Genomic DNA, 55662 nt, shown 5'->3' with positions numbered 1-55662 from the left:
GCGACACGGCCGGACTCGCCGGTGCCCGCTGGATCACCGCCGACACGGCGTACCGTCGCACCGCGCTGGTGGCCACCGGGGGATTCGACGAACGCTTCGGGCAGGCCTTCCGGGAGGACGCCGACCTCGCGCTGCGCATGCTCGACGCCGGCTGGACGCTCACCGGCGGCCGGCGCACCACCACCCATCCCGTGCGGGAGGCCGGGCGCTGGATCTCCGTCCGGCTCCAGGCCGGCAACGCCGACGACGTGCTGATGACCCGGCTGCACGGCCGGCACTGGTGGCGCCGGGCGGAGACCCCACGCGGGCGCCTGCCCCTGCATCTGGCGGTGACCGGAGCGGGGGTGACGGCCCTCGGCTGCGCCCTGCTCGGCCGGCACCGGGCCGCCACGGCCTGCGCCGCCCTGTGGCTGGCCGGCACCACCGAGTTCGCCCTCGCCCGCATCACGCCCGGGCCGGGCACCCGCGACGAGGTGCTCACCATGACGGTCACCAGCGCCCTCGTCCCACCCGCCGCGACCTGGCACTGGCTGCGCGGATGGCTCGTGCACCGCAGGGCCCGGCCGCACACCTCGTTCCAGAGCGCCGGGCCTGCGCCCGCGCCCCGCCCGGCGGTCAGGGAACCGCTGCGGTCATGACACCGAGGCTCGGCCCCACGCACACGACGCCTCCCGGCCCACGCACACGAAGCCCCCGGCCCCATGCACACGACAGCGGGGCCCGTCGCCCGGAAGGGTGACGGGCCCCGCACAGCGCGGTGACCGGCCTACTCGAACTTGCCCCGGCCGCTCAGCGCGTCACGCAGCCGGTCCACCATCCCGGTGCCCGGGGCCAGGAGCTTGTTCGCCGGAGGCTTGTCGGGGGCCGCCGGGTGCGGCCGGGTCGGAGCGGTCTTCTTCGCCTTGCGCACCTTGTCGCCCAGCTCGCTGAGCGTGTCCATCGGACAGGCCTGCCGCAGCCGCGGGAAGAGGTTGCCCTCCTCGTCGGCGATGTGCGAGCGGATCTCGCTCATCAGCATGCCCATCAGCCGGTCGAAGTCGGCGTCGCCCGCGTCACAGCTCTCCAGATCCTTCATGATCTGCTCGGCCGTGGCGTGGTCCTTGAGCTCCTGGTTGGTCGGCGAGGGCGTCCCCACCGGCCACGTGCTCGCGTACCGCCGGGTAGAGGTAGGCCTCCTCGGCCACCGAGTGCCGTACGAGCTCCATCGTGACCTGGTCGGCGTACACCTTGCGGTCCTGGTGACCGGACGGCAGGGCCTCGATCCTGCCGAACATCTCCTCGACCTCGCGGTGATCGGTCACCAGCTCGTCGATGACGTTTCCTCCGTGTCCCATGTCCTTCACCTCCAGCGCTCGGGTCCCCCCGGCCCCCCGGGGTTAACGTGCACTCCCGCCGGTGCCGCGCCCGCGGTTCAGGCGGGGAGCTTGGCCCGGATGCGCCCGGCCGCGGCGGCCGGCCGTGCGGTGGCACGGACGGAGCGGCGCACCAGACCGGCGTCGCGGCGCACCCCGCGGGCGGCGTGCGTGCCACGCCAGACCACCGAGGGGCGGGCGCCGGTGTCGTCGGCCGCGATCAGCAGCCCGCCGAGCATGGACATGTTCTTGAAGAAGTGGATGCGCTGCTGTGCCCGCTCCTCGGGGTCCTCCGCCTCCCAGAACCGGTGCCCCGCCAGCGTCGTGGGCACCAGCGTGGCGGCGATGGCCAGCGCGGCCGGGCGCGGCACGCGCCCCGTGGCCAGCATCAGCCCCGCGACGACCTGTACGGCGCCGCTGAGCCGTACGACCTGCTCGGTGCGGTCCGGCAGTGCCGGGATGCGCTCGGTGACGGGTTGGACGACAGGCTCGGCGGCGTCGGCGACCTGTTTCGGGTCGCGGACGGAGTTCATGCCGCCCGCGAGGAACATCGAGGCCAGCATGGGGCGGCCGAGCACACGCAACAGACTCATGGCCCTCTCCAGGGAGTCGGTGGGTACAGCGATCGACGGGTTCCCCAGCCGGAGCCGAACCAGTCACCCCGGCCGGCGCCGCGCCCACGCCTCGTCGCGCAGCTCCCCGGACAGCAGGACGTCACGAGACGGCCGCCTGGGAAGGGTGGGCTGGGCGGTCGAGCAGAGCTCCGTCTTCCACCCGCAGGCCGCCGAGTGGCTACGCACCCACCGTCACTCCTCCGGAGCCACCGGAGCCGGAGCAGGCGATGCTGCCCGGAGAGGCGTTCTTCGCTCCGGTCGAGCACGTGTCCGTCGAGCGGGCCGCGGAACACATCTGCGCGGAGCCGTGCGGGGTCGCGGCGTGCGCTGAGCAGATGTGCTGTTTCGTCGGCAACTACCACAAACGTGAACACTCATGAGCTAGATGTTGAACAAGTGACACAAATAAACTCCTGGGTAAGTTGGCATGATTTGTCCCTATCAGGTGCACTAGAGAGGAAAGCATCCGCTTCAGTCAAGGAGATGGTGCAATGACTGCCACCGAAAAGGTCACCAGGGAACTGACGGGCATCCAGAGTGCCGACATCGAGGCCGCACTCGACCCGGCAGAAGCCGACGGCATCTACCGCGACAGCCGCGAGTGCGCCGCACTTGCCCTGTTCAAGGGCGGCTACGGTCTGCTTCTGTCGCCGCCCACCCCGCGCCCCAAGAAGGGCTAGTGAACCGACAGGAGTGATTCATGGAGCAGTCAGGCACTTCGTCCCTCTTGAAGGGCGCGGTGCAGGACCTCGCTTCCGGTGTGGTCTCCGCTCTTCGGAGCGGGGACCACGCTCGTGCGGCCGCCCTGGAGCGGGCCGACGGGGAAGCGGAGGGCCTCGCGCCGGCGGCCGTACGTGTGCTGGGAGCCGACGCGTTGCTGCCGAGCACCCTTTTGCACACCCCACCTCTGCCCGACGAACTCGCCGTATTCAGGAAGGCGGTGGAGGCCTACCCGCCCGGGGACGACGCCGCCCCCACCGTCCTGTGGAGCCACTGGGCCATGCGGCACACGCTGCGGCGGCACGATCCGGGGTACGTCGGCGGCCCGCGGCAGGAACCCGACGCCGCCTGGCTCGAGGGCGCTACCTGGCAAGTCCTGACACACCAGCTCGCGGTGCTGGCTGCCCTCGCCGTCCCGGGCGAGGACTGCGCGGTGGCCCGCGCGGCCCGGCACCGTCCGGTCGACGTCGCCCGGGGCTTCGTGCGCGCGGTGCGCCGCAGGGACTGGCGGCAGGCGGCCGGCGCCGGACGCTGGCTGACCCTGCTGGAGGGCGTACCGCAGACGCTGGGACTCGAGAACGGCCTGGACTTCGTGGAATTGATGGGCGGTCAGGACCCGCTCGTGGCTCTGCAGGTGAGTGCGGCACGGCTGACGCGGGCGGGAGCGTTCGCGTGAGGGACGCACGGGGGACACGGCAGGTGGCCGAGGACGCGCTGGCGTGGGTGTCGGCGCACCGCGCGCAGTTCGCGCTGGGCGAGGACGCGCTGGCCGCCGACGGACAGGTGAACCGCAGCTGGAAGCCGCTCGGAGAGCTGGCCCAGGTGTGCGCGACCGTGACCCGGCACACCGCGCCCCCGGATCCGCTCCACGCATGCGCGGCCGACCTGATGACCTTTGCGTGGCAGGAGACCGGCAGGGGCGAGCTGTTCATGCGCCTGCAGCGACTGGAGCCCTTCGCCACGTACCCCCTGGAGGTGTACGCCGCCATGGCCGCGGCGGGCCTGCGGCACCCCGGGTACGAGGCGGCCACCGCCATGGTGGCCCGCACTCGCAGCTGGCAGCTCACCGAGCAGGAGCCCACCCGGCGGCTCGGCGTCCTGAACGCGGAGGTGCGCAGCGGCGTCCGGGAACCCGAGGCGATGCCGCAGGCGCTGCAACGCACCTGGCTGGCCGGGCTGCCCGAGCCCTGGACCTTCGAGCAGTCGTCCGGCTACTCCCTCACCCACGTGGTCTTCCACCTCACCGACTGGGGACGCGCCGGGACCGAAAACGTGCCGCCGGACCTGGCCGACTACCTGGCCGACTGGCTGCCGCCCTGGCTCGACACCTGTCTGGACGCCGGGATGTGGGACCTCGGCTGCGAGCTGCTCGCCGTCGCGGCGAGTCTGCCCGTACTGCCCGAACCCACCGTCCTCCAGGAGGCCTGGACGCGCGTCGCAGGGGTACAGCACCCCTCCGGCGCGATTCCGGAGTCGGGGACCGGAGCCCATCACGACAGCGGCCCGGACTTCCTCTCCCACTACCACCCCACCCTCATGGCCGCCTTCGCGGCGACCCTGACCACCCGGCGTCTGGGCGACGAAGCCCGTGCAGTCACGCACCACCGGCCCGGCGGACAAGGAGTGCTGGGATGACGGACACCCGCCTGATCCACAAGGTCGGAGCCGACGCCCTGGAATGGCTGTGGGCCCACCGCGACGGATTCCAGCTGGAACCCGATGTCGACCCGGAGATCGGCTTCCTGGAGCGCTTCAAGCCCATCGGCGAACTGGCCATGATCTGCAAGGTGCTGTTCCGCGAGGGGGTCGCGGGGTCGCGCCAGGCGCAGTTGGCCAAACAACTCCTCGACCACGCCTGGCGCGAGACGCTGGACGGCGGCCGCATGCTCGTCCGGGGGCAGCTCACGGAGCCGATCTCCCCCATCCCCTTCGAGGTGTACCTGCCGTTCAAGGAACTCGGTTACAGCCAGCCGGAGGTGGAGCGGGCAGCCGTCCTGAACCACCGGCTGGACAGCTGGGCGGCATTCGAGGCGACCCCCACCCGGCGGCTCGGCCTGTCCGCGTTCCAGCGCCGATTCGGCCTCCCGCCGCGGCCGCCGGAGCCGGAACCGAGGGACACGACCTGGCTGGCGCGCACCCCCGAGCCCTGGACGGTGGAAGGGCACATCGCCTACGACGTCACGCACAACGTGTTCCACCTGACCGACTGGGGGGAGAGGCCGGACGGTCTGCCGCCCGCTACCGCCGACTACCTCGCGACCTGGCTGCCGGTCTGGATCGACGACTGGCTGGACCTGGAACGCTGGGACCTGCTCGGCGAACTGCTGGTGGTCGACGCCTGCCTGCCCCACCCCACCCTGGACGAACGGGCCTGGGAGGGCTTCGCCGCAGCACAGCAGCCCGACGGCGCGATGCCGGCCCTGCGGACGATGCCCGAGGGACCCCCCGACGAGGTGTTCGACATCGTCTACCACCCCACTCTGGTCGCCGCCTACGCCTCCGTGCTGGCCACATCCCGCTCCTTGTCCCTGCTGGCACAGGCCTCATGACGCCCCGTCGGCACACGCCTTGGCCGGGTGAACCGCTCGACGACGCCGAGACTCCGGCCCCGCGTGCCATGCCGGCGGACGAGTCGGCCGTACCCCGGGCGCCGACGGACGAGGGCCCGATGGCCTCGTGCGACACACCGGTCAGCCGGACACCTGCCCCCCATGACATCCCGTCGGACGAATCCCGTGAATCCCGGCACTTCCTCGCCACACTCACGGCCGCGGGGCCTGTCCCGCGCGTCCCGTCGCCGGAGGCGTCCCCGGACGACGGCCCGCTCCTCGAGCGGCTCGCTGACGCCGTCACCGCATCCGACGCCCCGGACGTGGTGTTCGCCCTCTCCCGGCACGGCCGCCGCGGCATCGTGAGCGGCGGCACCGCCCTGCCCCCGCCGCTTCCCCGCGAAAACCAGCGCTACGAGATCGGCTCGGCGACGAAGACGTTCACTGGTCTGCTGCTGGCGCGGCTCATCCGCAGCGGCCGGCTGTCCGGCGGTGAACCGGCCGCCGCCTTCCTGGCCGGGGGGAGGCCGTCAGGTGCGAACCCGGTGACGCTCGCCCACCTGATCACCCACACCTCCGGACTGCCCGCCCTGCCGGCCGGGTTCGTCCTCCGGGGCCTGCCCGCCTGGACCACCAACCCGTACGCCCGCTTCCCGGACGACCGGGTCGTCGACGCCTTCCTGCGTCACCGGCCGCGCCACCGCCCCGGTACCCGGTGGCGCTACTCCAACTACGGCGTCGCCGTACTCGGACACGCACTCGCCGCCGCCACCGGCACCCTCTGGGAGGACCTGCTCGCCGACCAGGTGCTGCACCCCCTCGGCCTGGACGGCACGACCCTGCACGCGGACGGCTCCGGTGTCGACGCCCTCGGGCACGGAAGGGACGGTGTGTCACTCGTGCCCGCCTTCGACGCCGGAGGCTTCCAGGCGGCGGGTGCCGTACGGGCCACGCCGCACGACCTGCTCACCTTCCTCGAGGCCCATCTGGACCCGACCGGCGTGTCACCGCCCCTGGCCCCCGCCCTGCGCGCGGTGCGCCGCCCCGTGCTGCGCAGGGGCCTGACGCACCGGCACGTGCACACCGTCGCCTGGTTTTGTCACCCCACCGACGGCGGACCGATGTACTTCCACAGCGGCGCGACGCTGGGCCAGCAGGCGTTCCTCGGCTTCCGCCCCGACACCGGCACGGCATTGGCCGCCGTCTGCACCCGCCGCTTCCGCGCCCACGACCCGTTCGTCGCCACCGCGTACGCGCTGCTGGCCGAGGCGTAGCCGGGCCCGTCCGGCGCCGACGGTACACGCCGTTCAGGCGCCGGACAGCCCTGACCGTTCGTCACACCCGCTGCCACAGGGCAGGGGTGGCGGTGGGCGACCAGGGGCCCTGGGCCTGATGGGTCTGCAGGCACTGGTAGCGCACACCCGCGTGCGTGACCGTGACCCCGGCCTCGTAGACGCGGCCCGGGGTCCATGTCTGCGCCGCGTTGCCCTGGGGCGCCGGGGACTGGGCGACGGCGGTCTTGAGCGTGAGACCGAAATCGCTGAGCAGCGCGTTGATCGGCTGGTAGAACGTGGTGCCGCCGGTCTTGCAGTCGCCGGAGCCGCCGGACGTCACGCCCTGAGCCTGGACGCCTGAGACGTACGGCCCGCCGGAGTCGCCCGGCTCGGCGCACACCGTCGTCCGGGTCAGTCCGTCCACCCTGCCCTCGGCGTAGCTGACGCTCGTGTCGTGCTGCTCCACCTTGCCGCAGTGCCACCCCGTGGTGGAGCCCGAGCGGCAGATCGCCGCCCCGACGAGCGCTTGGACCGAGCCGGTGATCGCCACCGGCTGTCCGCCCTCGCCCTTCACGTTGGGTGTGGCCTTCCACGGGTCGACGACGGCCACCCACGACATGTCCTTGCCGGGGAAGGTGGAGGCCTGGAACGTGCCCTGCGCCGCCTGGTTGTACCCGGTCGTCCTGGCGCCCGGCTTGCCGCAGTGGCCCGCAGAGGCGAAGCCCTCCTGCTCGCCCTTGGTGACGGAGAAGCCGATGGAGCAGCGGGCGGTGCCGTCGATGTAGTAGGCGTCGCCGCCGGTGAGATCCTCCAGCAGGCGCGGCCGGTTCGCCGTGACCTTCACGCTCACGCTCTTGGCGCCGAGACCGGCGGCCTTGACGAACGCGGCCGCGGCGGCCTTGTCCACGGTCTCCACCACCACCCGGTTCGCCGGGATGTCGACATACCACAGGGGCGCGTCGCTGGTGCTGACCCGGGCGGACGCCACGTCCAGTTTCCGCTTGACGGCCCGCAGGTCGCGCAGCGTCGTCTTCACGACGGTCGCCTTCGCGCCCTGGGCCTTGATGGCGGGCACGTCCGCGGCGTCGGTGGTCGCCACCATGAGTTCCTGCGACGTGGTGCCGCGCAGCCAGGCTCCCGCGAAGCGGACGCCCAGGGCGTTGCGCAGCCGACCCGCCCGTGTGCCCGCCTCCGCCTCGTTGACCAGCCGCCGGGACGCCTGGGCCGGGGTCAGCCCGAGGTCGCGCTCCAGGGCGCGCAGCACCGGAGCCGACGGCCGGTCGGCGCCGAGTGTCTGGGCGGCCGAGGGCAAAGGGCCGGCCGCGGGCGTCGGCTCGGCCGCCCAGGCGGCGGGGATCCCGGTGGCGACCAGCGCGCCGAGCGCGGTCAGCGCCACCCGGCGACCGGCCACGGCATGTCTGTGGACCATGCGATGCGTCTCCTTAGATCACAGCGTTCGATACGGATGTCGATACGGTGCAGCGACACAGGTTGAGCTGTGGGTACCGATCATGGTGAGCTCGAACAGGCCTTGCCGGAACGGCTCGGTGTGATGTCCCGGACCGTCCCGTTTCGCGCTTTGGTGCGGGGAACGGCGCCATGTGCAGTACGCGCGCCGACGCCTCACGCGGACTTCAGGCCGGGCGAACCCACCTCCGTGACGAAGGAGGCAGTCGTCGAGATGCCGCCGCCGGGCGTCGTGATGGCCGGGACCGTCCGGAAGTCGACCTGGGCGTTCTCGCGGTCCATCTCGACCCGGACGTAGCCGCGCCGGCCGTCGAAGTGCCTCATGTGGGGGTTGGCCTTCATGTACGTGTCCCATTCGCCCGGCTTCGCGGTGCCGTTCCCGCCACTGGCGATGGAGGTGCAGGTGAGCTCCGTGCCGACCGTCTTGGAGGCCGGGTCGTCGAAGTTCTCCTTGATGTCGAAGGCGTATCCGACGTGGACGTCCCCCGTGAGGACCATCCAGTTGTCGATCCCCGCGGCCTTCGCGCCCGCCATGACGCGGTCGCGGGAGGCGCGGTAGCCGTCCCACGCGTCCATGGAGACCCGCGCCGGTTCGGTCAGGTCGAACTTGCGCTGGGAGAAGCACACCTGCTGGGGCAGCACGTGCCACAGCGCGGTCGACTTCTGCCAGCCGTCCAGCAGCCAGCGCTCCTGATCGGCACCGGTGAGGGTACGGGCCGGATCGTCCGACTCGGGGCCCGGCGCGTGCGGCCGGTCGCCGAAGGCCTGGTCGGAGCGGTACTGGCGGGTGTCGAGGATGTCGAACTGGGCGAGCGAGCCCCAGGCCAGCCGCCGGTACAGCCGGGCGTCGGGCCCGTTCGGCAACTGCTCGGCGCGCAGTGGCTGGTTCTCCCAGTACGCCCGGTAGGCAGCGGCCCGCCGCACCAGGAACTCCTCCGGGGCGCTGCCCTTCTCGTCGTAGGCGCCCGCGTAGTTGTTCTCCGTCTCGTGGTCGTCCCAGGTGACGACGAACGGATGCCGGGCGTGCGCGGCCTGCAGGTCCGGGTCGCTCTTGTAGAGCGCGTAGCGCAGCCGGTAGTCCGCGAGCGTGGTCGCCTCGCGGTTGAACACGTCGGGCAGCTTGCGGTCGGTGTAGCGGCGGGCCCCGCCTGCGGAGTCCACGGCGTACTCGTACAGGTAGTCGCCGAGAAAGAGGACCACGTCGACGTCTTCCTGCGCCAGATGCCGGTGGGCGGTGTAGTAGCCGTCCTGGTAGGCCTGGCAGGCGACGGCGGCCAGTCGCAGGCGGTCCGTGTCACTGCCCTGGGCCGGTGCGGTGCGGGTGCGGCCAAGGGGACTGATCCAGGAGCCCACCCGGAACCGGTAGTAGTACTCGCTGTCCGACCTCAGGCCCTTGACGTCGACGTGGACGCTGTGGGCGTACTCGGGATGTGCCGTGGCGGTGCCCTGCTGCTCGACGACGACGAACCACTCGTCCAGGGCCACTTCCCAGGAGACGGCGACCCGCTCCTGGCCGAGGCCGCCGTCCTCCGCGAACGGCTGGGGCGCGAGCCGGGTCCACAGCAGCACCGAGTCGGACAGCGGGTCCCCGGAGGCGACGCCGAGGGTGAAAGGGTTGTCGGTGATCCGGGCCGCGGGGCGTTCACGGGTGGCGGTGGCGCCGCGCGCCGGCCGGTTGGTGCTGAAGGCGAGCATGGCGGCGGCCGCGGTGACGGTCAGGAAGCGACGGCGGGCGACATGCGGCGCCGCGCTGCGCAGTACGGCGTCCTGCGGGGAGAAGGCATGTTCGGAGGGTGGTCTTTGACGGCCCGTCAGCGCCATCTGATGTCCTCTCGTACGGGGCACGTGCGCCCCGGGCGGACGCGTGGGGACATCGCCGATGTGCGGAGCGCGGAGTTCGCATGCTAAGCAGACAAAATGTCTGAAACAGGCGCGACGTGCGAGGGGTTCACACCACAGGCGGTACACGGCCGGTTCGGGCGCGTGGTGGCGGGCAACGCAAACCGCCGCCGGCGTTCGCCGGCGGCGGAGGGGAAGAGGCGTGCTCAGTGGGCGTGTTGTTGTGCGGCGGCGCCGCTCGCGGCGGGCTCCCGGACCGGCAGGTGGTACACGTGGAAGGCCCGTCCGATGACCGGCTGGGCCACGTTGCGCACCCGCACGCCGCCGCTCGTCATGCCGTGCTCCGTGCCGGCGTGCGCGTGCCCGTGCACCGCGAGGTCGGCCCCGGCCGTGTCGATCGCCTCGGCCAGCAGATAGCTCCCCAGGAACGGGTAGATCTCCAGCGGCTCGCCCGCCAGGGTGTCGGCGACGGGGGAGTAGTGCGTCAGGGCGATCCGTGCGTCACAGCCCTCCTCGCCCAGCTGCTCCAGGGCGGCCCGCAGGCCGTCGGCGCACCGGCGCGAGTGACGGACGAACTCCTTCATCACCGGCTCGCCGAACTCCCCGGCGCAGCGGCCCACGAAGCCGCCGCCGAACCCCTTCGTCCCGGCGACGCCGATCCGCGCACCGCCGCTCTCGACGACCGTCGCCTGCCCTTCCAGGACGTGCGCCCCGGCGTCCCGGAGGATGGCCGTGACCTCGTCCGGCCGGTCGTCGTGATGGTCGTGGTTGCCGAGGACGGCGACGACGGGGACGGCGAGATCCTCGATCTCCCGGGCCACCACCCGCATCTCCTCGGGCGTGCCGTGCCGGGTGAGGTCCCCGGCCAGCAGCAGGAGGTCGGCGCACTCGGGCAGGGTCTCGAAGGCGGGGCGCAGCACGCCCTGGCTGTCGGGCCCCATGTGGATGTCTCCGACGGCTGCGATGCGGATCATGAGAGCTCCTCCGCGTGGTCGGGGGAGGACGCCTCGGTGACCACGAGGTCGCTGTGCACCGGAAACCCGGCGAGCTCCTCGTGGACCGTGCGCAGGATCTCGTCGCGGCAGGGCGCCGAGGGCACGGTGCCGGTGAGCAGCACCGTCCGGCCGCGGGCCTCGACGCGTACGCCCAGTTCACCGAGTTCACCGGAGGCGAGGCGGTCCTGGAGGTGGGCGATGCGGTAGTCCAGGTTCTCGGCCGGCGGTCCGCCGCCCGCGTCCTGTGAACCGTGGGTGCTCATGGGTGCTCCTTCAGATGACGTTCAGGCGCTCCAGGAGGAAGAAGAAGGCCGCCGGCATGGGCTCGTCCCCGCACTCGCGCCGCACCCGCTCCCAGTCGACCTTCTCCCGCAGGGCGCGGGCGATGGGCAGGGCCGCCCCGAAGTCGCAGTGGTGCTCGGAGAACGCGGCGGTCAGACTCCACAGCAGATCGGTCGGGGCCAGCACGGGCATGCGCACCGAGTCGACCGACAGCTCCTCCGCCCGCTCCAGCATGTCCGCGCCGACCGGCCGGTGCGCCAGCTCGAAGATGATGTCGACCGGCTGACCGAAACACGTGGCCTTGATCAGCCAGTCCTCCGGCGGTGTGTAGACCGTCAGCCCGGCTTCATGGAGCGTGGCGGCCACCGCCTCCGCGTCCTCGGGGCGGATCGCGAAATCGACGTCGTGCTGCAGGTTCTTCTCACCGCCGTGGGCGTACGCGGCCACACCGCCGGCCAGCGCGAACAGATGACCCTTGCGCTTGAGCAGGGCGCCGACCTGCTTGGCGGCCTCCAGAAGCGCCTGGTTGCGGTCCTGGGGCAGTTCCTGCAGCGGCTGGTCCGCCTGCGGGTCCTGTGGTGGCGCGGGCTCGTCCCCGTCCGGTGCCGTCCGGAGGTCGGGGACCCCCGGTCGCCGGACGAGCGTCGCGTCATCACCGTTCTGCGTCATGACCACTCCTTCGCCGAACCGGACGCTCCGCTCCCGTGCGGTGTCCGGACCCGAGACGGCCTGTTTGCCTGCATTGGGTACCCGGCGCGCCCGGCCCGACACGGACGGCTTCCGAAGAGCGCCGGGCCCGGTCCCAGGCCGGTGCTCGCCCGCCGCCGGACGCGGCGTCGGGCCCCTCCTCCCCGGGTGGCGGCTCCCGAACGCCCTCGCAAGGCTGCTACGGGCCGGACCGCCCGGCCGCGACGGCTCGCAGGGGTCCACCACGTGCTGCATGGGCGGCCCCACGACGGCGAGACCGCCTTCTGACACCCCGGCCGAACAAGACAAGCGCATACTCGACCAAAGGCGGAATATGGGGCAAAAGGCTGGGAAACCGGATGACGCCGCTGGACAACGCGCTTGTGGAGGTCGACATGAACCAGGAGACATCACGTTCGTCCGATCTTCCGCAGCCGCTGCGAGCGATGGCCTCGGGCCTGCGGCACCTGCCGGGTGCGGAGCAGGTGGGCAAGGTGGCCACGGACGCGCTGGACAGGATCGGCGCGGTCTCGCCGCGAGGCCGCCGGATGGCCGTCTACGCCGGCGCAGGGGTGCTCGGCGTGGCCGGAGTCGTGGAGTGGCCGGTGGCGGTGACCGGCGCGGCCGTGGCATGGCTGACCCGGCCGCGGCCCGGACAGCAGCACGACGGCGCGTCACCGAACGGCGGCACACACTCCGCCGGGGCCGGGGACCACCGCCCCGCCCGGACCCGCCGCGACGACGAGGACACCTCCGTGCACGGCCCGGGCGGCAGGCTCACCCCCTCCCACCACCATGAGGAGTCGGAACAACACGTCCACGAACAGCCCGCCAAGGTCGGCGACACCGCCACCGCCTCCGCGCTGAAGCAGGTCGCCGAGGCCACCGCGCACCACGGCGAGGAGCAGCCCCACGGGCACGCGCACGACAGCCGTCCCACGGGCTGAGTCGGGACGGCAGCAGATGCTCGCACTCTTCGACGTCACCCCGCTCGCCGGCGCCGTGGCCGGGGCGGCGGCGGGCGCCGCCCGCAGCGCCGCCCGGTCGGTGACGTCCGCCTACGACACCACGCGCCGCGTCCGCAACGTCGCGCGCAACGCCCTGACCGGCGGACAGCACTGGAAGGCCGGGCAGCGCCTCCACCTCGCTCTGCGGCACCCCGGGGGCGAGGCCGGGGCCCTCGCCCGCCAGGTCGCCGAGGAACTGGTCGAGCACCCGGACGTGCTCACGGCGTACTGGGACGGCGGACTGTCCCGCCTGGTTATCACCGTGGCCGAGGACGCCGCCACCGACCGCGTCACCGAGCGGGCCACCGAGCTCGCCACCCGTTTCGGCCTGGTCGAGGGCGCCGACCCCAACGTCCGGGACACCAGCCACCCCGGGGACCCCACCGAGGTGCGCGTCACCGCGGCGGCGATCCTGATGGACGCCGCGGGAACGGCCGGTGCCCTGGCCGGCCGGTCCCTGCGGCTGCCGCCCACCTCGCGGATCATCACCGCCACCGTCACGCTGCTGCGCGAGAACCCCCGCTTCCGGGCCCTGCTCCGGCAGCGGTTCGGCGCGTCCGGTATGGAACTCGTCCTCGCCGCGGCCAACGCCGCCGCCCACGGCATCGGCCAGACCCCGCTCGCCCTCGTGCTCGACGGCATCCTGCGCGGCAACCAGCTCACCGAAGCCGTGGCCAGGGCAGCGGCCTTCGAGACGCTGCACGACGACGTCTGCCACCACCGGCGCACCAGCCTGCCCTGCCCCGTGAACACCCGGCCGCCGCTCAAGGTGACCCCCGCCGCGGAGTACGCCTCCCACGCCAGCACCGGCAGCCTCGCCGGCGCCGCCGCCACCCTCCTCGTCACGCACAACGCGAGGGACGCGGCCGAAGCGGTCCTCGCCGGATCCCCGAAGGCGGCCCGCTACGGCCCCGCCGCCTTCGGCGCGACCCTCGGCACCTACCTCGCCCACGCCGGGATCCTCCTGCGCAATGGGGAGCGCCTGCGGCAACTGGAGATCGCCGACGCCCTGGTCCTGCACGCCGACGCCCTGCGCAGCCTGCGGCCCGGCGACACCGACGACGGCTTGCCCGACGACCCGGTCCACCCCTTCGCCGAGGCCGTGCTGGACGCCGCCCGCAGGGCCGGACTGCACGTCGTCATCGCGGGCGGCTCCGACCTGAAGGACATCACCCGCCTCGCCGACGAGGTCGCCCCGAGCGCCAAGCCGTTCGGAGACGTCGTACGGGCACTCCAGGACGAGGGACGCGTCGTCGTGACCGTCGCCCGCCTGAACGAGTCCGGCGACGGGCACGTCGCGGCCGGGCTGCCCGCCGGTGACGTGGCCATCGCCCTCGCCGACGGGCGGGCGGCCGTCTCCTGGGGCGTCGACGTGCTGGCACCGGGCGGCCTCGCCGACGTGTGGCGGCTGCTCACGGCCATCCCCGCGGCCCGGCGCGTCGGACGCCGCTCCCAGACCCTGGCCCGCGCCGGCGCGGCCCTGTCCGGGCTCCTCGTCGCCCGCGGCGGGCAGCCCCCGGGACGTCACCTCCTGTGGCCCCTCACCCGGCACGCGCCCGTCAACATCGCCGCCGCCAACGCCCTGATCACCGGCTGGCTCGAAGCCGTCCGGGTGGCCCGGGCGACCCCGCCGCCACCCCGGCTGCACATTCCCTGGCACGCCCTGGAACCCCACGAGGCACGCGACCGGCTCGGGCGCGCCGACCGCGACGGCGAGCCCCGCGGACTCGCCCTGCTCGCCGACCACTCCAAGCAGCAGGCCGCCCGCCTGACCCGGCACCCGGCCCTCGCCCCCGCCCGCTGGACGTGGCAGGCGGCCGGTGCCGTACGCCGCGAACTCGACGACCCGCTCACGCCCGTCCTCGCCACCGGCGCCGTCGCCTCCGCCCTGCTCGGTTCGGTCGTCGACGCCCTGCTCGTCGTCGGCGCCATGGACCTCAACGCGGTGACCGGCGGACTCCAGCGGCTGCGCGCCGAACAGGCCCTGGCCCGGCTCGCCGCCCGGCAGCAGCCCAAGGCCCGCAAGCAGAACGGCGGCACCCGCACGGTCACCGTCGACGCCGCCCGGCTGCGCCCCGGGGACGAGATCAGCCTCGGCGCCGGCGACGTCGTCCCCGCCGACGCCCGGCTGCTGGACGTCGACGGCCTGGAGGTCGACGAGTCGGCACTCACCGGCGAGTCCCTGCCGGTGACCAAGTCCGTCGACGCCACCCCCGGCCTGCCGGTGGCCCAGCGCACCTGCATGGTCTTCGAGGGCACCACCGTCGTGGCCGGACGGGCCACCGCCCTCGTCGTCGACACCGGCGACCAGACCGAGGCGGGCCGGGCCGTCACCCTCGCCGCCCGCACCCCGCCCCCCGCCGGCGTCCAGGCCCGGCTCCAGGAACTCACCCGCAAGGCCCTGCCGGTCACCTTCACCGGCGGCGCGGCCGTGACCGGGCTGTCCCTGCTGCGCGGCAGCCCCGTCCGGCGCGCCGTCAGCGGTGGTGTCGCGGTCGCCGTCGCCGCCGTCCCCGAGGGGCTGCCGCTCGTCGCCACCGTCGCGCAGATGGCGGCGGCCCGCCGGCTGTCCCGCCGCGGCGTCCTGGTCCGCACCCCGCGCACCCTGGAGGCGCTCGGCCGGGTCGACACCGTCTGCTTCGACAAGACCGGCACCCTCACCGAGAACAAGCTGCGCCTGGTCCGCGTCGCCACCGCAGACGGCACCGTCCTCGCCACGGACGACGAGCAGGCCGACCCGATCGTGCGGCTGGCCGCGCGCGCCTGCCCGCAGGAGGAGACGGGGCAGGGCCGCAGGGTCGCGCACGCCACCGACGAGGCCGTCCTCGACGTCGCCCCGCCCGACCAGGGCTGGGCCCCCACCGGCGAACTGCCCTTCGAGACCCGCCGCGGCTACGCCGCCGCGATCGGCCGGGACGGCGACCCCGACATGGGTGAACTCCTCGTCGTCAAGGGCGCCCCCGAGACGATCCTGCCCGCCTGCCGCGACCTTCCCGGCCACGCCTGGGACACCGCCCACGAGCTGGCCGGGCAGGGGCTGCGCCTCCTCGCCGTCGCCCGCCGCGCCTGCCGGGGCGACGACGCCGAGGCCGAACTCGACCTGCCGCTCGCGGACCTGGAGTTCTGCGGCTTCGTCGCCCTCGCCGACGTCCCGCGCGACACCTCGCACGCCCTGCTCGCGGAACTGCGCCGCTCCGGCATCCTGCCCGTCATGCTCACCGGCGACCACCCGGAGACCGCCCGCGCCATCGCCCTGCAACTGGGCTGGCCGGAGGAGACCGAGGCGGTGACCGGCGACGAGCTCGTCGCCATGGAACGCCGCGAACGCGTCCGGGTCCTGCGCGGAGCGGGCGTCATCGCCCGGGTCGCCCCCGAGCAGAAACTGCACGTCGTCGAGGCCCTGCAACAGGCCGGGCGGGTCGTGGCGATGGCCGGCGACGGTGCCAACGACGCCGCCGCCATCCGCGCCGCCGACGTCGGGGTCGGCGTCGAGTCCCGCGGCTCCGCCGCCGCCCGCAACGCCGCCGACCTGGTGCTCACCACCGGTGACCTGTCCGTCCTGGTGGACGCGGTCGCCGAGGGCCGTGCCCTGTGGCGCAGCGTCGCCGACGCGGTGAGCATCCTCATCGGCGGCAACGCAGGCGAGGTCGGCTTCAGTGTCCTCGGCACCCTGCTCGCCGGCGCCTCACCTCTGTCGACCCGTCAGCTGCTGCTGGTCAACCTGCTCACCGACATGTTCCCGGCCATGGCCGTGGCCGTCACACCGAGCAGCGACCCCTCGACCGCCGAGCACGCCGCGACCGGCCCGATGGGCCTCGATGTCCTGGGCGCGCCCCTGCTGCGTTCCATCCGCCGCCGCGGCATCACCACCTGCTTCGGCGCGGTCGCGGCGTACCTCATCGGGCGTCTCACCCCCGGCACCGAACGCCGGTCCACCACCATGGCCCTGTGCGGCGTGGTCGGCGCCCAGCTCGTCCAGACCCTTTCCGGACGTCGCCACAGCACCCTGGTGTGGGTCACGGCCCTCGGCTCCGCCGCGGTCCTCGCCGCCCTCGTCCAGACCCCCGGCGTCAGCCACTTCTTCGGCTGCACCCCGCTCGGCCCCGTCGCCTGGGCCGGCGTCGCCCTGGCCATCGCCCTGTCGGCCCTGGCCCCCCGCCTGGAGCGCCTAGGTGCCGTGCACGCCCTCTACGACGCCGCGGCGCAACTCGCCCTGCGCCTCAACGACCTGAGCTCGCAGGCCCGGCAGCTCTTCCGCAGCGGTATCGCCGCCCCCGTGGCGTAGCGGGCGGGCACAGCGGGAGGCCGCCACCCCATGCCGGGGTGGCGGCCTCCTCACACCTGGTCAGACCGTGCCGCGCCAGGCGCCCGTCTCCGCTCCGCGGGCCTCCATGAACTCCTTGAACCGTGCCAGATCACCGGAGACCTGCCGCTTCACGAACCCGAGCTTGTCGCCGACGGTCTCGGCCACTCCGCTGGGGTCGAAGTCCATCTGCAGCATGACCTTGGTCGTGTCGTCCTGGATGCGATGGAACGTCACCACACCGGCCTGCCGCGCCTCGCCGCCCACGGTGGTCCAGGCGACGCGCTCGTCCGGGACCTGCTCGGTGATCTCCGCGTCGAACTCCCGCGCCTGGCCGCCGATCTTCGTCACCCAGTGCGTGAGGGTGTCGGTGCGCTGCTCGATGCGCTCGACACCGTCCATGAACTGGGGGAAGGACTCGAACTGCGTCCACTGGTTGTACGCGGTGTGCACCGGCACGCGGACCTCGATGGATTCCTCTACCTGCGACAAGGCGAACCTCCGTCTCTTGTGTGTGAGCGACGGACGGGTACCGGATCTCGCGCCGCTCACTCATCGTCATCGCAACTTGTCTCACCAGGTGTCTTTTCCGCTGTTGCTGGTACCCGGCCCCGAACTACGGAACGGGAGGTGATCGCCATGACGGACACGCACCACACGGCCCCCGCCGCGCCCCGCTCGGGGAGCGCGCCGGCGGCCGGGGACGAGCCGGTGGGCGAGCTGGTGCAGCGGGCCACCGAGCAACTGACCGACCTGGTGCGCGGTGAGATGCGTCTCGCCCAGGCGGAGATGACCGAGAAGGGCAAGCGCTTCGGCAAAGGCGGCGGCCTGTTCGGCGGAGCCGGCGTACTCGGCTTCGTCACCCTCCAGGCCCTGGTCGCCACGGTGATCGCCGCCCTGGCCGTACCGCTGCCGGTGTGGGCGGCGGCGCTGATCGTCACGGGCGTACTGGCCCTCGCCACGGGCCTCACGGCGCTGGCCGGCCGCAAGCAGGTGCGCAGCGCCACCCCGCCCGCCCCGCAGCAAACCATCGACAGCGTGAAGGCCGACGTGGCCGAGATCAAGGAGAGTGCACAGCGATGACCCAGCCCCCGCACGACGAGCCGACCGCCCGCAGCCAGCAGGAGCTGCGCGAGCAGGTCGAGCACACCCGCCACGAACTCGGCGACACCGTCCAGGCACTGGCGGACCGGGCCGACGTCAAGACCCGCGCCCGTGAGAAGGCCGTCGCGGTCAGGGAGCAGGCCGGGGCCAAGGCCCAGGAATGGAGCGGGCAGGCCAGGGCCAAGGCAGCGCAGGTCGCCCACACCGTGGAGGAGAAGCTGCCCGAGCCGGTGAAGCAGAAGGGCGCCGTCGCCGCTCAGGGCGCGAAGGAGAAGGCCGCACAGGCCGAGCAGGTCTGGCAGGACAAGGCCCCGCAGCAGGTGCGCGACCACCGGGCCGCGCTGCTGGCGGGCGCGGGCGTCGTTCTCGTGGCCTGCCTGCTGATCCGCCGTCGCGGCAACCGCTGAGTGGTCTGCCTGCCGACCAGCCGTCGCGGCAACGGCTGAGCGACAGCGGCACCCGGGCCCCGTCACCGCACGCGGTGACGGGGCCCGGGCTTGCGTGACGGGTGTCCGGACGGCAAGGTCGGGTGCCGTGGCCACCTTGCTGATCGTCCATCACACGCCCTCGCCGAACTGCCAGGCGATGTTCGAAGCCGTCGTCTCCGGGGCGACGGACCCCGACATCGAGGACGTCCGGGTCGTCCGCGTGCCCGCGCTGTCCGCCACCGCCTCCGACGTCCTCGCCGCCGACGGCTTCCTTCTCGGCACACCCGCGAACCTCGGCTACATGTCCGGCGCCCTCAAGCACTTCTTCGACCAGGTCTACTACCCGTGCCTGGACGCGACCCGCGGCCGCCCCTTCGGCTACTGGGTGCACGGCGGCAACGACGTCACCGGCGCGGTGCGCGGGATCGAGTCGGTCACCACGGGCCTCGGCTGGCGCCGCACCGCAGAGGCCGTCACCGTGACCGGCGAGCCGGACAAGGGCGACCTCGAACGGTGCTGGGAACTGGGCGCGACCGTTGCCGCCGGACTCATGGGCTGACCCGGCCGACCGGGTCAGGTCTCTTCCAGTCGGCGCCGGTCCTGCTCGTCCCACGCCCGGGTGTCACGCGGCTGGGTGTACGGCTCGGCCTCCGGCGGATGCCCACCGGCGATGGCCCGCTGCCGCACCGTCTCCGCGTCGAACTCCAGACCCAGCAGGATCGCCAGATTGGTGATCCACAGCCAGATGAGGAAGACGATGACACCGGCCATGGTGCCGTAGGTCTTGTTGTACGAGGCGAAGTTGGCCACGTAGACCGCGAAACCGGCGGAGGCGACCATCCAGATCAGCAGGGCCAGGAAACTGCCCGGAGTGATCCAGCGGAACCCCTTCACCTTGGCGTTCGGCGCCGCCCAGTACAGGATCGCGATCATGCTCACGACCAACAGGACCAGGACGGGCCACTTGGCGATCGACCACACCGTCAACGCGGTGTCGCCGATGCCCAGCGCGTCTCCGGCCTGCTGCGCCAGCCCGCCCGAGAACACCACGATCAGCGCGCTGATGACGGCCATCACCAGCAGCACGACCGTGATACCCACCCTCATCGGCAGCAGCTTCCACACCGGCCGGCCCTCGGGCATGTCGTAGACGGCGTTGGCGGAGCGGATGAACGCCCCCACATAGCCGGACGCCGACCACACGGCCAGCACCAGACCGACGATCGCCATCAGCGAGCCGATGCCGGCGTTGCCCTGCAGCTGGTCGACGGCCCGGGTGATGATGTCGCCCGCCGAGCCGGGCACGAGCTCGCGGACGTTCTCGGTGACCTTGTCCGTGGTCGACCGGCCGGTGAGGCCCAGCATCGACACCAGCACGAGAAGCGCCGGGAACATCGCGAGCACGCCGTAGTACGTCAGCGCGGCCGCCCGGTCGGTCAGTTCGTCGTCCTTGAACTCCCGCAGGCTGCCCTTCAGTATTGCGCCCCACGACTTCCGGGGCATCTCGGCCGGCGAGTCCGGCGCCGCACGCTCCACCTCGGGGTCCGGTCCGGGCTCCTCGGAAGCGGGGGCGGGGGCGTCATGGCGGTCCGCCTCGGGAGACTCCCGGCGGTCCGCCTCGGGCCCGGAGCCCGGGCTCTGCGGAGGCGGGGCCTCGGCCTCGTCGTGCTCTTTACGTCCCGGAATATGCAGCTTCACCATGTGAGCCGGGTAACCCCAGGCCGGGCCCTTAAGCCGCGCTCGTTCGAGCCGGAGTCCTCTGCTGCTCCGAAAGTGGTTGAGGGAGCGCTCCCACGCCCTGCACGATGCAGTCATGACCACATCGCCCGCCATCCGTCCGTACCGCCCCGAAGACCGTCCCGCCCTCGACGACATCTGCATCCGCACCGCGCACCACGGCGAGGACAGCCGCCCCCACTACGCCGACCCGGGCATCTTCCCGGTGACCTTCGCCGCGCCGTACGTGAATCTGGAGCCGGACCTGGCCTTCGTAGTGGACGACGGGCAGGGGCGGGCGGTCGGCTACATCCTCGGCGCGGCCGACACCCCGCGCTTCGCCGAGGCCTTCCGTGTGACATGGCTGCCGCTGGTCGCCGACCGCTACCCGGAGCCTCCCCGGCCGCCGCGCACCCCGGACGAGGCGATCGCGGGCCTGCTGCACCACCCCGAACGGATGGTGCTTCCCGAACTGGCCGGTCACCCCGCGCATCTGCACATCGACCTGCTGCCCGACTGGCAGGGCCGCGGTCACGGACGCCGCCTGATGCGGACGCTCCTGGGGGCCCTCCAGGGCAGGGGAGTGCCGGCCGTCCACCTCTCCATGGCCACCGCCAACACCCGGGCCAGGGCCTTCTACGACCGCATGGGCTTCGCGGAGATCCACGTCCCCGAGCCGGGCGGGGCCACCTATCTCGGACGCACCACGAAGGAACTCGACCGGCTCTGACCGATACGGAAGTGGCGCGATTCGAACATTGCCGACCCGTGTCATCGAATGCAGTCTGGACGGTGGGAGCGCTCCCACATCGAAACATGATCGAAAGCGCGACTCTGAAGCGCGTCACACCCCCACACCCGAAAGCGAGAGATCATGAAGTGTCATGGTCATGGCGCACATCCCCCCATGCTCAGGTCCCGTCTGACACTCGCCCTGAGCGTCCTGGTCGCCGCACTGCTCAGCCTGATCCCCTGGAGCGGCACCGCCGTCGCCCACGGCTCGGTCGTCGACCCGGCTTCCCGCAACTACGGCTGCTGGCTGCGCTGGGGGAGTGACTTCCAGAACCCCGAGATGGCGCGGCTCGACCCCATGTGCTGGCAGGCTTGGCAGGACAACCCCAACGCCATGTGGAACTGGAACGGCCTGTACCGCAACGGCTCCGGCGGGAACTTCCCCGCAGCCGTTCCCGACGGCCGGCTGTGCAGCGGCGGCCGGACCGAGGGCGGCCGGTACAACTCCCTCGACGCGGTCGGCGCCTGGAAGACCACGGACGTCACCGGCGACTTCACGGTGAAGCTCCACGACCAGGCCAGTCACGGCGCCGACTACTTCCTGGTCTACGTCACGCGGCAGGGCTTCGACCCCACCACCCGGCCGCTGACCTGGAACGACCTCCAGCTCGTCAAGCGCACCGGCAGGTACGCGCCCAGCCAGAACTACGAGATCCCCGTGAGCACTTCGGGACTCAGTGGCCGGCACGTCGTCTACACGATCTGGCAGGCCTCGCACATGGACCAGACCTACTTCCTGTGCAGTGACGTGAACTTCCGCTGACCTGCGCCTCCCCGCCGGACGGCACCGTCCGGCGGGGCTCGGGCCGGTGCGTCCTTCATGAGAGTTCTCCGAAAGTTTTCGAGCTTAGTGAACGCACCGGTGCTCCCGTACGTATGGGGCGAGGGGATTTTCATGCCCGGCACGCCACAAGCGCAGGAGAGCACCCTTGGGACGCAACACGCGAAGACGCCCTACCGGCCCACGACGCGCGACCTTCGCCGCATTCGCACTGATCCTGGGCGGAGGCGGCCTGATGGCCGCGAACGTCTACGCCTCCGCCACGGACGGAGGTTCGGGCGGCGACTCCGCCGAGACACGGTCCGGCACGGGGGTTCGGACCGCGGGCGCGACGATCGACTGCCCGGACGTCGGCAGCAAGCTGACCTCGGTCCCCGAACAGGCGCGAGGGGAGGTCGACAAGGAACTCGCCCTCCTCGACGAGCAGATAGCCAAGGCCTATCAGCGGCTGAGCGAATCGGCCCAGCAGGTGCAGCAGGACCCCGGCTTCGCCGACAACGCGGTCGTGAACCCGTTGAAGGAGAAGCGGGCCGCGACCCTCGAGCGCATCGCGATCGCCATCGAGCGCGTCGGGGACCGCCCCGAAGGACTCGATGCCCTCGCCGCCTGCACCGTCGAGGACGGCAACGAGGCCCCCGCGCAGGGCGAAGGCCAGGACGGCGGTGACGGCCAGCCCGCCGAGGAGCAGGGCCAGGCCGGTCAGGAGCAGGGGAACGGCCAGGGGCAGGGTGCCAACGGCGGGCAGGCGGGCAACGGCCCCGTCGCCGCCGACTTCGCGGACATCAAGAGCGTCCAGCCCAACGTGAACGACAAGGCCGGTGCGTCCGGCGGTTCCTTCGCCACGAGTTGCGGTGTGAACGAGAACGGCCTGTTCAACTCCGACAACATCATCGCCGCCCCGGGCGTCACCAACGGCGCCCACCACTTCCACGACTACGTCGGCAACCAGTCCAACAACGCCTTCGCCAGCGACCAGGACCTCGCGAAGGCCGAGACCAGCTGCGACGACCAGGGCGACAAGTCGTCCTACTACTGGCCCGTCGTGCGCCTGCAGAACGGTGCCCAGGAGCAGGACGCCCAGAAGCCGGGCGGCGGCATCGAGGGCAACGCCGGCGAGATCGTCACGCCGAAGCAGGTCACGCTGACGTTCGTCGGCAACCCGCGCGAGAAGGTCACGGCCATGCCGCGGCTGCTGCGCATCATCACCGGCGACGCCAAGTCGTTCGTGAACGGCCCGGCCAACGCCAACGCCTCGTGGAGCTGCACCGGTTTCGAGGACCGGCAGCTGAAGGACAAGTACCCGCTGTGCCCGCAGGGCAGCGACGTCGTACGGACCTTCAAGTTCCAGAGCTGCTGGGACGGCCGCAACATCGACAGCGCCAACCACCGCACCCACGTGGCGTTCGCGGACGCCGCCGGGAACTGCCCGTCCGGCTTCCGCCCCATCCCGCAGCTGGTCCAGCGCATCGTCTACGACATCGATGCGCCGAGCCTGCAGGACGGCGGCCGTACGACACCGCTCTTCGCGGTCGACTCCTTCCCGGAGCAGTTGCACAAGCCGGTCACGGACCACGGCGACTTCATCAACATCTTCGACGAGGATCTGATGGGGGAGATGGTCGACTGCATCAACGACGGCCGTAAGTGCGGAGCCGGAGCGGACGGCGGACAGAACCCGGCACCGGGCGAGGAGCCCCAGGAGGAGCCGACCAAGACGCCGGAGGCCCCGCAGGAGGAGCCGACCAAGACGCCCGAGGCTCCTCAGGAGGAGCCGACGAAGGCGCCGGAGGCCCCGCAGGAGGAGCCGACCAAGACGCCTGACGCCCCGCAGAACGGGAACGGCGGCGGCAAGCCCGGTGACCAGGGCGACGACGGCGACGACGGCAAGGGTGGGGCCGCGAAGCCCCCGGCGGACGAACCGGACCCCGAGCCGGAGCCCGGCGACGCGTCCACGGCTCCCGGTGGCGCCCAGCCTGAGGTGAAGGCGACGGCCTCCGCCGACGGCAACGCCGCCGAGCAGGGCGGCGGTTCGAAGAACGGCGACGACGAGGACACCGATGGCCTCGGCGGCTCCCAGGCCGTCGGCCAGGCGACGAGTGCCGCCCCGGCCCCGTCGGTCCCGTCCCGGACGGAGCCGCAGGCGGTCGGCGGAGGCGGCCTGGCCGACACCGGCGCCCAGCTCTGGCCGGCCGCGGCGGGTGCCGTCCTGGTCATCGCGGGCTTCGTCGTCCTCCGCCGGGTGAGGCGCAGCCACATGTGAGGCGGCTGGACATCACGCCCCGGCGTGAGGCGGTGACGGCGGCGGGATCCCACCGGATCCCGCCGCCGTTCCGCGTGTCCGGCCAGGGGCGCACACCGGCACCCTTCGACCGCCGCCGAACCGGCCACCCCCTAGCGTGGGCCCCATGAACCTCACCTGGAACGGCACACGCGGCGGAGGGGCGGCGTGACGCCGTGGGAAATGGCCGCCGTGCTCGCCGCCGGCACGGGCGCCGGGGCCGTCAACGCCGTCGTCGGCTCGGGGACGCTGATCACCTTTCCGGTCCTGCTCGCCACCGGCATGCCCCCGGTCACGGCCACGGTGTCCAACGGCCTGGGCCTGGTCCCCGGTTCCATCACCGCGGCCATCGGCTACCGCGAGGAACTGCGAGGCCAGCGGCGGCGCGTCCTGCTGCTCGGCATCGGCGCCGTGCTGGGCGGCCTCGCGGGCGCCGTCCTGCTGCTGACCCTGCCCGCGTCGGCGTTCGAACGGATCGTGCCGGTCCTGGTGGGCCTCGCCCTCGTCCTGGTCGCGTGCCAGCCCTGGATCGCGAAGAGGGTGCGCCGCCGTCGCGAGACGGGGAGCAGCCCCGTGCGCCGCGACGGCGGACCCCTGCTGTTCACCGGGCTGACGCTGGCCAGCGTCTACGGCGGCTACTTCTCCGCCGCGCAGGGCATCATCTACGTCTCCCTGATGGGCATGCTGCTCGATGAGACGCTGCAGCGGCTCAACGCCGTGAAGAACGTGCTGGCCGCCGTCGTCAACACCGTCGCAGCCGTGCTGTTCCTGTTCTTCGCCCACTTCGACTGGACGGCCGTCCTGCTCATCGCCGCCGGATCAGCGCTCGGCGGCCTCATCGGAGCCAGAACGGGACGCCGTTTCAGCCCGGCCGTGCTGCGGACCCTGATCGTGTCGGTCGGCACGGTCGCCCTTGTCCACCTGGTGCTGCGCTGACCCCTGGGCCCGTCAGGAAGCGGGGTGCGCCTCGGCCTTCGACCCCTCGGCGTCGATGTGCGGCACCACCCGGTCCAGCCACCGCGGCATCCACCAGGCGTGCCGCCCGAGCAGCGTCATCACGGCCGGCACCATGAGCAGCCGTACGACGGTCGCGTCGATGAGCACGCTGACGGCCAGCCCCAGCCCGAGCATCTTGACCACGATGTTGTCGCTGAGGAGGAACGCCGCGAACACGCTCACCATGATCAGCGCGGCGCAGGTGATGACGCGGGCTGTGATCTCCAGGGCGTGCGCGACCGACCCCTTGGCGTCCCCGGTGCGGAGCCAGGCCTCGTGGACACGCGACAGCAGGAAGATCTCGTAGTCCATGCTGAGGCCGAAGACGATGGCGAACATCATCATCGGCACGTAGCTCTCGATGGGCACCTTGCCGTGGACCCCGAGAGCGGGACCGCCCCAGCCCCACTGGAAGACCGCGACGACCACGCCGTACGACGCGGCGATCGACAGCACGTTCAGGACGGCCGCCTTGACGGCGACGAGCAGGCCCCGGAACACAGCCAGGATGATCAGGAACGCCAGACCCACCACGACGGCGATGATCACGGGCAGCTGGGAGGCGACGATGTCACGGAAGTCGACCTGGGTGGCCGTCGTGCCGGTGACGTACCCCTTGGCGTCCGTGCCCTGGACGGCGTCCGGCAGCGTGTCGTCGACGAGACGGTTGGTCAGGTCCGTGGTCGTGGCGTTCTGCGGGGACTTGGTCGAGTAGACCGTGCCGAGCAGGATGTCGCCGTCCTGCGTGGGCGTCAGGGGAGTGACGACGGCGGCGCCCTGGACCTTGTCGAGCGACTGCTGGGCCTTCGAGGCCAGTGCGGAGCGCTGCGACTGAGGCACGTTCGTCTGGTCGATGACGACCGTGAGCGGGCCGTTCGAGCCGGGCCCGAAGGCATCGGCCATCAGGTCGAAGGCCCGTCGGTCGGTGAAGGAGGTCGGGTCGGCGCCGTCGCCGATGTGCCCGAGCTGGATGGAGAACAACGGGATCGCGAGGACCACGACCACGGCGACACCCGCCGACAGGAACGACAGCGGTCTGCGCTCCACCCGCTGCGCGTACCGGTGCCAGGTGCCCTGCGGCGTGTCCCCCGCCCCGGCTTCGGTCTCGGCGATGGGCGTGCGCACGTGGAAGCGGTCGATGTGCCGGCCGATGAGGCCGAGCAGGGCCGGCACCAGGGTGAGCGCGCCGACGACGGCCGAGACGACGGTGACGGCGGCGGCGACACCGAGCAGGGAGATGAAGGAGACCCCGGACGCGGACAGGCCCGCCAGCGCGATGATCACCGTGCAGCCCGAGACGAGAACGGCATGGCCGCTGGTGCTCGCGGCCTGACCCGCGGCCCGCACCGGGTCCATGCCGTCGATGAGGTTCTGCCGGTGCCGGGTGAGCATGAACAGGGCGTAGTCGATGCCGACACCGAGGCCGATCATCGTGGCCAGGGTCGGTGAGACCGTCGCGAAGGTGAAGGCCGCCGCCAGCAGCCCGAGGATGGCGAGCCCGCCGACGACGCTGATCAGCGCGCTCAGCAGCGGGACGACGGCGGCGATCACGCTCCCGAACCCGACCAGCAGCACGATGACCGCCACGCCGAAACCGATCAGCTCGCTCACCCGGTCGTCGGCGGACGGCCGGGCGAGCTCGCCGAGCGGCCCGCCGTACTCGACCTCCGCCCCGGCCGACCGCAACGGCTGCACCGCGGTGTCGACGCCGTTGAGATAGTCGTCGCCGAGTGTCGAGGGCTGCACGTTGAAACGGACGGTGATGTAGGCCGTCTTCTTGTCGTCCGACAGCGGCCCCACGTTCTGCTGACCGCTCGGCGTGCTCGGGGCGGTCAGCGGGTTCTGGGCCGACAGCACGTGCGGGAGCTTCTCCAGGTCGGCGACCGTGGTCGACATCTGGGAGCTCAGCGCGGTCAGGGGTTGCTGGTCGTCGCGCATCACGATCTGGCTGCTGTAGCCGCCGGCCTGGGGATCGTGCGCCTTCAGCACGTCCAGGCCCTTCTGGGCCTGCGCCTGGGGCAGGCTGAAGTTGTCGGAGTACTCCCCTCCGAATTCACGGCTGACGACCTGCAGCGCCACCAGTGCCACCAGCCAGGCGATGATGACGACGACGAAGTGGCGTGCGCACCATTCGCCCAGCCGCCGAAGCACACCTCCGCGCGCGGCCTTCTGGTCCCCTTCACCGGTGCGGCTGTGCGGCATGGACGTCGTCTCCTGTGTCGGCCTGGAGGTCAGTGCCGTCCATTAGATGCGCGCGGGATCACTCCGGCATTCCAGGCACGCGGACGCCACGGGACTCGGGGCGCCCGTTCCCCCGAAAGGCCCGCGCCCGTGAACGGCGCTCGCGTCCCGCGCGCCTGAGCACCCCCGACCCGAGCGCCACACCGAGCCCGACCAGCGCGCTGCCCGCCGCCTGCGCGAGTCCGTAGGAGCCCGTGCCCACGAGCGGTGCGGTGCAGGCCGCCGCGACCGGGATGAGGCCGGAGAACAGGGTGGCGCGTTCCGCGCCGATCCGCTGCATGCCCATGTACCAGCACACGAAGCCGACCACGGTGACCACCACCGCCTGCCACAGCAGCGCGGACGTCTCGACGGTGTCCGGACGCCGCAGCCACGCACCCCCGTCGAACAGCAGCCCGATCGCAGCCGACTCCAGCGCGGCGACCGCACACACGACGGCGGACAGCAGCCGGGGCCCGAGCGGCCGCAGCACGGGGACCGCGAGCACGGCGAAGCCGACCTCCCCGGCCAGGGCGCAGACCGAGAAGGCGATGCCCGCGCCGTCCGTGCGCCCCCAGCCCTGGACCGTGAGGGCGCCGACGGCCACGAGCAACGCCCCGTACAGCACGGTCCGTTGCGGCCCGCGCCCGTCGAGGAGGGGGACCAGCACGGCGACGACCACCGGCGCACAGCCCACGAGCACGCCGGGCACCGCCGGTTCCGCCGTGCGCTCGGCGGCGAGGACGGCCAGGTTGAAGCCGACCATGCCGACCGCCGCGAGCAGGGCGAGGCGGACCCCCTGACGCAGTGTCAGGGCCCGCAACCGGTCGGCGGCGCCTTTCCCGGCCGCGGGGAGCAGTAACAGACAGGCCAGTCCGTAGCGCAGGAACTGGCCGCCGGCGTACGGGTAGTCGCCCAGGACGCTGTTGGCGGTGAAGGACCCTCCGACGAGGACGCAGGCGAGCGCGGCGAGCAGGGCTCCGCGCGTGGTGGTGGCGTTCATGAGGGCGACGGTAGGCAGCCGGGCGGCCCGGGAAGGAGTCCACTTCCCTGCCTGCTCGGTGGACCACTTCCCGGGCCGGGGCGTCAGCCGATGTGGTAGCTGTCGCCGTAGACCTTCCAGTCCAGTGGCGGGTTCAGATCGAGGTTGCGCCGGTTCAGGAAGACGCGCTGGGCGGTGTCGACCCGGCTCGTGTCGCTGTGCGCCTCCTCCTGCTTCATGGCCCACACCCGCGCGTCCAGGAACGCGTGGAGGTAGGTCACCTCGTCACCGCCCTGCGCCGGCGGCTTCGCCGTCCGCAGGGCCCGCTTGCGGATGTTGCGGAAGCTCGTGGGGTCGCCGCCGTCGCCGTGCATGACGATGGCGTCGTAATAGGCGAACTGGCCCAGTACGCGCAGCCCGTCCGCCTTGCCCTGCCGGACCGCCGGGTCGAAGTACACCCGGTCGCGTTCGTCGTCCTGGGCCCGGCGGAACTCGGCGTCCCGCGCCGCCCGGCGCCAGTCGCCGGGGAAGCCGGGGTCGAGCCCGTCGTGCGAGTCGGAACCGTCGACCTCGCGCAGGGCCGGCAGGTACTTCTGGAGGACGTTGCCGGGCTTGCGGGCGGCGTAGAGCTCGACGAGGTCCAGCATGTCGCCGGTGCCGGAGCAGAACCCGATGATGCCCGCGGTGTAGCCGCGGCCGTCGCCGATGTCCTCGATGTACTGGTACTGCGCCTTCCAGTCGAGCGAGGAGTTCTCCGCGCTCGACACGAGCTGCATGGCGATCTCCTTCTTCGCCGGGTCGTCGAGCCCGATCGCACGTGCGGACGCCGTGGCGTGCGACGGCTGGAGCAGCGGGGTGGCCACGAGGGCCGCGCCGAACAGCGCCAGCACGGTGCGGCGGGTGGCCGGGGCCGAGGGGTGTCTCACGGTGCCTCCAAGCGGAGTGGGGGGTTGGAAGAGCGGGCCGTGCAGAACTGATAGGAAGGTTTCCTATCACTGTGAAGGCGCAGGGGAAACAACCGAGTTGAAAGTTCGTAGGGTCGAACAAGCCGGTTCACCCACCGAAACCTCCGTGATCCCCGGCGGGTGATCGCCTAGGGTCGGCGCAGCCGGCGGCAGCCGTCCGTCGGGGGACCGCCGTGCCGTGGAGGCGCACCGTGCGCTATCGCGAACGGGGACGCAGCGGATTGTCCGTGTCGGAGATCGGCTACGGCGCCTGGGGTATCGGCGAGTCCGCCTGGTTCGGCGCCGGCGAGGACGAGTCCGTCCGCGCCCTGCGCCGGGCCCTGGACCTCGGCGTGAACCTTGTCGACACCACCCGCGGCTACGGGGAGAGTGAACGCATCGTCGGCCGGGTGGTGCGGGAATTGGCCGGTGACGAGGTCCTCGTGGCCACCAAGGTCCCGCCGCTGAACCGGCTGTGGCCCGCCCCGGACGGGGTGGCCCCCCCGATCGGGCGTTCCCCGGTGAGCACATCCGCGACAGCCTGGAGACCAGCCTGCGCGCGAGCGGCGACCACTTCGACGTGGTGCAGTTCCATGTGTGGAGCGACGAACGGGCCGGCCGCGGTGAGTGGCTGGAGACGGTCCAGGACCTGAAGCGCGAGGGCAAGATCCGCCTCTTCGGCGTGTCGGTCAACGACCACGAGCCCGACAATGCCGTTCGGCTGGTGCGCAGCGGCACGGTCGACACCATCCAGGTCATCTACACCATCTTCGACCAGGCCCCGGCCGGGACCCTGCTCCCCGCCTGCGCGGAACACGGCGTCGGCGTCATCGCGCGCGTCGCCCTCGACGAGGGCGGACTGACCGGACGGATCACGGCCGGCTCGGCCTTCCCCGAGGGCGACTTCCGCAACCGTTGCTTCCGCGACGACCGCCCCGCCCAGGTCGAGCGGCGTGTCGCGGCGATCTGCGCCGACCTCGGCATCGGCGCGGACGACATGGCCGAGACGGCGCTGCGCTTCGTCCTGAGCCACCCCGCCGTCTCGACCGTCATCCCCGGGATGCGCAGCGTCCGCAACGTCGAGCGCAACACCGCCCTGAGCGACGGCCGGCCGCTCACGGACGAGCAGCTCGCCACCCTCGCCGGGCACCGGTGGCAGCGCAACTTCTACGGCTGAGCGACGCGGCGGGAACCAAGCGCCCCTCTCACACGTCAACTCTTTGCCCACCAGGGGCCGAAGGGCCGGACCGACCAGCCGGAGAGGGGAATCGCCGTGGACGAGGCGACATCGCAGCAGGGGAACGAGGCGGAGGGCGCCGCCCGCCGGGCCCGCTTCGGGACACTGCCGGAGCCGGTGCGTGTGGAGGACATGGTCGAGGAGCGGGCGGCGAGCGTGCCCGACCCGGCGCGCACCGCCTACAACCAGGACGAATGGCTCGTGCGCTACTGCCTGTGAGGCGCCCCGCCGGAGGTCTTCCGCTGCGTGCCCAGGTCGCGCAGCCACCGCACGACGTCGTCGGCGTCCTGGGCGCGGGCGATGTCGAGCGGTGTCATGCCGTCGTAGCCGCACCAGTGGGGGTCGGCGCCCCGGTGGTGCAGGTACTGCGCGGTGGGCAGGTGCCCGCCGTGGCAGGCGCCCCAGAAGGCGCTGGTGATCTCGTCCGGTGACGGCGGCTCGTCCGCCTCGACGAAGCCCCGGACCCGGTCGAGCAGGCCGAGTGTGGCGGCGTCCTGGAAGGTGACGCGGGCGCCGTGCTCGATGAGCCGGTGCGCCGCGCGCCACTGGCCGAATCCCCGGGCGTCGGCGAGCGGGCTGCCGCCGCCGATCACCGCCCCAGGCGCCTCGATGTCGGCCCCGGCCGCTATGAGCGCGTCGAGCACGGGCACGTCGTTGCTGCTGGCGGCCCAGTGCAGCGGCGTCTCCGCGTGCGCACCCTCGAAGCGGGCCCGGGGGTCGGCCCCGGCGGCGACGAGGGCCGCGACGACCTCCGGACCCCTGGGGAAGTGACCGGGCCAGTCGGCCGCGATGTGCAGCAGAGTGCGCGTGCCCTTGCAGTCCTCGCCCTGCTCGGTGACGCGCGCGGTGGCCAGACCGGGGTGGTCGGCGAGCAGCCGCCTCAGCCCGGGCAGATCCCCGGTCCGGATCGCCTCCGTGACGGTGATGGCCAGCGGGTCCTGCGATGTCAGCGTCAGCAAGGCGGCCTCCCGGTGCCCTCCAGGGCTCCCGATTCTGCCAGCCGGTGCCCGCGTGCACGGCCGTCCGCACGAAACGGCCGCACCGCCACCCCCGGGCGGTCCTGTGATCACACCCCGAGACTGCACATTCAGCCGCAAACCGGGCACACGTACGGAGGACATGCCCGCACGCTCCGCCAGGCGCATCGTGCGGGCAGGAGCGGGAGGACACCATGCCCGGGAGCAAGGAGCACCCCGGCGGCTCCGGATCGCTGGACGACGCCCTGTCGGTGGCACTGGCCGACACCGTGCGCGGTACCGGCGCCTCCATCGGCGGCCTCTACCTCATCGAGGAGGCGGAGCCGGTGCTGCGCCTGGTGGCCCTGTGCGGTCTGCCGCTGGCCTTCTCCGCGCCCTGGCAGCGACTCCCCCTCACCGCGCCGGTCCCGGTCGCCGACGCGATCCACGACGACACCCTGGTCAGCGTCGCCGGCCAGGAGGAGATGGCCCGCCGCTACCCCCGCGCCGCCGCCGTCCTGCCCTACCCGTTCGCCCTGGCCGCCGTCCCGCTGACCGGCGTACGGCGCTCCTGGGGCGGCCTCGTGCTCATGTGGCCCGCCGGCCGGCCGCGCCGGATCTCGCCACGCGAACGCGGCCACATCACCTCCAGCGCCCGCCGCATGGCCCGGCTCCTGGACGACGCCACCCGGCCACCGGCCCTGCCCGACCAGCCGCGCGTCGTGCCCGTGGACGCCACCCGTCACCCCGCGCAGACCGGTCTGGCCGCCGCCGACTACCTCGAACGCCTTCCCGAGGGCGCCGCGGCCCTCGACCTGGAAGGCCGCATCACCTTCGTCACCGCCACCGCGGCCCGCCTGCTCGGCCGCGCCGCCGACCGGCTCCTCGGCACCCGGCCCTGGCAATCCCTGTCCTGGCTCGACGACCCCGTCTACGAGGACCACTACCGCACGGCCCTCGTCAGTCGCGCCCCCGTCTCCTTCACCGCGCTCCGCCCGCCGGACCAGCCGCTGACCTTCGAGCTCTACCCCGACACCAGCGGCATCAGCGTCCGCGTCCTGCCGAGCGCGGAGCGGACCGAGGCCCCACCGCAGCCCGCCGGTGCACGGCCGCCCGTCGTGGCACCCACGGGACGCCTCTACCAACTCGTGCACCTGGCCGCCGCGCTCACCGAGTCCGTGACCGTACGCGACCTCGTCGCACTGATCACCCACCAGATCCTGCCCGCCTTCGGCGCCCAGGGCCTCGTGCTGTCCGGAGTCGACGCCGGACGGCTGAAGATCACCGGCTACCACGGCTACCCGGCCGACGTCATGGAGCGGCTCGACGCCCTGTCCCTGGACACCGACCTCACCCCCGCCGGCCAGGTCCTCGCCAGCGGCACCCCCGCCTTCTTCGCCGATCCCGCCGAACTGGCCGCCAGCTACCCCGACGCACCCCAGATCAGCGGCAAGCAGGCCTGGGCGTTCCTCCCTCTGATCATCTCCGGCCGCCCGGTCGGCTGCTGCATCCTGTCCTACGCCCGGCCGCACACCTTCACCGCCGACGAACGCGCCGTCCTCACCTCGCTGTCCGGCCTGATCGCCCAGGCCCTCGACCGCGCCCGGCTCTACGACACCAAACACCGGCTCGTGCACGAACTGCAGCGCGCCCTGCTGCCCCGGGCCCTGCCGCGGCTGCCCGGTCTCGACGTCGCCGCCCGCTATCTGCCCGCCGGTCACGGCACCGAGGTCGGCGGGGACTTCTTCGACGTGCTGCGCCTCGACGACACGACCGCGGCCGCCGTCATCGGCGACGTGGAAGGCCACAGCGTCGCCGCCGCCGCCCTCATGGGGCAGGTCCGCACCGCCATCCACGCCCACGCCACCGCCGGCGCCGCACCCGGCCAGGTCCTCGCCCGCACCAACCGGCTCCTGGCCGACCTCGACTCCGAACTGCTCGTCTCCTGCCTCTACGCCCACCTCGACCTGAGCCGGGGGCAGGCGTCCTTCGCCAGCGCCGGACACGTGCCGCCGCTGCTGCGCCACGCCCGGCACCCCGCCGCCGTTCTCGACGTCGAGCCCGGCCCGCTGCTGGGCATCGACACCGGCGGCGACTACCCGGTCACCACCGTGCCCCTGCTCCCCGGCACCACCCTCGCCCTCTACACCGACGGCCTCGTCGAACTCCCGGGCAGTGACGTCACCCGCACCACGAGAGATCTCGCCGGGCACCTGGACACCGCCGACGGACACGACCTGGAACGGGTCATCGACCGGCTCGTCCGCCACACCACACCCACCGGACGGCACACCGACGACATCGCGGTGCTCCTCCTGCGCGCCTTCCGCCTGCGCGACGAACCCGCGTGAGGCCGAAGCGGACCCTCAGACCTGGCCGGAGTGGTCGGCCCGGACCCGCTGGGCCACGTCGCGCAGCTTGAGATTGTGGTCCTGGGAGATGCGCCGCAGCACACCGAAGGCCTCGTCCTCGCTCATCCGATGGCGTTCCATCAGGATCCCCATAGCCTCACCGATGGCGTGCCGGCTGTCCAGCGCGTGTTCGAGCTGGTCGACGGTACGGGCGGTGGCCAGGGCGACGGCGGCGTGCGAGGCGAGCAGCCACCCCGCGGCCTCGATGTCCTTGCCGAATGCCCCGGGGCGGCGCGAGTAGAGGTTCAGCGCGCCGAAGTCCTCCTCGTCGGTGTAGAGCAGAACGCCGGTCATGCTGCCGATCCCGAGGTCACGGGCCGCCCGGCTGTACCGCGGCCAGGACGGCTGTGGCCGGGTCATGTCGGCGATCCGGAACAGCCGCTCTCCGTCCACGCGGCGTGCGGCGTCGAAGCACGGACCCTCGCCGAGCTCGCCCTGCAGCCGGTCCGACTCGGCGACCATGTCACCGCACACGGAAAGAGTCACGGCCCGGCCTTTCGAGACCGTCAGGATCCCGGCGGCGTCGCAGCCCTCGATCACCTTCACCGCCGATGTCGAGATCGCGTCCAGCGTCGCCTGGACCGAATCCTGCGCGACCAGGTCCCGGGCGAGCTGCGCCATCTGCTCGGCATACCGCCGCCACTCCACCGTCACCACCGCCTCGCTCGCCGGTGCCGCCCACCGTACTCCGCGCCGTTTCGTACGGCCGTTCTTCCAAGGGGCCGGGCGTCCGGGCAGGATGCCCGGAGCCGAGCGCCGCGATCACCGGTACGCCGTCAGCAGCAGCGCCACGTCGTCCGGCCGCTCCCGGGCCCGGCGGGCCGCCCCGACCAACCGGTCGGCGAGGTGCTCGACCGAGTCCGCCGGGGTCTCGGACAGCCGGCGCCGTACCGCGTCGATGCCCGTCTCGATGTCGTCGCCCGGCCGTTCCACCAACCCGTCGGTGTACAGGGCGAGAACGCTGCCGGGGGCCAGGGTGAGCGCCGTGACGGGGTACACCGAGTCGGGCTGCACGCCCAGCATGACGCCGCCCGCCAGATCCAGCGTCTCGGCCCGCCCGTCGGGGTGGCGCAGCAGCGGCGGGGGATGGCCGGCCCGCACCGCGAGGGCCCGTCCGGTGGCAGGGTCGAGTTCGATGTAGCAGCACGTGGCGAAGACGTCCGACTCCAGCTCGGTCAGCAGCCGGTTGGTGTGCGTGATGACCTCCTGCGGCGGCCGCTCGCTCGCGGCGAAGGCGTGCACCGCGCTGCGCAACTGGCCCATCACCGCGGCGGCTCCGACACTGTGCCCCTCGACGTCCCCGATGACCAGGGCCACGCCACGCCCGGTGGTGATCACGTCGTACCAGTCGCCGCCGATCGCCATGCCCTGCGTACCGGGCAGATAGCGGCCGGTGGTGCGCAGGCCCTCGACGGCGGGCAGCCGGTGCGGCAGCAGCCCCTCCTGGAGGCCGCGGGCGACGGCGGACTCCGAGTCGTAGAGCCGCGCCCGCTCCATCGCCTGGGCGGCCAGGCCGCTCAGCGCGGTGAGGGCGGAACGCTCGTCGGGGGTGAACCTGTGCGGGGTGTCCCAGCCGAGGATGCAGGAGCCGACCGAGCGGCCGGAGGCGATCAGCGGCATGAACGACCAAGCGTTCATGCGGTCCAGCGTGATGCCCGGATAGGCGACGGAGAGGTCCTCGGGCGATTCGAAGAACAGGGGGAGCCGCGTGGTCAGCGCGTGGACGCCGGGCAGCTGGGTGTCGAGGGTGACGCCTTCGAACGGGGTGAGGAAGCCCTCCGGGTAGCCCGACTCCCACAGCAGGTACATCCGGCCGTCGCGGACGGTGTACAGGGCGAGTTCCCGGGCGCCGAAGGCGGGCAGCAGCTGCTCGGCCACGGCTCGGCAGACGTCCTGCACGGTGACCGCCTCGGTGAGCACGCTCGCCATCTGCACCACGTGGTACAGCGCCCCGGCCCGCGCCGCGGCCACCGGCCCGGGCGGCGGCGAGGCGGCCGTGAGGCCGGGCCCGGTGGCGGTTGCGGCCTCCGGCCCCTGCTCGGCCCCGGTGGGCGGCGGCCCGGTCGGGTAGACCCGGCCGGTCAGCCCGTGCACGTCCGGGTACAGCACGAAGCTCAGCCAGTTCCCGTCGGGATGCCGGACGAGGAAGGACACCTGCTCCTGCGACAGCATCGCCGCCCGGTAGCGGTCCTCGTACGCGGGATCCCGGAGCCAGGTGATCACCTCCCAGGGGTAGCGGCCGAAGAGGTCCTCGCGACCGGAGCCCAGCAGCTCCTCGCAGCGGCGGTTGGCGTACGTCAGGCGGCCGTCCTGGTCCAGTGAGAAGAGCCCGTCGGGCAGCCGTTCGGCCGCTTCGGCCGCGGTGAGCCCGCCGCCCGCGTCGACGAGGGCGCCCACCAGGATCCGCGCGGAGCCGGTGCCGCCGTGCACGAGATGGCCCCACAGCTCCACCGGCCGGTATCCGGTCTGCCCCTCGCCCCGGGACTCGTCCCGCACCCGGAAGTGCCGCGACCTGACCCGGCCGTCGGCCAGGGCGTCGTATCGGCTCTCCCGTAGTTCGTGCAGGTCGTCGGGGCTGACCCGGGCCTCTACGTCCGTGATGGTGCCGCCGTAGTCCGCCCGGTCGATGCCCAGCAGTTCGAGGGCCTCGTCGTCCGCCGAGCACCGGTCGCTGTCCAGGTCCCAGTCGATGAGTCCGACGCGGACCGGGCGGGCGGCGGAGGTGGGCAGCCGGACGCTGATCGGCTCGTCGTCGTACTCGACGCGACAGACGTCGGCGTCCGGGCCCGGCCGGCCCGCGGCGAGGTGATCGAGGCGCTCCTCCATGACGCGCTCGGCGGGGCGCAGCGCGAGATCCACCGCCTCCGCCTCCATCGGTGGCCGGGCCGCCGAGCGCAGGACGACCAGGACGCCCACGGCCTCGCCGCCGGCCCGGACGGGCTGGTAGGCGGAGCCGAAGGAGTAGGGCAGCCCGGCGGTGAAGTGCGGGAAGCGCACCATGGTGGCCCGCTCGTCCGGCAGCCACAGCGTCTCGTCGCGCCGGTAGGCCTCCGCCATCGGCAGGGCACCGCCCACCGGCACCCGCCACCAGCTCTTGAGCAGCGAGCGGGGCACCCCGGTGACCATCGCGAGCACGAGCGAGCGCCGGTCGCGGGAGCGCAGATAGACCAGGCCGCCGTAGCCGTCGAGGTCCCGTACGGCCTCCACCAGCGGGTCCGTGAGGGCATCCTCGATCCGGCTCGTGTCCCCGCCCGGGAACCGGCCGTCAGCCCCGTCCCGGCTCCGGCCGGCGGCTGACCGCGGCCCGTCCGGTACGGCGGCTGCCTCATCCATGTCGCGTCCTCCCGGTACGGACGCACCGGACACCAATCGCTCCCCACCAGGATGTGCCATGGTCGGCGGTCCGGCGCGGTAAGTGCAACCTTTCGGTCCGCCCGGCCGTCTCACCCGGTACCACCACAATGCAAGCCTCGGGGGCGGCAATGGTACGAATCAGAACAGCATGCGCGACTCTCGCACTCGTGGGCGCCACAGTGGGTGTGGCGGCCGTCCCGGCCGGTGCGGCACCGGCCGGCGCGCAGTCCACCACCCGCGCCGCGGCGTGTCCGACCGGCTGGGGAAGCCTCGCCAAGACCGACGCCGGCGCCACGGTCGCACCGCTGACGAACGTCAGGACCGGCCGGCACACCTGCTTCGACCGGATGGTCGTCGACGTGCCCGGCGCGGGCAGCGGCGTCGGCTACCGGGTCCAGTACGTCGACCGGCTCTACCAGGACGGCTCGGGCCGCCAGATCCCGGTGGCCGGCGGTGCCGTCATCGAGGTGCGGGTGACCGCGCCCGCGTACGACCCGGAGACCGGCGCGGCCACGTACCCCGGCCGGGTGGCGCGCCCGCTGCCGGGCGTGGACCTCACGGGGTACCGCACCTTCCGGGACACCCGGTTCGCCGGCAGCTTCGAGGGCGAGACCCAGATCGGCCTCGGCGTCCGGGCCCGGCTGCCCTTCAGGGTGCAGCAGCTCGACGACCGCGTCATCGTGGACGTCGCCCACAGCTGGACCGCCACGGGCTGACGCGTGGCGCCGGGCTCCACGGGCTGGGCGCCGGGGTCACGGGGCGTGTGCTCCGAACACGGTGCATGGGCTGAGTGTGGGGGCCACGGTGCGGGGCCGTGGCGCCCGGGGCGACGGGCTGGGCGCCGGGGTCACGGGGCGTGTGTTCCGAACACGGTGCACGGGCCGAGCGCGGGGGCCACGGTGCGCGGCCCGCGCGCGGGGGTCACGGTGCGCGGCCCGTGCGCGTGGGCCACGGAGCGGGCGCCCGGACCAAGGTGCACGGGTACCCGGCTCCGAGGGCCGGGCGCCAGCCACGGGGGCGGACGCCAGGGTCACGGTCCACGGGGCGGACGCCCGGGGCACGCTCCACGGGCGGGACACCAAGGTCACGGTGGTCTACGGGACGGAGCCCGGGGCATGGTTCACGGGCTGAGCGCCGGAGCCACGGTCCATGGGCCGGGTGCCGGGCGCCGGAGCCACCGTCCATGGCCCGAGGCCCGGGGCCACAGCCTCCGGGCCGAGCGCCGGGGCCACGGCCCACGGCCCACGGGCCGGGGCGCCCAGGTCACATCCACGGGCCGGACGCCTGCGGCACGGCCAGGGGCACGGACCACGGGCCGGTTGCCCGGCGGTCCGGCCTCAGCCGCCGCGCAAGCGGCCCAGTTCCTCGAGTGTCCGCGCCGCCGCACCGGCCAGGCGGGGCCGGTTGCGCACGAAGCGGCGGGCGGCCCGTGCGGGCTCCCGGCCCAGCCAGTGCGCCGCTCCGCCCGGCACCGGCCGCACCACCGCTCCTTCGTACACCCGCAGGTCACGGGTCTTGAGCGACTCCTTGTAACGGGCCGGGCCGCTCCCCAGGTCGACCGTCTCGACGCCGTCGGCCGCCGCGGCCTCCAGCATCCTCAACTGCAGTACGAGACCGGGGGAGTACTTGGCGTACGCGCGGTCGTACGCCGGGAACCACCAGGACAGCACGGTGCTCGAGCGCAGCCCGAAGTGCGCGGCGACCGGCCGGTCCGCGGCGTACAGCACGGACAGCACCCCGCGGCACTCCGGCTCCTCGCTCTCCCCGAGCAGTCCCACCAGCCGGGTGATCCACTCCTGCGCGAACCGGTCCCGCCGGCCGGTCCGCCGGTACTGCGCCGATTTCCACTCCATGAGCGCCCGCAGCGCGGCGGGGTCCCGGGCGTCGTACACGAACCGCACCGGGCCGATCTGCCGGACCAGCTTGCGCTCCTTGGCCAGGGTCTGTCTGAGGAATCCCGGTGACTGCGCCCGCAGCCGCCGCGTGTACGCCTCGAAGCCCTCACCGATGTCGACGACCGGGGAGGCGAGCTCCTCGACCGCGTGCGGCACGAACACCTCCTGGCCGGCTTCCAGGTTGTCGAACTCCCAGGACGACAGCCCGCAGACCCGTAACAGCCGGCGCGCGTCCAGCCGGACCCCCGGACGCAGCACGGCCCCCTGACTGTCGGACACCCCCAGGCCGACGGCCCGGCCCCGCCCCAACACCCCCACTTCGTACGGGAAGAACCCCACCGGGGAACCGTCGTCCAGCAGCACCGCCACCCTGACTTCCGACCTGACCTGTCCCACCGCCACGGTGAACGCCGGATCGAGAAAGGGATTCGCCGGGGCGCCGGACTCCATCCGGATCTCCCGCCACATCTTCTGGTCGTTCGGACCGAGTTCGTCCGGCCTCAGAACGAGAACGCGCTTTCCAGGCAACTCTGCCTCCTGTGTCATCGGCATCGGGACACACGAAGGCCTGCACATCACCGCGATTCGGCACCAGGGCAGTACTCAGGCCGCACGGTGCAGGCCCTTGGCCGTACTGCCGTCACTCAGCAGCGAAACGTCTGCAACCGGGCAGCGCTCGGGGCGGATCCGACCGCCCCCGGACACGGTCCCGTTCCCACCGCACGGAGGTCCGGGCCATCCCGGACCGGCACGGACGCCCCGGTCACCGCCGGGTTCACCCCGGCCGCCCCCGCCGCCCGCGGCGTCCGTGCCGCGAGCCGCCGACCGGACGGCTCCTCGTCGCACGGACACGGCTCCTCGGCCTCTTTGGCCCCCTCGGCCCCGGCACTCCACACCGCGTCCGACTCCACCGCGGCCACGACTGTCGCGCGCTCCTCGCCCGCGAGCCCCGGGACGACGAGTTGCAGCAACAACAGGCAGGCCACCAGACCCACCACCGTTGCCCAACGTCGCCGCACCATCAGACCCCTGACCTGCGTTCCGGCGGGGGAACACGGAGTGGACTCGACCCCAGACCCGACGCCGGACCTGCCCCCCCCGACACGGCCGGCTGTGCCTTCCAGTAGGCCGAGCCCGACTCCACCCCGTCAAGCCCTGGTGTGACGATTCGTCCCACTCGGCCGGTTGCCACCGGAAATCCAACGGAAAGCGCTGCCGGGAAGTATCTCGCCCCGCCCTCGGCTCAACGAGCCGCGAGGGTACGGAAATCCGTTCGGTCGCGCGGCCGGGGCCCGGATAAGGTCGCGCCATGTGGGAGGGGCTCGACGAGGTCGACTGGGCAGGGCTGACACACCACTACGGGTCCTCCCGGGACGTACCCGACCTGCTGCGCCGATGCGCGCGGCGACCGGCCGACGAGGCCGAGTCCGCGGCGGACGATCTGCTCAACCTCCTGTTCCACCAAGGCGGATGGATCTGCCCCGCCGCCCCGCCCGCGCTGCCGTTCCTGCTCCGTCTCGTCGCGCATCCGGACGTGCCGTGCCGTCGTACGGTGCTCGATCTCGTGGCCGTACTCGCCGCGGAGGCGGCCCGGGTCCCGGCTCGCCGGCAGGACCCGGGCTGGGACGCGGCCTGGGAACGGGCCCTGCCCGAGGTGCTCGCGCTGCTGAGCGACCCCGACCCGCGCATCCGCGGGGGAGCAGCCGACGTGATCGCCGACTGCGACAGCCCGGGCGAGGCCGTCCTGACTGCCCTCCTTGAGTGCTGGCGGACCGAGGACGACCTGGCGACCCGCCTGGACCTCGTCCTCGCCCTCGGCCGGTCGGCCCTGCGGGAGCCGGCCGGGGCCCGAGCGTCCGACGCGCTCGCCCTCCTGCGCGGGCTGCTCGGCCACCGGGAGCCGCAGCTGCGCCTGGCCGCCGTGCACGCCCTGGCGGAGGGAGACCGTGACCTGCCGGCCCGACACTCGGACCTCCTGCTGGAGGCGGTCCGGGATCCGAGCGTGGAGGTGTGGCGGCACACCAGCTCCGTGGAGAACGGGACACGAGCCGTCCAGCACCGGACGGTGGGGCTGCTCCCGCCCCCGGCCTCCACGTTCGTGCGGGGGCTGTTGGCCGGCCATCCGGACCCCGAGCACAGGATCGGCGCGCTGGCGCAGGCGGGCGAACTGCTCCACACGTGGCGCTCACCGGCCCGCGAGCTGCTGCCGGACCTGGTGGACCGTCTGGACGATCCGGTGCCGGAGGTGAGGTACCGGGCGGCGGCGCTGCTCGCCTGCCTTGGCTCGTCGGCCGCCGACCGTGCGGACACGATCGCCGGAGTGCTGGGCGACGACAGCGCCCGTCCGACCCGCAGAGGTGAGACCGTCGCCGACGCGGCCTTGTGGGCGCTGGCCCGCATGAACGACCCGCGCTGCCTGCCCGGCCTGATCGAGCGCGTGGCCGGTGTGCCGTCGGGCTTCGCCACCGCAGCCGCCATCGGCGGCGACTTCTACCATCCCGCGCTCCCCGCGCTCCACGACGTCCTGGTCCCCTTGCGGGACCACGCCGGTGCGCTGCTGCCCGCGATCTGCGACCGGCTCGGCAACACCACCGACCTCGGGGTGCTGCGGGGGCTGACCGAGGTGCTGGGCGCATGGGGGCCGGCGGCGGCCCCGGCCGCTTCCCGCCTGACCGGGCTGCTGGAGGACGACCGGACCTGGGCTCCTGCGGCGACGGCTCTGGCGCGGATCGGGATCGAGCACCCCGTCGCCCGTCACCTGCTGCTCCCCCGAACGGGCACGGGTGGCGCGGACGCGGAACTCGCCGCTTGGGCGGCCTGGCGGCTGGGCGGCGAACCCGGTCCCGCACTGGCCGTGCTGGGCCCCGCGGCGACGGAGGGCGACTGTCCGAACCGGGCGTTGCGCAGGCTCGCCGACCTGGGCCCGCATGCAGCCGGCCACGCCGACCGGCTCCTCCGACTGACACGTTCCGCCGACACCTGGACGAGTGTCCGGGCCGCGCACGCCCTGTGGTCGGTCACCGGCGACACGGCAGCCGCGGTCGCGCCCCTGCTGGCCGCCGTCCGACCGCTGACGGAGGGCACCTACCTGCCGGCCATGCTTCCCGCCGTGCGCTGCCTGACCAGGATGGGAGGCGCGGCCGACCGGGCCGCGGACCTGCTGCGCGACGTGCCCGCCCGGGACGAACGCCTGCGCTTCGGAGGCGGCTGGCATTCGTTCGTCACGGACGAGTCCATCCGCGCAGCCGTCGGCGAACTCCTCGCCGTCGCCTCCTGAACAGGTCAGCCGCCGGAGCCGCCCGCGCTCAGTACCTCACCCGGTTTCGGCGCCCGTACGTTCAGCGGCTCGTCGAAACCGCTGAACGACGTCGTGGTCTGCTGTGCGGCGCTCTTGTAGACCGTCTTCAGCAGATACGGCTCGCCCTCCCGGGCCACGTAGAAGGTGTACGTCCCTTCCTTGTCCGCCTTGTCGGTGACGATCAGTTCGATGGCCTCGGTGTCTCCGACGCGGGTGGAGTCGCCCTTCTTCGCCGTGCCGAACGAGTCGAAGGGCCGTTCGCAGGAGGTGAGTCCGTTGCCGCCCCCGGCGGCCTGCTTCACGGGCGTCTTCACCCAGAGCCGCTGCTCATCGGTGACGCCCGGCTTGTTCTTCCACTTCTGAAGGTAGGCCCGGTCCGGACGGACGTAGTCGGTCTCGTCCAGGCGGATCTGCTCCAACGTGCCGCCCTTGGACCAGGTCGTCTTCGACCGGCACCGGCCGTCCAGGTCGGTCACGAGGTGGCTGGTGACCGTGCCGCTGCTCGGGGTGCGGTTGGTGATGTCGACGGTGACGGAATCCAACTTCCGCATCCTGGCGTTGGCTTCGTCGAGGATGTCGCCGGCGGATCGGTCCTCGCCGGTGCCGTCGGCCCCGCACCCGGCCAGGGCCGCGCTCGCCAGCAGGCAGAGCGCGGTCGTCGTCACGGTAGCCATGGCCCGCACGGAGCCCCCCTGTTGATCGTGTCGGCCGGTGATCAGCAGAGGAGCTTACCCGCTCGCTTCGGTGCCGGACGCCGTGTCTGCGGCCGATCCGAACGACACGACCTAGGTCTCGTGGACCAGCTCGATCGCCCTGCCGAGGGTGTCGAGCCGGTCGTCGAGGGTTTCTCCGGCCGGGTAGAGGCGGACCGTGTCCACCCCGGCGTCGCGCCAGACGCGCAGGCGCCGCCGGACCATCTCCTCCGTGCCGATGAGCGTGGTGGCCAGCACCATCTCGTCGGTGACCAGACCGGCCGCACCGTCCCGGTCGCCCGCCTGCCAGCGCCGGCGGACCTCCGCCGCGACATCGGCCCAGCCCTGCCGGCTGTAGGCCCGGTTGTAGAAGTTGGTCGACGCGGAACCCATGCCGCCCAGGCTGAAGGCGAGTTCCTTCTTCCGCCCGGCGACCATGGCGGCCAGCGCCTCCTCGTCCCGGGCGAACGCGACCTCGGCGCCCTGGCAGACGTCGAACCCGGCACGCTCACGGCCGGCGGCGGCCAGACCCTCGTCCAGGGGAGCGAAGTAGGCCTCCGCCGCACCCTCGGGGACGAAGCTGGTGCCGAGCCAGCCGTCCGCGACCTGGCCGGTCAGGCGCAGCATGGCGGGGGACAGCGCGGCCAGATAGACGGGCACGGGGTGCTCGGCGCGCATGGACAGGCGCATCGGCACCGCCTCCCCGCCGGGCAGCGGGATGCCGAACTCCGAGCCGCTGTAGGAGATTTTGCCGCCTCCGACGGCCTGCCGCACGATCTCCACCGTCTCCCGCATCCGCGCCAGGGGACGGGCGAACGGCACCCCGTGCAGGCCCTCCATCACCTGCGGCCCGGACGGGCCGAGCCCCAGCAGGAAACGGCCGCCGGACAGGTTGGACAGGGTGATCGCCGTCTGCGCGAGGGCGACCGGCGTGCGCGTGCCGATCTGCATGACCCCCGAGCCGAGCAGCATCCGCTCCGTACGGGCGGCGTAGAAGCCCAGGGCGGACGGAGCGTCCGAACCCCAGGCCTCGGCCACCCAGCAGACGTCGAGCCCCAGCTTCTCGGCCTCCATGACGAAGTCGGCCTGCTGGGACCAGGAGCCGAGAGCCGCCGCCTCGACGGTCGTCGCCGCGCGCATCAGGCCTCCGCCCGCTGCCTGATGTGCTCCAGCGTCGCGGTCATGCCCCGCTCGAACTCCCGCAGCCTCACGAACACGATCTTCTGCTCCTTCTCCGGCATGGCGTCGATCGCGAACGACAGACCCGAACGGCCGGGCCCCATCCGCATCCACTGCGACAACGCGGTCCCGCCGTCCCTCGGCTCGAGCCCGAACCGCCAGACGGCACTGGGTTCCGCCGGGTCCCCGACCGCCCAGGCGAACTCCCGCTCCGGTTCGCACGCGACGACCGTAGACGTCGTCTCCCAGTCCCCGAACCGCTCGTGCCTGCTCCGGCCGACGAACCGGGCTCCCACGGCCGGCCCGGACGCACCCTCGGCCCACCGCGCCGACTGCAACTCAGCGCTCATCTCCGGCATCCGCGTCACATCCGACACCAGCGCCCACACCCTCCCCGGCGGGGCGGCGACCCACGTCGTCACCTCGACCGTCGGTTGGTCCGCGTACCGCGCGCCCGTCCACTCCATCGCGTGCCGGCCTCCTCGTCGACAGGAACTGTGCCCACAGAGTTGCGTAATGAGACTCACCAGGTCAAGAGCGCTTACGGTCAGGTGAGGTGAGAAGGTGTGCGGATGTGCCCCGGTGCGCGGAACCGCGCCGACGGGGCCGCGTACGCTACCGATGGCTCCGCCCCGAGGGATCTCGCGTCTGACGGGCCCGGCGGCGGGGGAGCCATCCAGGATGGTGGTGGCAGTGCCGACGCGTCGGCGGGCACCATGGTCACGGCGGGGCACGGTCCGCGGGAATCCGCCCGCGCGGGCCTTCGAGCGGAGGACGAGATGGGATCGGCGATGAACGAGCGGTTTCACCGCCGGCAGAGATGGGCCGCCCGGGGCGCCCTGGCCGCGGCCGCGCTGGCGGCGTTGCTGCCACTCGTCTCCGGCGGCCTGCGAGGGCTGCTCCTGCTCGTGGCGGGCCTCGCGGGACTCGCTCTGACCGCGGCCGCGCTCTGGTGGGTGCTGTCCCGGCGGGGAGCGGTCCGTATCGCGTCGGCCGCGCTGGCCGTCGTCGCGCCCGTCGGCCTCATCACCCTCTTCGCCACCGCGAATCTGCTCTGGGTGGTCTTCGTCTCCCTGCTCCTGTGGTGCGGGGCGGTCTGGAGCGGCCGCTACGCCCTGCGCAGCACGGGCCTGCGGACCGTACGGGTCAAGGAGTACCGCACACCGCCGCCACTGCGTCCCTTCCTGCTGCTCAACCCGCGCTCCGGCGGCGGCAAGGTCGAGAAGTTCAACCTGCAGGAGAAGGCCGAGTCGCTGGGCGCCCGGGTCGTTCTGCTCGACCCGGACCAGCAGCAGGACGTCACCGCCCTGGCCAAGGCGGCCGTGGCCGACGGGGCCGACCTCCTGGGCGTCGCGGGCGGTGACGGCACCCAGGCCCTGGTCGCCGCCGTCGCCGCGGAGCACGGGCTGCCGTTCCTCGTCATCGCCGCCGGTACGCGCAACCACTTCGCCATGGACCTGGGCCTGGACCGGGACGACCCCGCCACCTGCCTCGACGCCCTCACCGACGGTGTGGAACTCCGTGTCGACCTCGGGTTCGCCGACGACCGTCCGTTCGTCAACAACGCCTCGTTCGGCGTGTACGGGGCCGTCGTCCAGAGCCCTGGCTATCGCGAGGACAAGGTGGGCGCGGCCCTGGAGCGCCTGCCCGACCTGCTCACCCGGCAGAGCGGGCCCCGTCTGACGGCCACCGCCGACGGCACCACCGTCGCCGACCCGCAGGCGATCCTGGTCAGCAACAACGCCTACCGCATGGACGACCCCTTCGGCTTCGGCCGGCGCGAGCGCCTCAACTCCGGGCGGCTGGGCGTGCTCGCCGTCCGCGTGGACAGTGCCGTGGAGGCCGCCGAACTCCTGCTGTCCCCGCGCCCGGAGGGGCTCACCGTGCTCACCGCCCAGCACGTCGTCGTGGACGCCGACGAACCGCAGCTGGAAGTCGGCCTCGACGGAGAGGCGCTCACCATGCCCGCCCCCGTCCACTGCCGTATCGCGCGCCGCGCCCTGCGCGTCCGGGTGCCCCGCAACCGACCCGGAGTCCCCGAGGCGCCCCCGCGTCTCGACTGGCGCCGGCTGCGCAAGCTGGCTGCCGCGGTGGGCCGCACCGCCGTGCCCACGCGTTCCGGGCGCGCCTGAGCGCCGGCGGGGTCGTCACGGACGAGTGCTCCGGGGCACCTGAGCCCCGGCGGGGCCGTCGCGCACGAGGTCCCCCACGCCGCATGGCGTGGGGGACCTCGTGCGTCGCGCCGTAGGTCAGGCCTCCTTCGGCCCGGCCTGCTGCACCACCTCGAAGGACCACAGCGTGGAACCGCTCGCCGCGGGCTTCGGTCGTTCGCCGCCCTCGCCGCCGCCCTGGTGTGCGCTCTTCATCGGCCCCTCCATCCAGGCCTGGAACGACTCCTCGTCACGCCACCGCGTGTAGACGAGGTAGGTGTCGGTGCCCTCCACCGGGCGGAGCAGCTCGAACCACTCGAACCCGTCGGAGTTCTCCACCGCGTGCGCACGGGAGGCGAACCGCTTCTCCAGCGTCTCCCGCTGCTCGGCGGGCACGGTCAGCACGTTGATCTTGACTACGCTCATGCGCCCCATCTTGCCCGATGGCGCATCTGTGCAGGCTAATCACTACGTCTCCATCATGTTTTGAACGTGTTCAAAAGTCGGCTAAGGTCGCTTCCACACGTCGAGGGGAGACCTTCATGAAGTTCGTGATGCCCGGCGGTACCGGGCAGGTCGGCACGGTCCTCAAGCGCGCGCTGAGCGCGGCGGGACATGACGTCGTGGTGCTCAGCAGGCACCCGGCAGGGCCCGGCGAAGCGCACTGGGACGGCGAGACCCTGGGGCCCTGGGCGGCCGAGATCGACGGCTGCGACGTCGTGGTCAACCTGGCCGGTCGGAGCGTAAACTGCCGCTACACGCCCGCCAACCTCCGGCAGATGATGGACTCGAGGGTCCACTCCGCCAGGGTCGTGGGCGAGGCGGTCGCCGCTGCCGCCCGGCCGCCCCGGGTCTGGCTGCAGATGAGCACCGCGACCGTCTACGCGCACCGCTTCGACGCCCCCAACGACGAGACCACCGGCGTGATCGGCGGCACCGAACCCGGCGTTCCCGGCTACTGGGGATACAGCGTCGACATCGCCAAGGCCTGGGAACGCGAACAGGAGGGCGCCGACACCCCGCACACCCGGAAGGTGGCCCTGCGCGCCGCCATGGTGATGAGCCCGGACCGCGGCGGCGTCTTCGACGTCCTGCTGCGACTGGCCCGGCTCGGCCTCGGCGGCCCGGTCGGCGGCGGCGCCCAGTACGTGTCCTGGATCCACGACCGGGATTTCGCCCGGGCCGTCGAGTTCCTCGTCGCCCGGGACGACATCGAGGGCCCGGTCAACCTCGCCGCACCCGAGCCCCTCCCGCAACGCGCCTTCATGCGCGCCCTGCGCGCCGCGGGGGGCGTCCCGGTGGGCCTGCCCGCGACGCGCTGGATGGCGGAGATCGGCGCGTTCCTCCTGCGCTCGGACACCGAACTGCTGCTGAAGAGCCGCCGCGTCGTCCCCGGCCGCCTGCTCGAAGCGGGCTTCGCCTTCGAGCGTCCAAAGTGGCCGGGGGCCGCGGACGACCTCGTACGACGTCTCCGCGGCCGTGCGGTGAGGTGACCTCGGGTCAGCTCTGCCCCTTGCCCTGCTCCAGCGCCTTGCCGGTCATGTCGGTGACCTGCCCGGCCGGCGGCGCGTCCGCCTCCACCTCGGTGCCGAACTCGGTGAAGTCCATGACCGTGCGCACGGTGACCTTCTCGGGCGCGGACGAGGCGCCGGAGGAGGAGCGCTGCGACGCCTTCGGGGCCTTGACGGTCATGTCGATCTGCTGACGGCGCATCCGGCCCTCGTCGTCCAGCCACACGTCCATCGGCAGCGTCGGGCCCACCTGCTTGCGCAGGGTGTCGCCGTCGGGAAGCTCGGCGACGTCGACGGTGACGCGGTAGTGCGTGGTCTTCACCCCGTTGACCGTCGCCGAGCCCTTTTCGGTCACGTCCTTGTCGGTGATCGCCTTGGCGTACGCCGCCGACTGCGCCGGATCACTCATGGACCGGTCGCCGGCGCCCTGCCGTGCGGCGACCTTCCCCAGGTCGATCTTGATCCACGGCTTGCCACCCGGCGCCTGGCCCTTGGGCATCTTCTGGTAGAGGACCTGGTCGATCACGCGTTGCTCGATCCGCTGCCCCTTCATCGTGAGGGTCATGACGCTGTCGCCGTCGTCCAGGTCCACCGCGCCCTGCCCGTTCGCGGTCTCCGAGGCGCCCCGGGCCGAGGTCTGCACCCGCAGCCTCACCTTGGCGGTGTCCTCCTCGGCCGTCCTGTCGTAGGCCGAGCGCACCGCCTGTGTGCCCTGCTCCCGGGCGCCGGCGCTCGACTTCGCCGAGGTGCCCCGCGTGCCGTCGCCCGAGTCGCCGTCGTCGCCGCAGCCGACCAGCACCGTCCCCGCCAGAACCCCGGCGACGCCTAAGGCACAGACCCGCCTGCCGTTCCCCGCCCTGTCCATCGAACCAGCTCCTCTTCAGGTGTGTGGTGCGACTCAAGTGCCCAAGCCGGGCACGAACACACCTGTGGGGCCGAGGAGTTGGGTACCGGGAGAAACGGGCGTCCCGGTCAGTGGCGGCCCCTGAGCTTGCCGAGCAGACGCTGGGCCTGCGCCCGCTTGCGGGGGTCGGCCGCGGCCCGCCGCGCCTGGTCCACGGCCCGCCGTCCCTGCGGACTCCGGGCGAACTGCTTGATGCGGTCCAGCATTCCGGCCATGACGCACCTTCCTTCCTGTTGCTCTGTCGCTTGTCTGTAGTGCGCCTACCCTGCCGACGACGTGCTCAGGCACGCCGCTGCCCGTTCGGCGCGCGACCGAATGTGTTTGCGGCCGGAGTCAGAGGCAAGTCGGTGTCCATGACTGAAGAGAACAAGCGCACGAATCAGAAGGCGACCACCGTACGGACCGCGGAGTCCAAGGCTCGCCGCACGGCGGACAAGGCCACCGCGCCCGCGTCCCAGGCGGCGAAGGGCGCCGCGGGCAAGGCCGGTGAGGCGGCGTCAGCCGCCAAGTCCGGCGCGGAGCGCTCCGCCGAGACGGCGAAGACGGCCGCACAGACCGCGGCCAAGGGCGTCGAGGCCGGCCGCCAGGCGGTCGTCACGGCCTCGGGTCACGTCGCGACCACGGCGAAGACGGCCTGGACGGTCATCGCCCACCGCAAGCTGGTGGCCGCGGGCGTCGGAGCCGGTCTGACCGCCCTGAGCGCGGCGTCCTACGCCGTCGGACGCCGTGCGGGACGCGGTACGCACGGCCCCCTCACCCGCCTGACCGGCGGGCGGATCTGAGCACGGCCGGCGCGATGGACGTGCCGGCACGAGGGGAGCAGGCGGCGCGACGCGTCACCGGGTGTTCCGGTGGCCCGTAGCGCCGCCTTCCTCGTGCTCCGAGCCGCTCCCTTACGCATGGCCTGGCGCACATCCGTCCCTCACCGGGGTGCCCCCCTCGCGCGTCACCGCCGTGACGAGGAAGGATGAGACCGCAAGCGAAGGATCAACCCATGCGGAGGAGCGGGCCCATGCAGCACGAGCGAGCGGGAAGTCCGGCCGGACCCGAGGATCTCGTCGATGTCGCTCGGCTGGTCACCGCGTACTACGCGCGCCGGCCCGACCTGGACGACCCGGGGCAGCGCGTCACGTTCGGGACCTCCGGACACCGCGGATCGTCCCTGGCGGCCGCGTTCAACGACGACCACATCGCCGCGACCAGCCAGGCCATCTGCGAGTACCGCGCCGGCCAGGGTATCGACGGCCCCCTCTTCCTGGGCGCCGACACCCACGCCCTTTCGGAGCCCGCGCGGGTGACCGCCCTCGAGGTGTTCGCCGCCAACGAGGTGACCGTGCTGATCGACGACGCGGACGGCTACACGCCCACCCCGGCCGTCTCGCACGCCATCCTCATCCACAACCGCGGCCGCACCACCGGCCTCGCGGACGGGGTCGTCGTCACGCCCTCCCACAACCCGCCCGCCGACGGGGGGTTCAAGTACAACCCGCCCAGCGGAGGCCCTGCCGCCTCAGACGCGACCTCCTGGATCCAGGACCGGGCGAACGAGATCATCCGGGGCGGCCTGAAGGACGTGCGACGCGTGTCCTACGCCCGCGCCCTCGCCGCACCCACCACCGGCCGTTACGACTTCCTCGGCACCTACGTCGCCGACCTGCCCGGCGTGCTCGACCTGGACGCGATCCGCGCCGCCGGTATCCGGATCGGCGCCGACCCCCTCGGCGGGGCGTCGGTCGCCTACTGGGGCCGCATCGCCGAACAGCACGGCCTCGACCTGACCGTGGTCAACCCGCACACCGACCCCACCTGGCGGTTCATGACGCTGGACTGGGACGGCAAGATCCGCATGGACTGCTCGTCGCCTTACGCGATGGCCTCGCTCATCGAGCAGCGCGACCGCTTCCAGATCTCCACCGGCAACGACGCCGACGCCGACCGGCACGGCATCGTCACTCCGGACGCGGGCCTGATGAACCCCAACCACTACCTGGCCGTCGCCATCTCCTACCTGTACGCCCACCGCGACCGCTGGCCGGCCACCACCGGCATCGGCAAGACGCTGGTCTCCTCCGCCATGATCGACCGGGTCGCCTCCGATCTGGGCCGTGAGCTGGTCGAGGTGCCCGTCGGCTTCAAGTGGTTCGTGGACGGACTGGCCGGCGGCACCATCGGCTTCGGCGGGGAGGAGTCCGCCGGGGCGTCCTTCCTGCGCCGGGACGGTTCCGTGTGGACCACCGACAAGGACGGCATCCTCCTTGCGCTGCTCGCCTCCGAGATCACGGCGGTCACCGGGAAGACCCCCTCCGAGCACTACGCGGCGCTGACCGCCCGCTTCGGCGAACCGGCGTACGCCCGCATCGACGCCCCCGCGACCCGCGAGGAGAAGTCCCTCCTGGCCAAGCTCTCTCCGGCCCAGGTCAGCGCGGACACCCTGGCCGGGGACGCGGTCACGGCGGTGCTCACCGAGGCCCCCGGGAACGGCGCGGCCATCGGCGGCATCAAGGTGACCACGGACAACGCCTGGTTCGCGGCCCGTCCCTCGGGCACCGAGGACGTCTACAAGATCTACGCCGAGTCGTTCCTCGGCCCCGACCATCTCGGCCGGGTCCAGGAGGAGGCCAAGTCCGTCGTGCTGGCGGCGCTGTCCGGCTGACCGCGGACACACCACAGCCCGGGTCACCGCACGGGGCCCGGGCTGTTCCTCTCGCGCGTCAGCTGCGCAGGCTGCGGGCGGGCAGGACGACATGCGCCGCGGAGACCGTCGCGTCCTCGTCCGAGGTGAAGGCGGCGAGCGCCTCGGCGTCACCGGGCTCGGCGCCCTCCGGCCACGGCCGCGTGGCGAGGACGAGGTAGGCGAAGCCCAGCTCGCCGACCGCCTCCAGCCAGGTCTCCGGCGGTACGAACTGGGACTTGAGGTGCTGCACGGTGAGGACGGCCGACCCGGGCACGACGAGGAGGCTCACGGGGTCCACCGGTTTCGATCTTTTTACGTCGTGACGGCGGACTGGGCCGCTGGGCCGCGTGGACGAGGCCTTCGCCCAGGGGGAGCCCGGCGCCGAGCAGCACCTGCTCGACGGCCTTCGCAGTGCCCTCCGGACCGTTCGCCCCGTCTCCGAGGGAGCGGGCCGGCGGATGGGGGACGTCGTTCCCGTCGGGGGTCGTGCCCCGCCAGGACTGGACGACGAAAACCCCAGGTCGGTGTACACGGACTGCGTTCCGGGTGAGATCGCGGTCACCGCGGAACCGTATCGGCGCACCTCACGGCACCCGGTGTGCCGTCACCCGAGTGGACCAGCCGCCGCCGGGCTCGCCACACGAACGAGGGGTCCGCGCGCCCGACATGCCCGCGATACAGGACACTGGGTGAAGATCCGACCGGGAAGGACCGACACGTGATCATCTTCGGCACCAAGGGATACCTGTACCAACTGGCGATACTGACGCTGGTGTGCGGCCAGTGCGGAAACCCCGCCGCCCACACGCTCAGGAAGCGCGTCACGAAGTTCACCCTTTTCTTCGTCCCGCTGTTCCCCATCTCGACGAAATACCTGACGCAGTGCACCTTCTGCGGCGCGGAACAGAAGGTGACCAAGGAGCAGGCGGATCATCTGCAGACCCAGAGCACGAACGGCCCGAGCGGCCAGGCGTACGGGCAGCCGCAGCAGCACGACCGGTTCTGATTCCAGCAGGCCCGGGCGCGGCCGGACCGCCCTCGCCGCGGGCCCCGACACCGGCCACCGGCCACCTTCGCCGGTCGACGCTTCGGCGGGCGTCGAAGCGTCCCGCCCGTAGCGTCCCGGGCCATGACGCCCCGCACCCACCTCGTGATCCGGCCGAGCATCCTCTACTTCGGCACGCCCGTGGTCCTGCTGACCACCGAGAACGCCGACGGCACCTGCAACCTCGCCCCGGTCTCCTCCGCGTGGGCCCTGGGGCAGCACCTCGTCCTGGGGCTCGGCAGCGAGAGCCACACCGTGCGGAATCTCGCGGAACGCCCGGAACTCGTGATCAACGTCGCCTCGCCCGAGCTGTGGGAACACGTGGAACGCCTCGCACCGCTGACGGGGGCGGACCCCGTGCCGGAGGCCAAGCGGCCGGTCTACCGGCACGAGCGGGACAAGTTCGCCGCAGCCGGGCTCACCCCGGCCGCCGCCGACCTGGTGAGGCCTCCGCGGGTCGCCGAGTGCGCTCTCCAGCTGGAGGCCCGGGCCCGCGCGCTGACCCCGGGCGGAGCCGGCCACTTCGTCACCGCCGAGTGCGAGGTCCTGCGCGTCCACGCCGCCGAGCGCATCGTCGTGCCCGGCACCCAGCACATCGACCCCGCCGCCTGGAGCCCGCTCATCTACAACTTCCGCCACTATCACGCACTGGCCCCCGAGGTCGGCCACGGTTTCCGCTCCGAAACGGCGAGGACCGCCGTCTGATCACATCCGATGTGGCAACCGGAACTTCCCGGGTACTCGGCCTCCGCGGGCCCGGACCTGTGTGGGCCGATGGGCCTCCTGCAGTCGATCAGCGAATACGGAGGCATTCAGATGAGCACCATCAAGGAAACCGTGGAAGTCGACGTCCCCGTCCACACCGCCTACAACCAGTGGACGCAGTTCGAGGAGTTCCCGAACTTCATGGAGGGCGTCGAGGAGGTCAGGCAGCTGGACGACCGCCACAACCACTGGACCACCAAGATCGCCGGGGTACGGCGCGAGTTCGACACCGAGATCGTCGACCAGCTGGCCGACGAGCGGGTCACGTGGCGCACGACCAGCGGAGACACCCACCAGAGGGGTTCCGTCCGCTTCGAGCGTCTGGACGACACCCACACCAGGGTGGAGCTCGTATTGGATGTCGAGCCCAGCGGAGCCGTGGAGAAGGCCGGCGACATGATGGGCACGATCGACCGCCGGGTCAAGGGCGACATGCAGCGCTTCAAGCAGTACATCGAGGAGCGCGGAGTGGAATCGGGCGCATGGCGCGGACGCGTCCGGCCCGGAGACAGCCCTGGCGGCCCCGGCCCCATCCTCTGACACCAGCCGCACCCGGAACCCGGCCTCCCCCGAGAGGCCGGGTTCTTCTGTGCCCGCATGTCCCGACCCGCGCAGAGAGAGCGTGAACTTTCGGCCACGTCATGACATGCACCTGTCCATATCGGTCTTCCGGTGGCACGCTGCCCCCTGACTGTCCGCAGTGAGACCCCTGCCTGACCGGGTGGACGGGCTCCCGCCACCCGGCCCCCACAGCAGAAGGAGACCGCGTGATGGGCAAACCCCGCAGCGCCCGCTCGACCGGTGGCGACACCCGCGTCCGCCGGTCCGTACTCGGCGCGCTCGCCGGCGTCGCCGCGCTCCTGGCCACCGGCGTCACCGCCGCACCGGCGAGCGCCGCACCGGACCCCGGCGTGATGACCCCCTCGGCGCAGGAACGCGCCCTGGCCTTCTGGACCCCGCAGCGGATGCGCGAGGCCACCCCGCTCGACCTCCTGACCGTCGACCGCTCCGACGTACGGACACCGGCACCTCGCAAGGGCAAGGCGGCGGTCGTGCCTCCCAGCGCGCCGACCTCCGCCACGGGCCCCCTGGCCTTCCCGCACGGCGGCGGACCCTGGACCGGCGGGGGAGCGGTCACCAAGACCGCGGGACGGGTCTTCTTCAGCTACCAGGGCCGCACCGCGTCCTGCTCCGGCAACGCCGTCACCAGCGCCAACAAGAGCACGGTGATCACCGCGGGCCACTGCGTGAAGCTGGAGGGCGCCTGGCACACCAACTGGGTCTTCGTGCCCGGCTACCACGACGGGCAGCGCCCGTACGGCACCTGGACCGCGTCCAAGACCCTCTCCACGCCGCAGTGGACGGCCAGTGAGGACATCAACTACGACATCGGCGCGGCCGTGGTCGCCCCGCTGGACGGGCAGAAGCTGACCGACGTCGTCGGCGGCCAGGGCCTGGCCTTCAACACCGGCTACAACAAGGCGATGTACTCCTTCGGCTTCCCGGCCGCCGCGCCCTACGACGGGGAGAAGTTCATCTACTGCAGCGGCACCACCACCCGCGACTTCCTGCTGTCCAAGGACCACGGTCTGACCTGCAACATGACCGGCGGCTCCAGCGGTGGCCCCTGGTTCACCCAGTTCAGCGAGGCCACGGGGACCGGCCTGCAGTCCTCGGTGAACAGCTTCAAGTACAACTTCCTGCCGAATGCCATGTACGGCCCGTACTTCGGCACGGACGCGCAGAACCTGTACCAGAGCGCCCAGTCCTCCTGATCCGCCGTCCTACCGGGAGCCGGGTCCTCCGCCACGCCGGGTGGTGGAGGACCCGGCGTCGAGCTCGCCACCCCTGGTAGTCCGTGGGATCCGGCTGCCCTGGGTATAGGGGCGAGGCGCAACGAGCGTCACTGAGGCTCCTCTCGAGCCGATCAAAGGCGCTCATATGGCTTCCCTGATCCGCACCCTGGGTATTCCCGTTCGCAACGTGGTGTGATCCCTGCCCTGGCTGGGCCACGCGATACCGCTCATACGCGACAATCTCGCCTTCATCGCTTCGCTCCGCCGCGACTACGGCCCGCTCGTCGAAATCACCCTTCAGCCAGGCACCCGAACCGTCATCGTCCAAAACCCCGAACTCATCCGCTTCATGCTCAAGGACCTCGGGCCGAGCCTCGACAAAGGCAGGTTCTTCGAGAAAATGGGCCAGTTGCTGGGTGACTCGGTGGTCACTGCCGCAGGCCTGGCACACCGCAACAAGCGTCG

53 protein-coding genes and 2 pseudogenes (2 of these 55 running past the window's edge) are annotated in these 55662 nt (G+C 72.5%); 30 read left to right on the top strand and 25 right to left on the bottom strand.

The window, feature by feature from the left end; all coding sequences use genetic code 11:
* On the top strand, nucleotides 1–638 hold the 3' portion of the coding sequence (locus tag IE153_RS33210) for a glycosyltransferase family 2 protein (RefSeq protein ID WP_189593439.1). It extends 436 nt beyond the left edge of the window; 638 of the gene's 1074 nt are visible here — the last part of the coding sequence; its start codon lies beyond the left edge, outside the window; its stop codon occupies nucleotides 636–638.
* Between the two features lie 128 nt (nucleotides 639–766).
* On the opposite strand, the pseudogene IE153_RS33205 reads toward IE153_RS33210, so the two are convergent.
* The 3 genes and pseudogenes from IE153_RS33205 to IE153_RS33195 all read right to left on the bottom strand — a co-directional run bounded on the left by IE153_RS33205 (nucleotide 767) and on the right by IE153_RS33195 (nucleotide 2152).
* Nucleotides 767–1334: pseudogene (locus IE153_RS33205) on the bottom strand (hemerythrin domain-containing protein).
* A 77-nt stretch (nucleotides 1335–1411) separates the two neighbouring features.
* A complete protein-coding gene (locus IE153_RS33200; protein ID WP_189593438.1) occupies nucleotides 1412–1945 on the bottom strand; it encodes a DoxX family protein in 534 nt (177 codons plus the stop codon).
* A 63-nt stretch (nucleotides 1946–2008) separates the two neighbouring features.
* Complete coding sequence (locus IE153_RS33195; protein ID WP_189593437.1) at nucleotides 2009–2152, bottom strand: hypothetical protein; 144 nt, start codon at nucleotides 2150–2152, stop codon at nucleotides 2009–2011.
* Between the two features lie 305 nt (nucleotides 2153–2457).
* Here IE153_RS33195 and IE153_RS33190 point away from each other — a divergent pair, with 305 nt between their 5' ends.
* Genes IE153_RS33190 through IE153_RS33170 form a run of 5 tightly spaced genes read left to right on the top strand, consistent with a single transcriptional unit; the run spans nucleotide 2458 to nucleotide 6509 of the window.
* A complete protein-coding gene (locus IE153_RS33190) occupies nucleotides 2458–2646 on the top strand; it encodes a hypothetical protein (RefSeq protein WP_189593436.1) in 189 nt (62 codons plus the stop codon).
* Nucleotides 2647–2666: 20 nt separating this feature from the next.
* Nucleotides 2667–3362, top strand: a complete 696-nt coding sequence (locus IE153_RS33185; protein WP_189593435.1) for a hypothetical protein — start codon at nucleotides 2667–2669, stop codon at nucleotides 3360–3362.
* Complete coding sequence (locus tag IE153_RS33180; protein WP_189593434.1) at nucleotides 3359–4321, top strand: DUF6895 family protein; 963 nt, start codon at nucleotides 3359–3361, stop codon at nucleotides 4319–4321. The genes IE153_RS33185 and IE153_RS33180 overlap by 4 nt, the downstream gene beginning before the upstream one ends.
* Nucleotides 4318–5235 carry a DUF6895 family protein gene (locus tag IE153_RS33175; protein ID WP_189593433.1) on the top strand — a complete coding sequence of 306 codons (918 nt, stop codon included), beginning with the start codon at nucleotides 4318–4320 and terminating at the stop codon, nucleotides 5233–5235. Before IE153_RS33180 ends, IE153_RS33175 begins: the two co-directional genes overlap by 4 nt.
* Nucleotides 5232–6509, top strand: coding sequence for a serine hydrolase domain-containing protein (locus IE153_RS33170; RefSeq protein ID WP_229829291.1), 1278 nt, complete (start codon nucleotides 5232–5234; stop codon nucleotides 6507–6509). The genes IE153_RS33175 and IE153_RS33170 overlap by 4 nt, the downstream gene beginning before the upstream one ends.
* Nucleotides 6510–6570: 61 nt before the next feature.
* Here IE153_RS33170 and IE153_RS33165 read toward each other — a convergent pair whose 3' ends face one another.
* The 5 genes from IE153_RS33165 to IE153_RS33145 form a co-directional block, all read right to left on the bottom strand.
* Nucleotides 6571–7938 (bottom strand): carbohydrate-binding protein, encoded by a 1368-nt coding sequence (locus IE153_RS33165; protein WP_189593432.1) that lies wholly within the window; start codon nucleotides 7936–7938, stop codon nucleotides 6571–6573.
* Nucleotides 7939–8132: 194 nt separating this feature from the next.
* Nucleotides 8133–9797: an alkaline phosphatase D family protein gene (locus IE153_RS33160; protein WP_189593431.1), complete on the bottom strand. Its 1665-nt coding sequence runs from the start codon at nucleotides 9795–9797 to the stop codon at nucleotides 8133–8135.
* 224 nt (nucleotides 9798–10021) lie between these two features.
* The gene (locus tag IE153_RS33155) at nucleotides 10022–10789 is read right to left on the bottom strand and encodes a metallophosphoesterase family protein (RefSeq protein WP_189593430.1); all 768 of its coding nucleotides are present in this window, start codon (nucleotides 10787–10789) and stop codon (nucleotides 10022–10024) included.
* The gene (locus tag IE153_RS33150; protein WP_142166158.1) at nucleotides 10786–11073 is read right to left on the bottom strand and encodes a BON domain-containing protein; all 288 of its coding nucleotides are present in this window, start codon (nucleotides 11071–11073) and stop codon (nucleotides 10786–10788) included. The genes IE153_RS33155 and IE153_RS33150 overlap by 4 nt, the downstream gene beginning before the upstream one ends.
* A 10-nt stretch (nucleotides 11074–11083) precedes the next feature.
* Nucleotides 11084–11761 carry a nucleotidyltransferase family protein gene (locus IE153_RS33145; RefSeq protein WP_189593429.1) on the bottom strand — a complete coding sequence of 226 codons (678 nt, stop codon included), beginning with the start codon at nucleotides 11759–11761 and terminating at the stop codon, nucleotides 11084–11086.
* Between the two features lie 413 nt (nucleotides 11762–12174).
* Here IE153_RS33145 and IE153_RS33140 point away from each other — a divergent pair, with 413 nt between their 5' ends.
* Nucleotides 12175–12726: a hypothetical protein gene (locus tag IE153_RS33140; protein ID WP_189593428.1), complete on the top strand. Its 552-nt coding sequence runs from the start codon at nucleotides 12175–12177 to the stop codon at nucleotides 12724–12726.
* Nucleotides 12727–12742: 16 nt separating this feature from the next.
* Nucleotides 12743–17071, top strand: a complete 4329-nt coding sequence (locus IE153_RS33135; RefSeq protein WP_189593427.1) for a cation-translocating P-type ATPase — start codon at nucleotides 12743–12745, stop codon at nucleotides 17069–17071.
* Nucleotides 17072–17131: 60 nt separating this feature from the next.
* Here the strand turns inward: IE153_RS33135 and IE153_RS33130 are convergent, their stop codons facing one another.
* The gene (locus IE153_RS33130; protein WP_189593426.1) at nucleotides 17132–17581 is read right to left on the bottom strand and encodes an SRPBCC family protein; all 450 of its coding nucleotides are present in this window, start codon (nucleotides 17579–17581) and stop codon (nucleotides 17132–17134) included.
* 147 nt (nucleotides 17582–17728) lie between these two features.
* Here IE153_RS33130 and IE153_RS33125 point away from each other — a divergent pair, with 147 nt between their 5' ends.
* From IE153_RS33125 to IE153_RS33115, 3 genes are all read left to right on the top strand, one after another.
* Complete coding sequence (locus IE153_RS33125; protein ID WP_189593425.1) at nucleotides 17729–18172, top strand: phage holin family protein; 444 nt, start codon at nucleotides 17729–17731, stop codon at nucleotides 18170–18172.
* On the top strand, nucleotides 18169–18600 hold the full coding sequence (locus IE153_RS33120; RefSeq protein WP_189593424.1) for a DUF3618 domain-containing protein: 432 nt from the start codon (nucleotides 18169–18171) through the stop codon (nucleotides 18598–18600). Before IE153_RS33125 ends, IE153_RS33120 begins: the two co-directional genes overlap by 4 nt.
* A gap of 127 nt (nucleotides 18601–18727) precedes the next feature.
* On the top strand, nucleotides 18728–19180 hold the full coding sequence (locus IE153_RS33115) for a flavodoxin family protein (protein ID WP_097214661.1): 453 nt from the start codon (nucleotides 18728–18730) through the stop codon (nucleotides 19178–19180).
* A 14-nt stretch (nucleotides 19181–19194) separates the two neighbouring features.
* Here IE153_RS33115 and IE153_RS33110 read toward each other — a convergent pair whose 3' ends face one another.
* Nucleotides 19195–20322, bottom strand: a complete 1128-nt coding sequence (locus IE153_RS33110) for a YihY/virulence factor BrkB family protein (RefSeq protein WP_189593423.1) — start codon at nucleotides 20320–20322, stop codon at nucleotides 19195–19197.
* 112 nt (nucleotides 20323–20434) lie between these two features.
* On the opposite strand from IE153_RS33110, the gene IE153_RS33105 reads away from it, so the two are divergent.
* From IE153_RS33105 to IE153_RS33090, 4 genes are all read left to right on the top strand, one after another.
* A complete protein-coding gene (locus IE153_RS33105) occupies nucleotides 20435–21067 on the top strand; it encodes a GNAT family N-acetyltransferase (RefSeq protein ID WP_189593422.1) in 633 nt (210 codons plus the stop codon).
* Nucleotides 21068–21211: 144 nt separating this feature from the next.
* Nucleotides 21212–21892: a lytic polysaccharide monooxygenase auxiliary activity family 9 protein gene (locus tag IE153_RS33100; protein ID WP_189593421.1), complete on the top strand. Its 681-nt coding sequence runs from the start codon at nucleotides 21212–21214 to the stop codon at nucleotides 21890–21892.
* A gap of 253 nt (nucleotides 21893–22145) precedes the next feature.
* Entirely contained in the window at nucleotides 22146–24170 is a 2025-nt protein-coding gene (locus IE153_RS33095; RefSeq protein WP_189593420.1) for a DUF1996 domain-containing protein, read from the top strand.
* Between the two features lie 186 nt (nucleotides 24171–24356).
* The gene (locus IE153_RS33090; RefSeq protein WP_189593419.1) at nucleotides 24357–25124 is read left to right on the top strand and encodes a sulfite exporter TauE/SafE family protein; all 768 of its coding nucleotides are present in this window, start codon (nucleotides 24357–24359) and stop codon (nucleotides 25122–25124) included.
* A 12-nt stretch (nucleotides 25125–25136) separates the two neighbouring features.
* On the opposite strand, the gene IE153_RS33085 is transcribed toward IE153_RS33090, so the two are convergent.
* From IE153_RS33085 to IE153_RS33075, 3 genes are all read right to left on the bottom strand, one after another.
* A complete protein-coding gene (locus IE153_RS33085) occupies nucleotides 25137–27386 on the bottom strand; it encodes an MMPL family transporter (protein WP_189593418.1) in 2250 nt (749 codons plus the stop codon).
* Between the two features lie 58 nt (nucleotides 27387–27444).
* The gene (locus IE153_RS33080; protein WP_189593417.1) at nucleotides 27445–28407 is read right to left on the bottom strand and encodes an EamA family transporter; all 963 of its coding nucleotides are present in this window, start codon (nucleotides 28405–28407) and stop codon (nucleotides 27445–27447) included.
* 83 nt (nucleotides 28408–28490) lie between these two features.
* Entirely contained in the window at nucleotides 28491–29312 is an 822-nt protein-coding gene (locus IE153_RS33075; RefSeq protein ID WP_189593416.1) for a chitosanase, read from the bottom strand.
* A gap of 230 nt (nucleotides 29313–29542) precedes the next feature.
* Between IE153_RS33075 and IE153_RS42485 the strand changes: the two genes are divergently transcribed.
* The 3 genes from IE153_RS42485 (at nucleotide 29543) to IE153_RS33065 (ending at nucleotide 30786) form a co-directional block, all read left to right on the top strand.
* Entirely contained in the window at nucleotides 29543–29983 is a 441-nt protein-coding gene (locus IE153_RS42485) for an aldo/keto reductase (RefSeq protein ID WP_268251901.1), read from the top strand.
* Nucleotides 29911–30507 carry an aldo/keto reductase gene (locus IE153_RS42480; protein WP_268251900.1) on the top strand — a complete coding sequence of 199 codons (597 nt, stop codon included), beginning with the start codon at nucleotides 29911–29913 and terminating at the stop codon, nucleotides 30505–30507. Before IE153_RS42485 ends, IE153_RS42480 begins: the two co-directional genes overlap by 73 nt.
* A 96-nt stretch (nucleotides 30508–30603) precedes the next feature.
* Nucleotides 30604–30786, top strand: a complete 183-nt coding sequence (locus IE153_RS33065; protein ID WP_189593415.1) for a hypothetical protein — start codon at nucleotides 30604–30606, stop codon at nucleotides 30784–30786.
* On the opposite strand, the gene IE153_RS33060 is transcribed toward IE153_RS33065, so the two are convergent.
* The gene (locus IE153_RS33060) at nucleotides 30774–31526 is read right to left on the bottom strand and encodes an ankyrin repeat domain-containing protein (RefSeq protein ID WP_229829289.1); all 753 of its coding nucleotides are present in this window, start codon (nucleotides 31524–31526) and stop codon (nucleotides 30774–30776) included. The two genes, IE153_RS33065 and IE153_RS33060, sit on opposite strands and share 13 nt — an antisense overlap.
* Nucleotides 31527–31738: 212 nt before the next feature.
* Between IE153_RS33060 and IE153_RS33055 the strand changes: the two genes are divergently transcribed.
* Nucleotides 31739–33874: a SpoIIE family protein phosphatase gene (locus IE153_RS33055; RefSeq protein WP_189593413.1), complete on the top strand. Its 2136-nt coding sequence runs from the start codon at nucleotides 31739–31741 to the stop codon at nucleotides 33872–33874.
* 15 nt (nucleotides 33875–33889) lie between these two features.
* On the opposite strand, the gene IE153_RS33050 is transcribed toward IE153_RS33055, so the two are convergent.
* The gene (locus tag IE153_RS33050; RefSeq protein WP_229829288.1) at nucleotides 33890–34555 is read right to left on the bottom strand and encodes a GAF and ANTAR domain-containing protein; all 666 of its coding nucleotides are present in this window, start codon (nucleotides 34553–34555) and stop codon (nucleotides 33890–33892) included.
* A 141-nt stretch (nucleotides 34556–34696) separates the two neighbouring features.
* Complete coding sequence (locus tag IE153_RS33045; protein WP_189593412.1) at nucleotides 34697–37267, bottom strand: SpoIIE family protein phosphatase; 2571 nt, start codon at nucleotides 37265–37267, stop codon at nucleotides 34697–34699.
* A 149-nt stretch (nucleotides 37268–37416) separates the two neighbouring features.
* Here IE153_RS33045 and IE153_RS33040 point away from each other — a divergent pair, with 149 nt between their 5' ends.
* Complete coding sequence (locus IE153_RS33040) at nucleotides 37417–38004, top strand: AMIN-like domain-containing (lipo)protein (protein ID WP_189593411.1); 588 nt, start codon at nucleotides 37417–37419, stop codon at nucleotides 38002–38004.
* A gap of 621 nt (nucleotides 38005–38625) precedes the next feature.
* Here the strand turns inward: IE153_RS33040 and IE153_RS33035 are convergent.
* Complete coding sequence (locus IE153_RS33035; RefSeq protein ID WP_189593410.1) at nucleotides 38626–39729, bottom strand: GNAT family N-acetyltransferase; 1104 nt, start codon at nucleotides 39727–39729, stop codon at nucleotides 38626–38628.
* Nucleotides 39730–40492: 763 nt separating this feature from the next.
* On the opposite strand from IE153_RS33035, the gene IE153_RS33030 reads away from it, so the two are divergent.
* Nucleotides 40493–42460: a hypothetical protein gene (locus IE153_RS33030; protein WP_189593409.1), complete on the top strand. Its 1968-nt coding sequence runs from the start codon at nucleotides 40493–40495 to the stop codon at nucleotides 42458–42460.
* A 5-nt stretch (nucleotides 42461–42465) separates the two neighbouring features.
* On the opposite strand, the gene IE153_RS33025 is transcribed toward IE153_RS33030, so the two are convergent.
* The 3 genes from IE153_RS33025 to IE153_RS33015 all read right to left on the bottom strand — a co-directional run bounded on the left by IE153_RS33025 (nucleotide 42466) and on the right by IE153_RS33015 (nucleotide 44819).
* Complete coding sequence (locus tag IE153_RS33025; protein ID WP_189593408.1) at nucleotides 42466–43155, bottom strand: hypothetical protein; 690 nt, start codon at nucleotides 43153–43155, stop codon at nucleotides 42466–42468.
* Nucleotides 43156–43266: 111 nt separating this feature from the next.
* Nucleotides 43267–44313: an LLM class flavin-dependent oxidoreductase gene (locus IE153_RS33020; RefSeq protein ID WP_189593407.1), complete on the bottom strand. Its 1047-nt coding sequence runs from the start codon at nucleotides 44311–44313 to the stop codon at nucleotides 43267–43269.
* Complete coding sequence (locus IE153_RS33015) at nucleotides 44313–44819, bottom strand: SRPBCC family protein (RefSeq protein ID WP_189593406.1); 507 nt, start codon at nucleotides 44817–44819, stop codon at nucleotides 44313–44315. Before IE153_RS33015 ends, IE153_RS33020 begins: the two co-directional genes overlap by 1 nt.
* Before the next feature lie 312 nt (nucleotides 44820–45131).
* On the opposite strand from IE153_RS33015, the gene IE153_RS33010 reads away from it, so the two are divergent.
* The gene (locus IE153_RS33010; RefSeq protein ID WP_189593405.1) at nucleotides 45132–46484 is read left to right on the top strand and encodes a diacylglycerol/lipid kinase family protein; all 1353 of its coding nucleotides are present in this window, start codon (nucleotides 45132–45134) and stop codon (nucleotides 46482–46484) included.
* A gap of 117 nt (nucleotides 46485–46601) precedes the next feature.
* On the opposite strand, the gene IE153_RS33005 is transcribed toward IE153_RS33010, so the two are convergent.
* Nucleotides 46602–46928, bottom strand: a complete 327-nt coding sequence (locus IE153_RS33005) for an antibiotic biosynthesis monooxygenase family protein (protein WP_031113632.1) — start codon at nucleotides 46926–46928, stop codon at nucleotides 46602–46604.
* A gap of 116 nt (nucleotides 46929–47044) precedes the next feature.
* On the opposite strand from IE153_RS33005, the gene IE153_RS33000 reads away from it, so the two are divergent.
* Complete coding sequence (locus IE153_RS33000; RefSeq protein ID WP_189593404.1) at nucleotides 47045–47995, top strand: TIGR01777 family oxidoreductase; 951 nt, start codon at nucleotides 47045–47047, stop codon at nucleotides 47993–47995.
* Nucleotides 47996–48002: 7 nt separating this feature from the next.
* Here IE153_RS33000 and IE153_RS32995 read toward each other — a convergent pair whose 3' ends face one another.
* Nucleotides 48003–48878, bottom strand: coding sequence for an SCO4651 family lipoprotein (locus IE153_RS32995; RefSeq protein WP_189593403.1), 876 nt, complete (start codon nucleotides 48876–48878; stop codon nucleotides 48003–48005).
* 107 nt (nucleotides 48879–48985) lie between these two features.
* Nucleotides 48986–49132 (bottom strand): hypothetical protein, encoded by a 147-nt coding sequence (locus IE153_RS32990; protein ID WP_179878731.1) that lies wholly within the window; start codon nucleotides 49130–49132, stop codon nucleotides 48986–48988.
* 138 nt (nucleotides 49133–49270) lie between these two features.
* On the opposite strand from IE153_RS32990, the gene IE153_RS32985 reads away from it, so the two are divergent.
* Nucleotides 49271–49699: a hypothetical protein gene (locus IE153_RS32985; RefSeq protein ID WP_189593402.1), complete on the top strand. Its 429-nt coding sequence runs from the start codon at nucleotides 49271–49273 to the stop codon at nucleotides 49697–49699.
* Nucleotides 49700–49929: 230 nt separating this feature from the next.
* Nucleotides 49930–51570 (top strand): phosphoglucomutase (alpha-D-glucose-1,6-bisphosphate-dependent), encoded by a 1641-nt coding sequence (gene pgm / locus IE153_RS32980; RefSeq protein ID WP_189593401.1) that lies wholly within the window; start codon nucleotides 49930–49932, stop codon nucleotides 51568–51570.
* A gap of 58 nt (nucleotides 51571–51628) precedes the next feature.
* Here pgm and IE153_RS42640 read toward each other — a convergent pair whose 3' ends face one another.
* Nucleotides 51629–51889, bottom strand: a complete 261-nt coding sequence (locus IE153_RS42640; protein ID WP_308432223.1) for a DUF5949 family protein — start codon at nucleotides 51887–51889, stop codon at nucleotides 51629–51631.
* Nucleotides 51890–51992: 103 nt separating this feature from the next.
* Nucleotides 51993–52166, bottom strand: a pseudogene (locus tag IE153_RS42635) (DUF5949 family protein); the annotation flags it as partial.
* 143 nt (nucleotides 52167–52309) lie between these two features.
* Between IE153_RS42635 and IE153_RS32970 the strand changes: the two are divergent.
* The 5 genes from IE153_RS32970 to IE153_RS32950 form a co-directional block, all read left to right on the top strand.
* Nucleotides 52310–52597: a zinc-ribbon domain-containing protein gene (locus IE153_RS32970; RefSeq protein WP_031112578.1), complete on the top strand. Its 288-nt coding sequence runs from the start codon at nucleotides 52310–52312 to the stop codon at nucleotides 52595–52597.
* Between the two features lie 123 nt (nucleotides 52598–52720).
* Nucleotides 52721–53341, top strand: coding sequence for a flavin reductase family protein (locus IE153_RS32965; protein ID WP_189593400.1), 621 nt, complete (start codon nucleotides 52721–52723; stop codon nucleotides 53339–53341).
* A gap of 111 nt (nucleotides 53342–53452) precedes the next feature.
* The gene (locus IE153_RS32960; protein ID WP_189593399.1) at nucleotides 53453–53941 is read left to right on the top strand and encodes an SRPBCC family protein; all 489 of its coding nucleotides are present in this window, start codon (nucleotides 53453–53455) and stop codon (nucleotides 53939–53941) included.
* A 230-nt stretch (nucleotides 53942–54171) separates the two neighbouring features.
* Nucleotides 54172–55176 carry a trypsin-like serine peptidase gene (locus IE153_RS32955; protein WP_189593398.1) on the top strand — a complete coding sequence of 335 codons (1005 nt, stop codon included), beginning with the start codon at nucleotides 54172–54174 and terminating at the stop codon, nucleotides 55174–55176.
* A gap of 220 nt (nucleotides 55177–55396) precedes the next feature.
* Nucleotides 55397–55662, top strand: the 5' portion of a protein-coding gene (locus tag IE153_RS32950) for a cytochrome P450 (protein WP_308432225.1). 154 nt of this gene lie beyond the right edge of the window; the window shows 266 of its 420 coding nt (coding positions 1–266); the start codon lies at nucleotides 55397–55399; its stop codon lies beyond the right edge, outside the window.

Origin of the sequence: Streptomyces massasporeus (genome assembly GCF_014648995.1) — a bacterium.
In the GTDB taxonomy this organism is placed as follows: domain Bacteria; phylum Actinomycetota; class Actinomycetes; order Streptomycetales; family Streptomycetaceae; genus Streptomyces; species Streptomyces massasporeus.
Note: the sequence above shows the minus strand (reverse complement) of the source record. Positions and strands in the feature narration are given on the sequence as shown.

Excerpts from the sequence above, each read along its gene's own strand:
- IE153_RS33175 (WP_189593433.1), top strand. The coding sequence starts at position 4,318 with ATGACGGACACCCGCCTGATCCACAAGGTCGGAGCCGACGCCCTGGAA.
- IE153_RS32985 (WP_189593402.1), top strand. The coding sequence starts at position 49,271 with ATGACTGAAGAGAACAAGCGCACGAATCAGAAGGCGACCACCGTACGG.
- IE153_RS33140 (WP_189593428.1), top strand. The coding sequence starts at position 12,175 with ATGAACCAGGAGACATCACGTTCGTCCGATCTTCCGCAGCCGCTGCGA.
- IE153_RS33015 (WP_189593406.1), bottom strand. The coding sequence starts at position 44,819 with ATGGAGTGGACGGGCGCGCGGTACGCGGACCAACCGACGGTCGAGGTG.
- IE153_RS33020 (WP_189593407.1), bottom strand. The coding sequence starts at position 44,313 with ATGCGCGCGGCGACGACCGTCGAGGCGGCGGCTCTCGGCTCCTGGTCC.
- pgm (WP_189593401.1), top strand. The coding sequence starts at position 49,930 with ATGCAGCACGAGCGAGCGGGAAGTCCGGCCGGACCCGAGGATCTCGTC.
- IE153_RS33035 (WP_189593410.1), bottom strand. The coding sequence starts at position 39,729 with ATGACACAGGAGGCAGAGTTGCCTGGAAAGCGCGTTCTCGTTCTGAGG.
- IE153_RS33135 (WP_189593427.1), top strand. The coding sequence starts at position 12,743 with ATGCTCGCACTCTTCGACGTCACCCCGCTCGCCGGCGCCGTGGCCGGG.
- IE153_RS33155 (WP_189593430.1), bottom strand. The coding sequence starts at position 10,789 with ATGATCCGCATCGCAGCCGTCGGAGACATCCACATGGGGCCCGACAGC.
- IE153_RS32955 (WP_189593398.1), top strand. The coding sequence starts at position 54,172 with ATGGGCAAACCCCGCAGCGCCCGCTCGACCGGTGGCGACACCCGCGTC.
- IE153_RS33100 (WP_189593421.1), top strand. The coding sequence starts at position 21,212 with ATGAAGTGTCATGGTCATGGCGCACATCCCCCCATGCTCAGGTCCCGT.
- IE153_RS33030 (WP_189593409.1), top strand. The coding sequence starts at position 40,493 with ATGTGGGAGGGGCTCGACGAGGTCGACTGGGCAGGGCTGACACACCAC.
- IE153_RS33150 (WP_142166158.1), bottom strand. The coding sequence starts at position 11,073 with ATGAGCACCCACGGTTCACAGGACGCGGGCGGCGGACCGCCGGCCGAG.
- IE153_RS33080 (WP_189593417.1), bottom strand. The coding sequence starts at position 28,407 with ATGAACGCCACCACCACGCGCGGAGCCCTGCTCGCCGCGCTCGCCTGC.
- IE153_RS32960 (WP_189593399.1), top strand. The coding sequence starts at position 53,453 with ATGAGCACCATCAAGGAAACCGTGGAAGTCGACGTCCCCGTCCACACC.
- IE153_RS33085 (WP_189593418.1), bottom strand. The coding sequence starts at position 27,386 with ATGCCGCACAGCCGCACCGGTGAAGGGGACCAGAAGGCCGCGCGCGGA.
- IE153_RS33095 (WP_189593420.1), top strand. The coding sequence starts at position 22,146 with ATGGCCGCGAACGTCTACGCCTCCGCCACGGACGGAGGTTCGGGCGGC.
- IE153_RS32995 (WP_189593403.1), bottom strand. The coding sequence starts at position 48,878 with ATGGACAGGGCGGGGAACGGCAGGCGGGTCTGTGCCTTAGGCGTCGCC.
- IE153_RS33005 (WP_031113632.1), bottom strand. The coding sequence starts at position 46,928 with ATGAGCGTAGTCAAGATCAACGTGCTGACCGTGCCCGCCGAGCAGCGG.
- IE153_RS33010 (WP_189593405.1), top strand. The coding sequence starts at position 45,132 with ATGGGATCGGCGATGAACGAGCGGTTTCACCGCCGGCAGAGATGGGCC.
- IE153_RS33160 (WP_189593431.1), bottom strand. The coding sequence starts at position 9,797 with ATGGCGCTGACGGGCCGTCAAAGACCACCCTCCGAACATGCCTTCTCC.
- IE153_RS33000 (WP_189593404.1), top strand. The coding sequence starts at position 47,045 with ATGAAGTTCGTGATGCCCGGCGGTACCGGGCAGGTCGGCACGGTCCTC.
- IE153_RS33200 (WP_189593438.1), bottom strand. The coding sequence starts at position 1,945 with ATGAGTCTGTTGCGTGTGCTCGGCCGCCCCATGCTGGCCTCGATGTTC.
- IE153_RS32990 (WP_179878731.1), bottom strand. The coding sequence starts at position 49,132 with ATGGCCGGAATGCTGGACCGCATCAAGCAGTTCGCCCGGAGTCCGCAG.
- IE153_RS33055 (WP_189593413.1), top strand. The coding sequence starts at position 31,739 with ATGCCCGGGAGCAAGGAGCACCCCGGCGGCTCCGGATCGCTGGACGAC.
- IE153_RS33190 (WP_189593436.1), top strand. The coding sequence starts at position 2,458 with ATGACTGCCACCGAAAAGGTCACCAGGGAACTGACGGGCATCCAGAGT.
- IE153_RS33105 (WP_189593422.1), top strand. The coding sequence starts at position 20,435 with ATGACCACATCGCCCGCCATCCGTCCGTACCGCCCCGAAGACCGTCCC.
- IE153_RS33040 (WP_189593411.1), top strand. The coding sequence starts at position 37,417 with ATGGTACGAATCAGAACAGCATGCGCGACTCTCGCACTCGTGGGCGCC.
- IE153_RS33125 (WP_189593425.1), top strand. The coding sequence starts at position 17,729 with ATGACGGACACGCACCACACGGCCCCCGCCGCGCCCCGCTCGGGGAGC.
- IE153_RS32965 (WP_189593400.1), top strand. The coding sequence starts at position 52,721 with ATGACGCCCCGCACCCACCTCGTGATCCGGCCGAGCATCCTCTACTTC.
- IE153_RS33145 (WP_189593429.1), bottom strand. The coding sequence starts at position 11,761 with ATGACGCAGAACGGTGATGACGCGACGCTCGTCCGGCGACCGGGGGTC.
- IE153_RS33045 (WP_189593412.1), bottom strand. The coding sequence starts at position 37,267 with ATGGATGAGGCAGCCGCCGTACCGGACGGGCCGCGGTCAGCCGCCGGC.
- IE153_RS33050 (WP_229829288.1), bottom strand. The coding sequence starts at position 34,555 with ATGGCGCAGCTCGCCCGGGACCTGGTCGCGCAGGATTCGGTCCAGGCG.
- IE153_RS33165 (WP_189593432.1), bottom strand. The coding sequence starts at position 7,938 with ATGGTCCACAGACATGCCGTGGCCGGTCGCCGGGTGGCGCTGACCGCG.
- IE153_RS33170 (WP_229829291.1), top strand. The coding sequence starts at position 5,232 with ATGACGCCCCGTCGGCACACGCCTTGGCCGGGTGAACCGCTCGACGAC.
- IE153_RS33025 (WP_189593408.1), bottom strand. The coding sequence starts at position 43,155 with ATGGCTACCGTGACGACGACCGCGCTCTGCCTGCTGGCGAGCGCGGCC.
- IE153_RS33120 (WP_189593424.1), top strand. The coding sequence starts at position 18,169 with ATGACCCAGCCCCCGCACGACGAGCCGACCGCCCGCAGCCAGCAGGAG.
- IE153_RS33185 (WP_189593435.1), top strand. The coding sequence starts at position 2,667 with ATGGAGCAGTCAGGCACTTCGTCCCTCTTGAAGGGCGCGGTGCAGGAC.
- IE153_RS33110 (WP_189593423.1), bottom strand. The coding sequence starts at position 20,322 with ATGGTGAAGCTGCATATTCCGGGACGTAAAGAGCACGACGAGGCCGAG.